Source organism: Streptomyces sp. NPDC059010 (assembly GCF_042740355.1).
Classification (GTDB): domain Bacteria; phylum Actinomycetota; class Actinomycetes; order Streptomycetales; family Streptomycetaceae; genus Streptomyces.
In genome coordinates this window covers 74,787-122,244 of record NZ_JBHYJA010000030.1, presented here as the reverse complement: position 1 = coordinate 122,244, position 47,458 = coordinate 74,787, and the positions used below count along the sequence as shown (strand labels likewise).

Annotated in this window: 44 protein-coding genes, 1 tRNA gene and 1 pseudogene; 28 read left to right on the top strand and 18 right to left on the bottom strand. The window is 69.9% G+C overall.

Features of this window, described 5'->3' with window-relative positions:
• Positions 1-122: 122 nt before the first annotated feature.
• Entirely contained in the window at positions 123-1,676 is a 1,554-nt protein-coding gene (locus tag ACFWYS_RS29535) for an MFS transporter (protein WP_384775346.1), read from the bottom strand.
• A 62-nt stretch (positions 1,677-1,738) separates the two neighbouring features.
• Here ACFWYS_RS29535 and ACFWYS_RS29530 point away from each other — a divergent pair, with 62 nt between their 5' ends.
• Positions 1,739-2,701, top strand: a complete 963-nt coding sequence (locus tag ACFWYS_RS29530; RefSeq protein WP_384775343.1) for a helix-turn-helix transcriptional regulator — start codon at positions 1,739-1,741, stop codon at positions 2,699-2,701.
• A gap of 33 nt (positions 2,702-2,734) precedes the next feature.
• On the opposite strand, the gene ACFWYS_RS29525 is transcribed toward ACFWYS_RS29530, so the two are convergent.
• Together ACFWYS_RS29525 and ACFWYS_RS29520 are read right to left on the bottom strand one after the other, a co-directional pair.
• Entirely contained in the window at positions 2,735-3,397 is a 663-nt protein-coding gene (locus ACFWYS_RS29525) for a TetR/AcrR family transcriptional regulator (protein WP_384775377.1), read from the bottom strand.
• A 663-nt stretch (positions 3,398-4,060) separates the two neighbouring features.
• Positions 4,061-5,056 (bottom strand): RNA polymerase sigma factor RpoD/SigA, encoded by a 996-nt coding sequence (locus tag ACFWYS_RS29520; RefSeq protein WP_384775341.1) that lies wholly within the window; start codon positions 5,054-5,056, stop codon positions 4,061-4,063.
• 169 nt (positions 5,057-5,225) lie between these two features.
• Between ACFWYS_RS29520 and ACFWYS_RS29515 the strand changes: the two genes are divergently transcribed.
• On the top strand, positions 5,226-5,756 hold the full coding sequence (locus ACFWYS_RS29515) for a GNAT family N-acetyltransferase (RefSeq protein ID WP_384775338.1): 531 nt from the start codon (positions 5,226-5,228) through the stop codon (positions 5,754-5,756).
• 47 nt (positions 5,757-5,803) lie between these two features.
• Here ACFWYS_RS29515 and ACFWYS_RS29510 read toward each other — a convergent pair whose 3' ends face one another.
• Positions 5,804-6,589 (bottom strand): dioxygenase, encoded by a 786-nt coding sequence (locus ACFWYS_RS29510; RefSeq protein ID WP_384775335.1) that lies wholly within the window; start codon positions 6,587-6,589, stop codon positions 5,804-5,806.
• Between the two features lie 120 nt (positions 6,590-6,709).
• Here ACFWYS_RS29510 and ACFWYS_RS29505 point away from each other — a divergent pair, with 120 nt between their 5' ends.
• The gene (locus tag ACFWYS_RS29505; RefSeq protein WP_384775332.1) at positions 6,710-7,264 is read left to right on the top strand and encodes a MarR family winged helix-turn-helix transcriptional regulator; all 555 of its coding nucleotides are present in this window, start codon (positions 6,710-6,712) and stop codon (positions 7,262-7,264) included.
• A 114-nt stretch (positions 7,265-7,378) separates the two neighbouring features.
• Here the strand turns inward: ACFWYS_RS29505 and ACFWYS_RS29500 are convergent, their stop codons facing one another.
• A complete protein-coding gene (locus ACFWYS_RS29500) occupies positions 7,379-8,920 on the bottom strand; it encodes an MFS transporter (protein WP_384775329.1) in 1,542 nt (513 codons plus the stop codon).
• Between the two features lie 131 nt (positions 8,921-9,051).
• A complete protein-coding gene (locus ACFWYS_RS29495; protein WP_384775326.1) occupies positions 9,052-9,696 on the bottom strand; it encodes a TetR/AcrR family transcriptional regulator in 645 nt (214 codons plus the stop codon).
• A 257-nt stretch (positions 9,697-9,953) separates the two neighbouring features.
• On the opposite strand from ACFWYS_RS29495, the gene ACFWYS_RS29490 reads away from it, so the two are divergent.
• Positions 9,954-11,234 (top strand): M6 family metalloprotease domain-containing protein, encoded by a 1,281-nt coding sequence (locus tag ACFWYS_RS29490; RefSeq protein WP_384775324.1) that lies wholly within the window; start codon positions 9,954-9,956, stop codon positions 11,232-11,234.
• 146 nt (positions 11,235-11,380) lie between these two features.
• A complete protein-coding gene (locus ACFWYS_RS29485) occupies positions 11,381-13,057 on the top strand; it encodes an IclR family transcriptional regulator C-terminal domain-containing protein (protein WP_384775321.1) in 1,677 nt (558 codons plus the stop codon).
• Here ACFWYS_RS29485 and ACFWYS_RS29480 read toward each other — a convergent pair.
• Positions 13,035-14,078, bottom strand: coding sequence for a GlxA family transcriptional regulator (locus ACFWYS_RS29480; RefSeq protein ID WP_384775319.1), 1,044 nt, complete (start codon positions 14,076-14,078; stop codon positions 13,035-13,037). The two genes, ACFWYS_RS29485 and ACFWYS_RS29480, sit on opposite strands and share 23 nt — an antisense overlap.
• Positions 14,079-14,256: 178 nt before the next feature.
• On the opposite strand from ACFWYS_RS29480, the gene ACFWYS_RS29475 reads away from it, so the two are divergent.
• The 14 genes from ACFWYS_RS29475 (at position 14,257) to ACFWYS_RS29410 (ending at position 28,702) form a co-directional block, all read left to right on the top strand.
• On the top strand, positions 14,257-14,835 hold the full coding sequence (locus tag ACFWYS_RS29475; RefSeq protein ID WP_384775316.1) for a cysteine hydrolase family protein: 579 nt from the start codon (positions 14,257-14,259) through the stop codon (positions 14,833-14,835).
• A 274-nt stretch (positions 14,836-15,109) separates the two neighbouring features.
• A complete protein-coding gene (locus tag ACFWYS_RS29470) occupies positions 15,110-15,694 on the top strand; it encodes a cysteine hydrolase family protein (RefSeq protein WP_384775374.1) in 585 nt (194 codons plus the stop codon).
• A gap of 177 nt (positions 15,695-15,871) precedes the next feature.
• On the top strand, positions 15,872-17,047 hold the full coding sequence (locus ACFWYS_RS29465; protein WP_384775314.1) for a hypothetical protein: 1,176 nt from the start codon (positions 15,872-15,874) through the stop codon (positions 17,045-17,047).
• 90 nt (positions 17,048-17,137) lie between these two features.
• Positions 17,138-18,415, top strand: coding sequence for a CynX/NimT family MFS transporter (locus tag ACFWYS_RS29460; RefSeq protein ID WP_384775311.1), 1,278 nt, complete (start codon positions 17,138-17,140; stop codon positions 18,413-18,415).
• A gap of 79 nt (positions 18,416-18,494) precedes the next feature.
• A complete protein-coding gene (locus tag ACFWYS_RS29455) occupies positions 18,495-19,553 on the top strand; it encodes an LCP family protein (protein WP_384775308.1) in 1,059 nt (352 codons plus the stop codon).
• Entirely contained in the window at positions 19,550-21,355 is a 1,806-nt protein-coding gene (locus ACFWYS_RS29450; protein ID WP_384775305.1) for an acyltransferase family protein, read from the top strand. Before ACFWYS_RS29455 ends, ACFWYS_RS29450 begins: the two co-directional genes overlap by 4 nt.
• A gap of 175 nt (positions 21,356-21,530) precedes the next feature.
• Positions 21,531-24,200, top strand: coding sequence for a YfhO family protein (locus ACFWYS_RS29445; protein ID WP_384775302.1), 2,670 nt, complete (start codon positions 21,531-21,533; stop codon positions 24,198-24,200).
• A 20-nt stretch (positions 24,201-24,220) separates the two neighbouring features.
• Positions 24,221-25,216: a glycosyltransferase family 2 protein gene (locus ACFWYS_RS29440; protein WP_384775299.1), complete on the top strand. Its 996-nt coding sequence runs from the start codon at positions 24,221-24,223 to the stop codon at positions 25,214-25,216.
• Positions 25,216-25,584, top strand: coding sequence for a GtrA family protein (locus tag ACFWYS_RS29435; protein ID WP_384775371.1), 369 nt, complete (start codon positions 25,216-25,218; stop codon positions 25,582-25,584). Before ACFWYS_RS29440 ends, ACFWYS_RS29435 begins: the two co-directional genes overlap by 1 nt.
• Before the next feature lie 280 nt (positions 25,585-25,864).
• Positions 25,865-26,047 (top strand): hypothetical protein, encoded by a 183-nt coding sequence (locus ACFWYS_RS29430; protein WP_384775296.1) that lies wholly within the window; start codon positions 25,865-25,867, stop codon positions 26,045-26,047.
• Entirely contained in the window at positions 26,017-26,448 is a 432-nt protein-coding gene (locus tag ACFWYS_RS29425; RefSeq protein WP_384775293.1) for a hypothetical protein, read from the top strand. The genes ACFWYS_RS29430 and ACFWYS_RS29425 overlap by 31 nt, the downstream gene beginning before the upstream one ends.
• 70 nt (positions 26,449-26,518) lie before the next feature.
• Positions 26,519-27,154, top strand: coding sequence for a response regulator (locus tag ACFWYS_RS29420; RefSeq protein ID WP_384775368.1), 636 nt, complete (start codon positions 26,519-26,521; stop codon positions 27,152-27,154).
• Complete coding sequence (locus ACFWYS_RS29415; RefSeq protein WP_384775290.1) at positions 27,151-28,353, top strand: ATP-binding protein; 1,203 nt, start codon at positions 27,151-27,153, stop codon at positions 28,351-28,353. The genes ACFWYS_RS29420 and ACFWYS_RS29415 overlap by 4 nt, the downstream gene beginning before the upstream one ends.
• Positions 28,354-28,629: 276 nt before the next feature.
• Positions 28,630-28,702 (top strand) — tRNA-Arg (locus ACFWYS_RS29410).
• Positions 28,703-28,824: 122 nt separating this feature from the next.
• Here the strand turns inward: ACFWYS_RS29410 and ACFWYS_RS29405 are convergent.
• Together ACFWYS_RS29405 and ACFWYS_RS29400 are read right to left on the bottom strand one after the other, a co-directional pair.
• Entirely contained in the window at positions 28,825-29,208 is a 384-nt protein-coding gene (locus ACFWYS_RS29405; RefSeq protein WP_384775287.1) for a hypothetical protein, read from the bottom strand.
• 278 nt (positions 29,209-29,486) lie between these two features.
• Positions 29,487-31,238 (bottom strand): annotated as a pseudogene (locus tag ACFWYS_RS29400) (IS481 family transposase); the annotation flags it as partial.
• Positions 31,239-31,328: 90 nt separating this feature from the next.
• On the opposite strand from ACFWYS_RS29400, the gene ACFWYS_RS29395 reads away from it, so the two are divergent.
• Positions 31,329-32,012, top strand: a complete 684-nt coding sequence (locus ACFWYS_RS29395) for a hypothetical protein (RefSeq protein ID WP_384775285.1) — start codon at positions 31,329-31,331, stop codon at positions 32,010-32,012.
• Positions 32,013-32,245: 233 nt separating this feature from the next.
• Here the strand turns inward: ACFWYS_RS29395 and ACFWYS_RS29390 are convergent, their stop codons facing one another.
• The 4 genes from ACFWYS_RS29390 to ACFWYS_RS29375 all read right to left on the bottom strand — a co-directional run bounded on the left by ACFWYS_RS29390 (position 32,246) and on the right by ACFWYS_RS29375 (position 35,408).
• The gene (locus ACFWYS_RS29390; RefSeq protein ID WP_384775282.1) at positions 32,246-32,713 is read right to left on the bottom strand and encodes a DUF4240 domain-containing protein; all 468 of its coding nucleotides are present in this window, start codon (positions 32,711-32,713) and stop codon (positions 32,246-32,248) included.
• Between the two features lie 225 nt (positions 32,714-32,938).
• Positions 32,939-33,151, bottom strand: a complete 213-nt coding sequence (locus tag ACFWYS_RS29385) for a hypothetical protein (RefSeq protein ID WP_384775365.1) — start codon at positions 33,149-33,151, stop codon at positions 32,939-32,941.
• A gap of 224 nt (positions 33,152-33,375) precedes the next feature.
• Positions 33,376-33,690, bottom strand: a complete 315-nt coding sequence (locus ACFWYS_RS29380; protein WP_384775279.1) for a hypothetical protein — start codon at positions 33,688-33,690, stop codon at positions 33,376-33,378.
• Entirely contained in the window at positions 33,687-35,408 is a 1,722-nt protein-coding gene (locus ACFWYS_RS29375) for a DHA2 family efflux MFS transporter permease subunit (protein WP_384775276.1), read from the bottom strand. The genes ACFWYS_RS29380 and ACFWYS_RS29375 overlap by 4 nt, the downstream gene beginning before the upstream one ends.
• A gap of 68 nt (positions 35,409-35,476) precedes the next feature.
• Between ACFWYS_RS29375 and ACFWYS_RS29370 the strand changes: the two genes are divergently transcribed.
• Complete coding sequence (locus tag ACFWYS_RS29370; RefSeq protein WP_384775273.1) at positions 35,477-35,965, top strand: MarR family winged helix-turn-helix transcriptional regulator; 489 nt, start codon at positions 35,477-35,479, stop codon at positions 35,963-35,965.
• A 354-nt stretch (positions 35,966-36,319) separates the two neighbouring features.
• Positions 36,320-36,607, top strand: a complete 288-nt coding sequence (locus ACFWYS_RS29365) for a hypothetical protein (RefSeq protein ID WP_384775270.1) — start codon at positions 36,320-36,322, stop codon at positions 36,605-36,607.
• A 314-nt stretch (positions 36,608-36,921) separates the two neighbouring features.
• On the opposite strand, the gene ACFWYS_RS29360 is transcribed toward ACFWYS_RS29365, so the two are convergent.
• Entirely contained in the window at positions 36,922-37,131 is a 210-nt protein-coding gene (locus tag ACFWYS_RS29360; RefSeq protein ID WP_384775268.1) for a hypothetical protein, read from the bottom strand.
• An 802-nt stretch (positions 37,132-37,933) separates the two neighbouring features.
• Here ACFWYS_RS29360 and ACFWYS_RS29355 point away from each other — a divergent pair.
• The 3 genes from ACFWYS_RS29355 to ACFWYS_RS29345 all read left to right on the top strand — a co-directional run bounded on the left by ACFWYS_RS29355 (position 37,934) and on the right by ACFWYS_RS29345 (position 41,432).
• Positions 37,934-38,602, top strand: a complete 669-nt coding sequence (locus ACFWYS_RS29355; RefSeq protein WP_384775265.1) for a glycoside hydrolase family 11 protein — start codon at positions 37,934-37,936, stop codon at positions 38,600-38,602.
• 126 nt (positions 38,603-38,728) lie between these two features.
• Positions 38,729-39,430, top strand: coding sequence for a polysaccharide deacetylase family protein (locus tag ACFWYS_RS29350; RefSeq protein WP_384775262.1), 702 nt, complete (start codon positions 38,729-38,731; stop codon positions 39,428-39,430).
• Between the two features lie 172 nt (positions 39,431-39,602).
• Positions 39,603-41,432 carry an endo alpha-1,4 polygalactosaminidase gene (locus tag ACFWYS_RS29345; protein ID WP_384775260.1) on the top strand — a complete coding sequence of 610 codons (1,830 nt, stop codon included), beginning with the start codon at positions 39,603-39,605 and terminating at the stop codon, positions 41,430-41,432.
• A gap of 52 nt (positions 41,433-41,484) precedes the next feature.
• Here the strand turns inward: ACFWYS_RS29345 and ACFWYS_RS29340 are convergent, their stop codons facing one another.
• Genes ACFWYS_RS29340 through ACFWYS_RS29330 form a run of 3 tightly spaced genes read right to left on the bottom strand, consistent with a single transcriptional unit; the run spans position 41,485 to position 44,547 of the window.
• Positions 41,485-42,645 (bottom strand): ATP-binding protein, encoded by a 1,161-nt coding sequence (locus tag ACFWYS_RS29340; protein ID WP_384775257.1) that lies wholly within the window; start codon positions 42,643-42,645, stop codon positions 41,485-41,487.
• Positions 42,638-44,206: a circadian clock protein KaiC gene (kaiC, locus tag ACFWYS_RS29335; protein ID WP_384775255.1), complete on the bottom strand. Its 1,569-nt coding sequence runs from the start codon at positions 44,204-44,206 to the stop codon at positions 42,638-42,640. The genes ACFWYS_RS29340 and kaiC overlap by 8 nt, the downstream gene beginning before the upstream one ends.
• On the bottom strand, positions 44,203-44,547 hold the full coding sequence (locus ACFWYS_RS29330) for a circadian clock KaiB family protein (RefSeq protein WP_384775252.1): 345 nt from the start codon (positions 44,545-44,547) through the stop codon (positions 44,203-44,205). The genes kaiC and ACFWYS_RS29330 overlap by 4 nt, the downstream gene beginning before the upstream one ends.
• A 167-nt stretch (positions 44,548-44,714) precedes the next feature.
• On the opposite strand from ACFWYS_RS29330, the gene ACFWYS_RS29325 reads away from it, so the two are divergent.
• From ACFWYS_RS29325 to ACFWYS_RS29315, 3 genes are all read left to right on the top strand, one after another.
• Positions 44,715-45,422, top strand: a complete 708-nt coding sequence (locus tag ACFWYS_RS29325) for a response regulator (protein WP_384775248.1) — start codon at positions 44,715-44,717, stop codon at positions 45,420-45,422.
• 246 nt (positions 45,423-45,668) lie between these two features.
• Positions 45,669-46,253, top strand: a complete 585-nt coding sequence (locus ACFWYS_RS29320; protein ID WP_384775245.1) for a GAF domain-containing protein — start codon at positions 45,669-45,671, stop codon at positions 46,251-46,253.
• 270 nt (positions 46,254-46,523) lie between these two features.
• Positions 46,524-46,841, top strand: coding sequence for a hypothetical protein (locus tag ACFWYS_RS29315; RefSeq protein WP_384775244.1), 318 nt, complete (start codon positions 46,524-46,526; stop codon positions 46,839-46,841).
• Between the two features lie 81 nt (positions 46,842-46,922).
• On the opposite strand, the gene ACFWYS_RS29310 is transcribed toward ACFWYS_RS29315, so the two are convergent.
• On the bottom strand, positions 46,923-47,345 hold the full coding sequence (locus tag ACFWYS_RS29310; protein ID WP_384775242.1) for a hypothetical protein: 423 nt from the start codon (positions 47,343-47,345) through the stop codon (positions 46,923-46,925).
• Positions 47,346-47,458 lie beyond the last annotated feature (113 nt).

The following is a 47,458-nucleotide window of genomic DNA, read 5'->3' as shown; positions in this document are numbered from 1 at the left end:
TTTGGGTTATCATGGGGCATGCCCGGTTATTACAGAGGTTTAAAGCCAAACCCGGGGGGGGCCCCGGCACCGAAGTGCCGGGCCCCTCCCCCGCTCAGGCCACCCCGCTCGGGCCACCGCCCTCAGCCCACCAGCGCGGGCTCCTTCTCCGTCGCCGGTGAGGAGTCATCGGCAGCCCCCTCGACATGCTGTGCCGGGCGCTTGGGCAGCGCGAACATCAGCAGGAAGATGACGCCCATCACCGCGGCCACCCACCCGAGCGCGTGCTGGAAGCCGTCCGCGAAGGCCAGGCCGACCGCCGTACGCTCCCTCGCCTCGGCCAGCCCGTCGTCGACGACCCCGAAGAAGACCACCGAGACCAGGCCGAGGCCGAGCGCGTTGCCCATCTGCTGCACCGTGCTGATCAGGCCCGACGCCGAACCGGAGTGCTCGCGCGGCACCTCGGACAGGATCGCGTCCGTCAGCGGGGCCACGATCAGGCCCATGCCGGCGCCCATCACGACCAGCGGCAGAGCCATCTGCCAGGGGGCGATGGTCAGGCCGTAGCGGCTCGCCTCCCAGATGTAGAGCAGCACGCCGACCGCCATCACCAGCGCGCCCGCCTGCAGCACCTTGCGGCCGAAGCGCGGGACCAGCTGCTGCACGGACATGCCGGCCGCCACCGAGACCGCGATCGAGAACGGGACCCCGGTCAGACCGGCCTTCAGCGGGCTCCAGCCCAGGCCGTACTGCATGTACAGCGTCCAGACCAGGAAGAAGATGCCGAGCGCGACACCGAAGACCGTCTGGACCGCGATGCCGGCCGCGAAGCTCTTCACCTTGAACAGGGACAGCTCGACGAGCGGGGAGCCGTCGCGGACCGCCTTGCGCTTCTCGTACGTCACCAGCGCCGCGAGCACGACGAGGGCTCCGGCCATCGACACGTACCCCCACAGCGGCCAGCCCAGCTCGCGGCCGCGGGTCAGCGGGTAGAGCAGCATCAGCAGGCCGAGGGTGACGAGGGCCACGCCGACGAGGTCCAGCTTCATGGCCTTCGGCGCCTTGGACTCGGTGATGAAGCGGCTGCCGAGGATCAGGCCCGCGATGCCGACGGGGAGGTTGATCAGGAAGATCGGGCGCCATTCGAGGCCGAAGAGGTTCCACTCGGTGAGGAGGGCGCCGAGCAGCGGGCCGGTGACCGCGCCGAGACCGACGACCGCGCCGAACAGGCCGAAGACCTTGCCGCGTTCGTGCGCCGGGAACGTGGCGTGCACGATCGACAGGACCTGCGGGACCATCAGCGACGCCATGGCGCCCTGGAGGATGCGGGAGGCGACCAGCATCTCCGGGTTCGCGGCGAAGCCGCACAGGGCGGAGGCCAGGGTGAAGCCGCCGATACCGATCAGGAACAGCCGCTTGCGGCCGTGGATGTCGCCGAGGCGACCGCCGGTGATCAGGCCCGCGGCGAACGCGAGGGCGTAGCCGGCGGTGATCCACTGGATCTGGCTGAAGGTCGCGCCGGACTCCCGCTGTATCGACGGGATCGCGACGTTGACGATCGTGACGTCGACCAGATCCATGAAGGCCGCGGTCATCACGATCGCGAGGGCGAACCAGCGGCGGCGGTCCGTCGGGGTGGGAGTAAGCGGTGTGTCCGGCGTACTCGGCGTGTTCGGTGAAGTCTCGGTGGAAGCCATGTCCTCAAACTAGAACGGCATTAGGTCAGATCATGTCCTAGTTGTACGGCATCCTCGAACTCATGACGACGGACACACCGGCTCGGCTCCTCCAGTTGCTCTCCCTTCTGCAGACGCCCCGCGAGTGGCCCGGCGGCGAGCTCGCCGGTCGGCTCGGGGTGTCCCGGCGCACGGTGCGGCGCGATATCGACCGGCTGCGGGAGCTGGGGTATCCCGTGCAGGCGACGAAGGGGGCCGACGGGGGGTATCGGCTGGTCGCGGGCAAGGCGATGCCGCCGCTCGTCCTGGACGACGAGGAGGCCGTGGCGATCGCGGTGGGGCTGCGGGCCGGGGCCGGGCATGCGGTCGAGGGCGTCGACGAGGCGTCGGTCCGGGCGCTGGCGAAGCTGGAGCAGGTGCTGCCGTCGCGGCTACGGCGCCGGGTGTCCACGTTGCAGGCCGCGACCACGCCGCTGACCAGTGGGGACGGGGCGAGTATCGCGCCCGAGACGCTGACCGTGATGGCGTCGAGCGTGGCGGGGCAGGAGCGGTTGCGGTTCGCGTACCGGGCGGGGGACGGGACGGAGTCGCGTCGCCTGACCGAGCCGCACCGGCTGGTGTCGACGGGGCGTCGCTGGTACCTCGTGGCCTACGACCTCGATCGCGCCGACTGGCGCACGTTCCGGGTCGACCGGGTGAGCGAGCCGTTCGCCACCGGGGCGCGGTTCGCTCAGCGGGAGTTGCCGACGGGCAGTGCGGCGGAGTATCTGCGGCGGTCGATCCGGCGGCATGCGGAGACCTACGAGTTCGAGGTCACGTTCGCGGCGGCCGCCGAGGTGGTGGAGGCGCGGCTGCCCCGGTGGCTCGGGGCGCCGGAGCCCACCGGGGCGGACGAGTGCCGGTTGCGGGCGGTCGCGAGTGAGCCGGTGGAGTGGCTGGCGGTGCGGTTGGCGATGGTGGGGTGCGAGTTCGTGGTGAAGTCGCCGGAGGAACTGGTGCGGTGTGTACGGGAGTTGGGTGGCCGGCTGAGTCGGGCCTCGGGGTGACGGTCGCCTCGTGCGGCGGTGCCGCTGACACCGTCACCTCTCGACGTCCTCCCACGGGAAGTCCCTGAGCGCGCCCAGATTGCGCATCGCCAGTGCCGCCGGGCCCTCCGGACCCTGTGCGGGGGCGTCCCCGGCGGCCCAGGTCTCCACGGCCACGCGTATGGAGGCGGCGGCCACCGCGGCGGCGAACTGGAGGCCCGGGGACGGTGTCGGGACGGGCTCGGCAACGTTGTCGGGGTCGGCAACACTGCCACCGCCCGCGTTGTCCCCGGCGTCGCCGTCGGCCGGGGCGCTCCCGGCATCCCTCGCCCGCAGCGCCTCCGCCAGCCGCCCCTCGGTCTCATGGCACACCTCGGCCCACACCTTGCGCAGCGCGGGGCTCGACGTGGCCAGGCGGACCAGGGTGCGGGCCCACTCCCAGGAGGCCGCCGAGACGCCCGCGCCCGGCGTCAGGGTGTGCCGGGCCGCGTGTTCGAGGGCCTCGGGGACGCTCAGGCCGGCGGGGGCGTCGTGGACCGCCCGGGTCCAGCGGTCGGCGCCGACCGAGTACAGCGGGGCGACCGCCTCCTCCTTGGTGGCGAAGTAGCGGTAGAACGTGCGCGGCGCGATTCCGGCGGCCTGGGCGATGTCCTCGGCCCGGGTGGCCCGCAGCCCCTGTCTCACGAAGAGGCCGGCCGCGGCACGGGCGATCTCCATGCGGGTCGCCGCCTTGCGTCGCTCCGTCAGTGAGGGGGACGGGGAGGGGGAGGGCCTGCTCACGCTCGGCAGGGTATGCCCATGTGGCACAATCTGCCATTCGGGTGGGCCACCCCGTGGTTCAGGTACGGGGTGGCCCACCCGCCTGTTTCGGCGGGCCTTGCGCGGAGCCTTCTGCCAGGCTGCCGCGGGGCCATCCACCAAGCCCTCCGCAGAGCCCTCCACCAAGCCTCCGCAGGTCCATCCGCCAAGCCCTCGCAGGGCTTTCTGCCAAGCCTCCCGCGGGGCCGTCCATAAAAGGAGCCGGGCCCCGGCGCCCAGGGGGGATAGGCGCCGAAGCCCGGCTCGGGGTAAGTCCCGGCGCCGGGGGGAGTGCGTCGGGACTTGGTCTGTGGTCGTGGTCGTCGGTGTGCGGCCTGCTGGTCGGGCTGGCCGGGAGCAGGTCCGCCGGGCCTGGCGCAGGGCTGGAGGGGCGGGGACGGAGGCTGGTCGTGACCCCCGTGCAACCCCCGTGTCCCCCATGCCCTCAGGGCCCGAACTCCCCTGCTCTGAGGTCTTGTTCCCGGGCCCCGGTCAGTTGAAGCGGCGTTACATCGCCATGTTTGCGCGGTCTTCCGCCACCGGCGTACGCGGGCGGCACCGCGCGGCCGGTGGCCGGGAGGGTCAGGCCGCGGCGTCGAAACCGGTGCTGCGGGCCAGCTTCTTCAGTTCCAGCAGGGCGTGCTTCTCGATCTGGCGGATGCGTTCGCGGGTCAGGCCGTGCTCCTTGCCGACCTCGGTCAGCGTGCGCTCGCGGCCGTCCTCGATGCCGTACCGCATCTTGATGATGGACGCCGTGCGCTGGTCGAGGCGGCCGATCAGGTCGTCCAGTTCCTCGCTGCGGAGCAGCGTCAGCACCGACTGCTCGGGGGAGACCGCGGAGGTGTCCTCCAGCAGGTCGCCGAACTGGGTATCGCCCTCGTCGTCCACCGACATGTTGAGGGAGACCGGGTCGCGGGCCCAGTCCAGGACGTCCGTCACACGGTCCGGGTTCGAGCCGAGCTCGGCGGCGATCTCCGCGGGCTCGGGGTCGCGGCCGTGCTCGCGGTTGAACTCGCGCTGGACGCGGCGGATGCGGCCCAGCTCCTCGACCAGGTGGACGGGGAGGCGGATGGTGCGGGACTGGTCGGCTATCGAGCGGGTGATGGCCTGGCGGATCCACCACGTCGCGTACGTCGAGAACTTGAAGCCCTTGCGGTAGTCGAACTTCTCCACCGCGCGCACCAGACCGGCGTTGCCCTCCTGGACCAGGTCGAGCAGGGGCAGGCCGCTGCGCGGGTAGCGGCGGGCGACCGCCACGACCAGGCGGAGGTTGGAGCGGATGAAGATGTCCTTGGCGCGCTCTCCGTCGGCGACCAGGGCCTCCAGCTCGTCGCGGGTGGCGTCCGCCTTGGACTCCTCGTATCCGTCGAGGACCTGCCTTGCGAACACACCCGCTTCGATGATCTGCGACAGCTCGACCTCCTTGGCGGCGTCGAGAAGCGGCGTACGCGCGATTTCGTCGAGGTACATGCCGACCAGGTCGCGGTCCGCGATCTCGCCGCCATGGGCGCGAACACTGCCTGCCGCGTCGGCCTCGCCGGTGGCGGACTGACGACGGGCGACGGCACGGGTTGCCATGCGTGCTCCCTTGCGTTGAGGGCTGGCGGGTGGTCCGTGAACGTCTGGGACTCTTGTCGAGTGCCCGGCGTTCGATGGAAACAACGACTGGAATCAGGACAGAATTCCCAACCCGCCCCCCTATTTTTCTGATCTTGCAGTACCCTGTCCGACCACATGAGGAGGCCTGATGCCGCCGGAACGTACAGAGGTGCAGGTCAGGCCGGGAGTCGAGCGCGACCTCGAAGCCCTCACCGATATCTACAACCACTATGTACGTGAGACGCCCATCACATTCGATACGGCGGTCTTCACGCCGGAAGAGCGCCGCCCTTGGCTGCTCTCCCACCCTGAAGACGGCCCGCATCGGCTGATGGTTGCCGAGGAGACCGGTTACCCAGGGAACTCACAGCGGATCCTCGGCTACGCCACATCCAGCGCCTTTCGCCCCAAGCCCGCCTACGCGACCTCCGTCGAGGTGACGGTCTATCTCGCGCCGGACGCCGGGCGTCGCGGCATCGGAACCCTTCTCTACAAGGCGCTGTTCGAGGCGCTCGCCGGGGAGGATCTGCATCGGGCCTACGCGGGGATCGTCCCGCCCAACGAGGCCTCCGAGCGGCTGCACGAGCGCTTCGGCTTCCGGCACGTGGGGACGTACCGCGAGGTGGGCCGCAAGTTCGGCCGCTACTGGGACGTCGCCTGGTACGAGAAGGAGCTGTGAGGCCGGCAGCGCCTCAGCCGCATTGCCGCCTCAGCCGAACCGCCGCCTCAGCCGAACTGCACCGAGCGTTTCGCCAGGCCCATCCAGAAGCCGTCGATCACCGACTTCTGGCCGTCCAGCTCACCGGTCGCCTCGGCCGCGCCCATCGTCACGAACAGCGGGGCGAAGTGCTCGGTGCGCGGGTGGGCGTAGCGGCCGGCCGGGGACTTGTGGAGGAAGTCCAGCAGGGCGTCCCAGTCGCGGCTCTCCAGGGCCCGGCGGCCCCAGTCGTCGAACTCCACGGACCAGGCGGGGATGCCGCCCTGCCGCAGGGCGGCGAGGTTGTGGGTGAAGAAGCCGGAGCCGACGATCAGTACGCCCTCGTCGCGCAGCGGTGCCAGCTTGCGGCCGATCTCCATCAGCTTGAGCGGGTCGAGGGTCGGCATGGAAATCTGCAGGACGGGAATGTCGGCCTCGGGGTACATCTCGACGAGCGGGACGTAGGCGCCGTGGTCGAGGCCGCGGTCCGGGATGTCCTGCACGGGGATGCCGGGGGCGCGCAGCAGCTTTCGTACGGACTCGGCGAGTGCGGGCGCGCCGGGAGCCGTATAGGTCACCCGGTAGAAGTGCTCGGGGAAACCCCAGAAGTCGTAGACGAGAGGAACGGGCTCGGTGGCACCGATGGCGAGCGGGGCCTCCTCCCAGTGGGCGGAGACCATGAGGATCGCCTTGGGGCGCGGCAGGTCGGCGGACCAGGCGGCGAGCTCGCCGGGCCAGATCGGGTCGTCCGCGAGCGGCGGGGCGCCATGGCTGAGATAGAGGGCAGGCATGCGTTCCTGCGTGGCGGCGGACATGATGGCGACTCCCTCCGGAGAGCTGAAGCCTTATTTGCTTCAAATCTAAAGCTTCTCTCTCTAAAGAAGGTACGCCCCGGTAGTTAAAATTTCAAGGAGAGCTCTCGTACAGTGGAGTACATGAATACGGCATCGACCTCCGCGCCACCCGCGGCCGAACCCGAACCGGCGTCAGCGCCCGCCCCCGCGGCCGAACCGCGCTGGCTCAACGACGAGGAACAGCAGGTCTGGCGCTCGTACATGGAAGCGTCCACGCTGCTCTGGGACCACCTGGACCGCCAGCTCCAGCGCGACGCGGGCATGCCGCACGTCTACTACGGACTCCTGGTCAAGCTCGCCGACTCGCCGCGCCGCCGGCTGCGGATGACCGAGCTGGCGATGCTCGCGAAGATCACCCGCTCCCGGCTCTCGCACGCCATCGCCCGGCTGGAGAAGAACGGCTGGGTGCGCCGCGAGGACTGCCCCGACGACAAGCGGGGCCAGTTCGCGGTCCTGACCGAGCAGGGCGTCGAGGTGCTGAAGCAGACCGCTCCCGGTCATGTGGAGGCCGTGCGCCAGGCCATGTTCGACCGGCTCAGCACCGAACAGCAGCAGGCCCTCGGCGAGATCATGCAGATCGTCGCCGAGGGCCTGCAGCCGAGCGAAGCGGGTGCGGACCTGCCCTGGCTGCGCTGAGCCGCTCACTCAGGCAGCCAGGACAGGCCCTTGGGTTCGTACGTGCGGAGCGTCCCCATCCCCGTACGTACGAACAGCCCGAGGGGGTACGACCGGACGGTCGTCGTCAGTGGCTCAGTGAGCGACGACCGGCACCGGCAGTTCGTCCTCCGCGCCCTCGCCGGAACCGGTGACCACCGTGGTGTCCGGCTTGCCGGCGTTGACGAGGACCACCACGATGACCGCGGCGAGGGCCAGCATGCCCACCGCGAACCAGATCGCGTTGGTGTAGCCGTGCACCATGCCCTCCAGCTGGACCAGCTGTGCCTGCGAGCGGGAGCTCGCGGAGCCGATGTGGTCGGCGATGTAGGAGGTCGTGGCCGAGGCGGCGATCGTGTTCAGCAGGGCCGTACCGATCGCGCCGCCCACCTGCTGCGAGGTGTTGACCATCGCGGAGGCGACACCCGCGTCCCGGGGCTCGACGCCCAGGGTGGCCAGGGACATGGCCGGCATGAACGCCGTACCCATGCCGAGACCGAGCAGCAGCATCGCCGGCAGGATGATCGAGGCGTACGACGAGCCGATCTCCAGCTGCGTCATCAGCAGCATGCCGACCGCGGCGACCAGGAAGCCGGGGCCCATCAGCATGCGGGCCGGCAGGCGGGTCATCAGGCGGGTGCCGATCTGGGTGGAGCCGACCATCATGCCGACGATCATCGGCATGAAGGCGAAGCCGGTCTTGATCGGCGAGTACCCCTTCACGATCTGCAGGTAGTAGGTCAGGAACAGGAACGTGCCGAACATCGCGATGATCGCGATACCGAGCGAGAGGTAGATCCCGCCGCGGTTGCGGTCGGTGATCACGCGCAGCGGCAGCAGCGGGGCCTTGACCCTGGCCTCGGTGATGACGAACGCGAGCAGCAGGACCGCGGAGGCGACGAACATGCCGACGGTCACGGAGTCGCCCCAGCCGTCGGACTCGGCGCGGGTGAAGCCGTAGACCAGCGCGACCAGACCCAGGGTGGAGAGCAGGACGCCGGGGATGTCGAGCGGGTTGCGGTTGCGGCCGCCCTCCGGCTCACGGATGACGAAGTACGCGCCGAGCGCGGCGACGATGGCGAACGGGATGTTGACGAAGAACGTCCAGCGCCAGTCCATGTACTCGGTCAGCACGCCACCGAGGATGAAGCCCACGGCACCGCCACCACCGGCGATGGCACCGTAGATACCGAACGCCTTGGCACGCTCCTTGGCGTCCGTGAACATCACGGCGAGCAGGGAGAGCGCGGCGGGCGCGAGCAGTGCGCCGAAGACACCCTGGAGGGCGCGGGCGCCGAACATCATGGCCTCGTTGGTGGCGGCGCCACCGAGCGCTGAGGCACCGGCGAAGCCGATCAGACCCACGACGAAGGCGTTCTTACGGCCCCACAGGTCGGCGATCCGGCCGCCGAAGAGGAGGAGGCCGCCGAAGGCGAGGGCGTAGGCCGTGACGACCCACTGCCGGTTGCCGTCGGATATGCCGAGGTCCACCTGGGCGGAGGGCAGGGCGATGTTCACGATGGTGGCGTCGAGGACGACCATCAGCTGGGCGAGCGCGATGAAGATGAGCGCTTTCCAGCGGTTGGCGTCGCCGGACGTGGCCGGTGCGCCGGGAGCCTTGGAGGCTGTTTCAGACATGGAGGTACCCACTTCGGGACTTCGTAACGGAAAAAGGTGTCGTAAGGGGACGGTCCGTCAATCGGCGACGGCCGATGTGAATCGGTGCTCTGTGGACTGCTGTGGCATTCGGAACTAATCGCTGCTGATCGTCAGGCCTTGCGCAGGTCCTCCATCGTGATCGCCGTGCCCGGCAGGACCGAGCGGGCCGGGGCCCGCAGTCCGTCCAGGAACAGCTGCAGATGACGGTGGACATAGCGGTCGGCGATGTCGCACCCGGTCCCGGCCGGAGGCCGGCTGAGCTGGGAGACGCCGATCATGAGATCGCCGACGTCCACGTCGGAGCGGAGCTGGCCGGCCGCCTTGGCGCGGTCCATGATCGCCCCGATCAGCTGCTCGGCCCGCTCGCGCGAGGCCTCCAGGTCCGGGTGGTGCTGGTCGAAGGTGCTCTGGACCATCGGGCACAGCGCGCTGATCCGCTCGTCGGCGGCGGTGTGCACAAAGCGCTCCAGGGCCTCGAAGGCGTCCCCGGTCTGTGCGAGCGCCAGCTCGGCCGCCTCCGTCGTGCGGTCCATGACGGAGCAGACGACCTCGCGGACGAGCGCGTCGCGGTCGGGGAAGTTGCGGTACACCGTGGCGTTGCCGACGCCGGCCCGGCGGGCGATCTCGTCGAGCGGCACATCGGGGCCGAACTCGACGAACATCTCCCGGGCGGCGGTGACGATCCGCTCCCGGTTGCGCAGGGCGTCGGCGCGCGGCCGGGTCGCCTTGCGCGGTACGGGGGTCACGGTCTGCACGGCGTACTCCTGATGCTGCTGGGTGGCGATCCGGGGAAGCTGTCCCCGTTTCGCTCGGACACATGGCTAAACGGGGAAGGGATCCCCGGTTATTTCCCGCCACGGAAAAGATTTCATGTGACCTGAATCACAAGCCCGCCGCCACAAGAACCCACGTTCGGTCTCTTCCAACGCGCGCCCTCGAACCACTCGACACAGGGTGATCGGGAGGGCGCAGCGCGCGGTCGGGCGGCTGCCGTGGACGGAAGGGCCCATGCATGCAGCCGACCCGCCGGATACGCCCCCGCCGTGTGCTGGTCCTCGCCTCCGTGACCGCCCTGACCCTGGCGGTCAGCACCTCGGCAGGCACCGGACGCCACACGGCGGGCACCCCGACGGCGACCGGAGCGGGCCCGGTGGCGCCGACCCGCTCCTCCCCCCTCGGCCCCTGCATGATCAGCGGCCGGCCCACGGTGCAGATGTCGGAGGGCGTTCCTACGGCACGCGGCTACTCCCGCTCCACCGGCACGGTCAACGCCCTCACCGTGATGGTCGACTTCCCCGACGCGCCCGGCAAGGGCAGCGCGCTCGACCGCTTCGCGGAGTTCTTCCCGCAGACCCAGGACTGGTTCCGCACCAGCTCCTACGGCCGCCTCGACTACCGCCCCAAGACCCCGATCCCGGGCTGGCTGCGCATGCCGAAGTCGTTCCACGCCTACGGCATAGAGCGCGGCGCGCCCTTCGACCCCGGGTACCGGCAGCTGGTCCAGGACATCGTGGCCGCCGCCGACCCCAAGGTGGACTTCCAGTCGTACGACTTCCTGAACGTGCTGGTGACGCCGAACGCCGGGCCGTCGGCCCTGGACACGGTCCTGTCGGTGTCGTTCGCGGGCAACACCGAGGCCCCGGTGGCCGACGGCGTCTCCGTCGCGAACGCCTCCTTCGTCTACTCCCGCCAGGACGACGGCTCCGGCTCCTACCACCGCACCGGCTACCGGGTCCTCCCGCACGAGAACGGCCATGTCTTCGGCCTGCCCGATCTGTACACCGCCGAGGGTGGGAGCACGGTCGGGCACTGGGACATCATGAGCGAGGACTGGGGGGCCAACAACGACCTCCTCGGCTGGCACAAGTGGAAGCTGGGCTGGCTGGACGCGGAGCAGGTGCGGTGCGCGACCGAGTCCGGGAGCCACGAGTACCCCCTGACGCCGCTGGCCCGCGAGGGCGGCCCGAAGCTGGTGTTCGTACCGCTGGACCGCCGCTCCGGGTACGCCGTCGAACTGCGCACCCGCGAGGGCAACGACGAGTCCGTGTGCCGCCCCGGTGTGCTGGTCTACAAGGTCGACGCGGACGTGGACACCGGGATGGGACCGATGAAGGTCCACGACGCCAAGCAGGACAGCGGCGGCTGCACCCGCAGCCCCAACGTCCACGCCGAACTGTCCGACGCGGCGTTCGTGCCGGGTGAGGAGTTCCGGGACGAGAAGCGGGGGGTGCGGATCGCGGTGCTGGAGGCGGACATCACGGGGAGCTATCGGGTGCGGGTGACCCGGGAGTAGGGGTGCGCAGGGCCCGGGGCGGGCGTCAGGATCAGAGGCGATGAGGCCCGGGGCGGGCGGAGGGTCGCCGTGCGGGCGCGTGGCGCGGATTACGGTGGGGGCCGGACAGGCCCTCGGCCTGCTGTGAACGCCGTACCGGAGAGCCGATGCCCGCGAAGACGACCCTGGACGCCCCTGCCGTACCGGCGGAGGCGGTGACGCCGTTGATCCGTGGTGTCGTGGTGCTGTGGCGGCTCACGGAGGCCGGCGGGACGCTGAGCGCGAGCGCGCTGGAGCGGGCCACCGGGCTGGCCCGCTCCACGGTGGACCGGATCGCGTCCACGCTGGCCCGCATGGGCTACGTCCGCCTCGACGGCCGTGACGTGGTGCTGGCACCCCGCGTGATGGAACTCGGCAACGCCTGTCTGGCCGCCCTGGGCCTGCCCTCCCTCCTCGCCGCCCACGCCGACGCGCTCGCCGACGAACTGGACGAGTCGGTGTCGCTGGCGGTCGGCGACCGCGACGGCATCCGCTTCATCCACCAGGCCACCCGCCGCCGCGCGATGTCCCTCAGCTTCCGCATCGGCGACCTGCTCCCGGCCGAACGCACCGCGCCGGGCCCGCTGTTCGCGACGGAGTGGACCGAAGCCCAGTGGCAGACCTGGCGCGAACGCCGGGCGGCGGACCCGGAGGACCGGGACTTCCCAGCCGTACCGCCGCGCCGGCACGCCTCGTCCGACGAGGACTTCGTACGCCGGGCGGCGCGGGCGCGGGCAGACGGCTGGGCGCTGGACGACCAGTTGATCGAGCAGGGGCTGGTCGCGGTGTCCGTACCGGTACGGGATCCCCGGGCGGGCGGCCGTGTCGCCTGCGTCGCGAACGTGGTCAGCCACACCAGCCGGCACACGGCCGCCCAGCTGCGCGACACGCTCCTCCCCCGGCTGCGGACGGCCGTGGCGGACATGGAACGCGAGCTGCGCGAGGCCCCGCAGCCGCGCCCCGGCCGGGCTCCGGCGGGCCTCGCGACCTGGACGGGCGCCTCCAAGCAGGAACTGGGCCGGGAGTTCGTCGAGTCGCTGGCGCGCGGGCTCACCGTACTGACCGCGTTCGGCGAGGGACGGGCCGAACTGACACTGACGGACGTCGCCCAGGCGACCGGCCTGTCCCGGGCCACGGCACGCCGGGCGCTCATCACGTACGAGCATCTGGGCCTGGTACGCCCGTCGGGGAACCGGGGTTTCGCGCTGACCCCGCGCGTCCTGTCGCTGGGCTTCCCGCCGCTGTCCCGCACCTCCCTGGACCGCATCGCGACCCCGCACCTCGCCGAACTGGCCGACCGGGTCCACGAGTCGGCCTCGCTGGCGGTGCTGACGCCGTCGGGCGACGAGATCCAGTACACCGCCCGCGCCGCCACCACCCGCGTGATGAGCGTCAACGTCACCGTAGGCACCCGGCTCCCGGCGTACGTGACCTCACTGGGCCGGGTGCTGCTGGCCGATCTCCCCGCCGGAGAACGGCAGTTGGGCACGCATGGCGAGCTGCGCCCGCTGACCCCTCGTACGATCACGGACCCCTCGGCGCTGGCAGCCGTGCTGGAGGAGGTCCGGGTGAGTGGATACGCCCTGGTCGACGAGGAGTTGGAGGAAGGGCTGCGCTCGATCGCGGTACCTGTACGCGACCGTACGGGACGGGTGGTCGCCGCGGTGAACGTGGCGATGCACGCGGCACGGCGGTCGGTGGAGGAGTGCGTACGGGACGTGCTGCCGGAGCTGGTGGAGACGGCCGGGCGGGTGGAGCGGGACCTGGGGGTGGCGGGGCGGTTCACCCGGGTGGCGCTGTCCTGAGGGGCGCCGTGGCGGTGCGGAACCTGGCCCGGTACTCGCTCGGTGTCGCGGCGAGGCGGCGGTGGAAGGCTCGGATCAGGGTGTCGACGGTGCCGAAGCCGCAGACGGAGGCGATCCGGTCCAGCGTGTCGTCGGTGGTCGCCAGCAGGTTGCCGGCCCGTTCGACCCGGGCCGACTCGACGTAGGCGTGCGGCGTCGTGCCGAGTTCGGTCTTGAAGATGCGGGTGAGCTGACGGTCGCTGACATGCGCGTACGCGGCCAGCTCCGGGACGGTCAGGCGGCTGCCGAGGTTGTTCAGGATGTGGTGCCGCAGGTCCTCGATACGCCGGGTCGTGGACACCGTCTCCAGGGGCACGCTGAACTGGGACTGCCCGCCGGGCCGTTTGAGGTACATCACCAGCTGACGGGCGACGCGCAGCGCGACCTGCTCGCCGAAGTCCTCCGCGACCAGGGCGAGGGACAGGTCCAGGCAGGCGCTGATCCCCGCGCCGGTCCAGACCTCGCCCTCCTCGCGGATGAAGATCGGGTCCGGGTCGACCCGCACCGCCGGGTGGTCGGCGGCGAGTTGCGGCGCGGTCGACCAGTGCGTGGTGGCGCGCTTGCCGTCGAGGAGGCCGGCGGCGGCGAGGATGTGCGCGCCGACGCACACCGAGGCCACGCGTCGGGAGCGGGTGGCCAGCGCCTTCACCCGGGCCACCGTGCCGGGCTCGACGATGGGGTGGACACGGCGCTCACCGTCGGCCTCGCTCGCGCCCTCACCCTCGACCTGGACCGAGCCGGGCACCAGCAGCGTGTCGATGGCCCGTTCGCCGACCTCGCGGAACGTGGCGTCGGGCAGGATCCGCACCCCGGCCGCCGTGGTCACCGGCTCCAGGGTCTCGGCGGCCAGCACGACCTCGTAGCCGACCCGCCCCGTCGTCTCGCGCGGGACGAGGGAGAACACCTCCGGCGGGCCGGTGACGTCGAGCAGGTCGACGCCCTCGAACAGCACGATCACGATCAGCCGGTTGACGACGCCCATCCGGTACCCCCTGTTTCCCTCACGGACATGGGTGTCGGTTTCTGCAAATAGCACGTCATTGCCGACCCCCCGGTTCGAGCCATAGCGTCGCATACGAGTTCAACAGACTGTTGAACAACTCGCTCAAGTCCCTCACGGACCTTGAGGCCCTCAAGCCCCCGACCCTTGGAGAAGCCCCGTGGCAAGCAAGACGTTGCGCGAACTCGGCGGTGCCGACACCACCCCCGCGGCCCTCGCGTCCTCGACGCTCGTCCTCGTCGACTACCAGAACACCTACACCCGCGGTGCGATGGAACTCGACGGCTGGCGGCCCGCCCTGGAGGCGGCGTCGGACCTCCTCACCCGGGCCCGCGAGGCCGGCGCCAAGGTCATCCACGTCCAGCACGACGGCGGCGAGGGCTCGCCCTACGACATCGGCGCCGAGATCGGCCGGATCCACCCCGACGTGGCGCCGGCCGACGGCGAGCCCGTGGTCGTCAAGCAGGCCCCGGACGCCTTCCACGGAACCGACCTCGGCAGGCTCGTGGACGAGGCCGGGAACGAGAGCGTGATCGTCGCCGGATTCATGACGCACATGTGCATCGCGTACACGACGGCGTCCGCGGCCCTGCGCGGCAACCGGCCCACCGTCCCGGCGGACGCCTGCGCCACCCGGTCGATCGTGGACGTCTCCGCCGACGAACTGCACCGCAGCGCCCTGGCGGCCATCGCCGACGCGTACGGCGTCGTGGTCGCCTCCGTGAAGGAGCTGGCCTGACATGTCGGGGCAGGGGCAGGGGCATGAGCGGCGGCAGGAGCAGCGCACCGCGGAGCAGGGGCCGGAGCACGAGCAGCGCGGCGGCTCCCGGCGCGGGTTCCTGAAGGCCGGCCGTGCGGCCGTCGTCGGCGGTGCGGCCGTGATCGGCGGCGCCGCGGTGTTCGGCGCGACCCGTCCGGGCGGCTCCCCGGCACAGGCGGCGGACGGGGCGGACGCGGACAGGCCGGGCACGGCGGACCGGTCGGCCGCGGCGGACACGTCGGCCACGACTACGCTGCGCAGGCTCAACGGCCTGCCCGACCAGCCGGCTTCGCTCGCCTCCGCCACCCTGATCATGGTCGACTACCAGAACACCTACACCCAGGGCGTGATGGAACTGACCGGCTGGCGGCAGGCCCTGGACGCCGCGGCCGAGCTGCTGAGCGCAACCCGCGAGGCGGGCGGGAAGGTCATCCACGTCGTCAACGACGGCGGCAAGGGCACCCCGTACGACATCCGCCGCCCGATCGGCCGCATCCACGACCGGGTCAGGCCCGTGCGGGGTGAGCGGACCGTGGTGAAGAAGGTCCCCAACGCCTTCGTGAACACCGAGCTCGGCAGGCTCGTCGACCAGGCGGGCAACGAGAACCTGGTCATCGCCGGGTTCATGACCCACATGTGCGTGACGTTCACCGCCGAGGGCGCGTTCCTGCGCGGGAACCGCCCCACCGTGGTCGCGGACGCCTGCGCCACCCGGCCGCTGCCGTCGGTCACCGGCGGGCTGTCCGCCACACAGATCCACGAGAGCGCGCTGGCGACGATCGCCGACCTGTACGGCGTCGTCGTCCGCTCGCACGGTGCGCTGAGTGCGCTGAGGTAACACCCCTTGTACTACCCCTCCTTGTAGTACCCCTCCTTGTAGTACCCCCTCCTCTCCCCCCTCGCATTGCTCCCCGCGTCCCGGCCCTTCGCGGCTCCCGGCGGGTCAGTTCCCCCCACACCTGACCGCTTCCCAGGCGGGAACACCTGACGACCAACTCGTTACGGAGAGCAAGCCATGGCAACACGCCGGACATTCATAGGCGGCGCGGGCGGAATAGGCGCCGCGACGTTCCTGGGCCACTCGGCCGCCGCCCGGACCACCGCGGTATCGGCCCTCGACGCCGCCCCCGCCGCCGAGGCGGTGAACGCCCAGAGCGCCGCCCGGGACTCCATCCGCGCGGTGAACGCGGCGATGCGCACCAACTACGCGGCGCTGAAGGCCGATCTGGTCAAGAACCTCGGCCCCGTCATCGTCGTACAGAACGACGCGAAGGGCGGCACCTTCACCCTCGTCCACGAGGGCAAGCGGTACGTCGAGCACCCGGTGGCCGAGGAGTTCGAGCTGGCGAAGTCCATCGCCCACGTACCCCTGGGCGTTTACTCCACCGTCGCGGAATACCTCTCCGACAAGGTCCCCAACGTCTCCAACGCCGACCGGATCGACGCCCACGACCTCGACATGGTGGCGATGACCGGCCCCGGCACCGACGCCTGGACGACGCCGTTGCAGGCGTTCGCGGACACGCTGACCACCGCGAAGGACAACCTCGCCGCGGCGAAGCTGCCGCAGGCCCTGCACAACTCCTGCGCGAAGATCCTCGACGAGGCGCTCACCTTCATCGCCGACGCCATCCGCACCCGCGCCTTCGACATCGCCTCGTTCCAGGTCTTCGCCGCGCGCGTCTACCCGGCGATCCGGGTGAACATGCAGTACGCCGCCGAGGCGCAGATCTCCGGTGTGCAGCGGCTGTGCCGGAAGTGGCGGACGCAGATCGGCGAGGCCGCGTGGGCCGATCTGTACACGGTGGTGCTGTCGATCTGGACGACGTCCGTGCTGAACCAGGCGGAGATCATCATCAGGCCGATGATGAACCAGAAGAAGGTCGACACCCACCTGATCGACATCCCCACGGCCCAGCTGCCGTCGGACCCGATCGGGGTGGCGCTGGACAACCTGGCGCGGATCGTCCAGGACAACATCGCCGCGGAGCTGGTGTTCGTCTCCGACCTCAAGGTCGCCGACGCCCTGAAGGGCAAGCAGGACCTGCTGTCCGACGAGATCCTCAAGCAGCTCGGTACGCCGGTCTCGGGTACGGCGGGTACGGCGGGTACGGCGGGTGCGGCCACCGGTGTCGCGTTCCGTACGGCGGGCAGGGCGAAGTGTCCGGTCAACCACAGCGTGAGCATCTGACCGGAACACGCCCTGTAGGCGCGGCGGCCCTCTCCTGGACGGAGGAGGGGGCCGCCGTCACGTCCACGGGGGAAACAACGGGGGAACCACGTGACAACCAGGCTGTGGCTCATCGTCGGCCTGACACTTCTCGCCATCGATCTCCGCGCGGCGATCACCGGACTGCCGCCGCTCATGGGCGACGTGCAACAGGCACTCGCCCTCTCCGGCACCCAGGTCAGCGTGCTGGCGACGCTGCCGGTGCTGTGTCTGGGCGCCTTCGCCTGGCTCGCACCCCACCTGGCCCACCGCCACGGAACCCACGCCGCCGTATGCGCCGCCGCCTGGCTCCTGGCCCTCGGCGCCGCCTTACGGGCGGTCCCGTCACCGACGGCACTCTTCGCCGGAACGGTGCTCTCGGGGGCCGGCATCGCCATCGGCAACGTACTGCTGCCCGCGGTGATCAAGGCCCACTTCGCCGACCGGATCGGCCTGTTCACGGGCCTGACGATGACGTTGATGGCGGCGTCCGGCGCACTGGCCGCCGGAGCGGCGGTGCCGCTGTCCGATGCGGCGGGATGGCAGTCGGCGTTGGCGGTGTGGTCGATACCGGCGGTGCTGACGGCGGCGGTATGGGGCCTGCCGGCCACGCCGGGAGCGGCGGGAAGACACCGCAGAACACCGAGCCCGACCCGGAAGCCGATGGCGAGGCCCTCGGACGGATCCCTGCTTCGCTGTGCTCTCGCCTGGTGGGTGTCGGCGTTCCTCGGCCTGGTGTCGCTGATGTTCTACGTGCTCGTGGCCTGGCTGCCGCAGATCATGCGGGCGAACGGCTACACCGCCGCCGAGTCCGGCCTGATGACGTCGGTGATGCTGACCATCGGCATCCCCCTGGGCTTCGTCGTCCCGGTCACCGCGGCCCGTATGCGCAGCCAACGATTCCTGGTGGCGGCGGTGGCGACCGCAAAGCTGATCTCCTTGGCCGGCCTGCTCCTGTCCCCCGCCCTCGGCTGGCTCTGGATATGCCTGCTGGGCGTGGCGACCGGCAGCGCCTTCCCCCTGGCCATGACCCTGCTCGGCCTGCGCACGAACGGCCCGCGCACCGCCGCCGCCCTCTCCGGCATGGCCCAGACGCTCGGCTACCTGCTGGCCGGCGTGGGCCCCCTGGCGACGGGCCTGCTCCACGCCGCCACCAACAGCTGGCACGCACCACTGGCGGTCCTGATCGCCCTGCTGATCCCGGAAGCCGTCACGGGCATGCTCGCGGCCCGCCCCGGCCACGTACGCAGCACCCCCCACCGATGCCCACCGCTCCCCGCACCGGCCCTCACTGATACACAGCCGATACACAACCGCAAAGGTGTTGAGCAAGTGCTGACGGACGGCTGAGTCGGCCCGGACATGTACGCCCCCAAACATCGGCAGCACCCCCGCGAGGCATCTCGCGGGCTGTCCGATGGAGTAGCGCATGACCGACCCACGTCTTCCGGCCCGTGAGTCCCGCCGGCTCGTCTCCCCAGGTGGTTCCCGTCGCCGGACGCGTCGGCTGCTGGTGGCGGCGGCCGTCCTTCTGACCCTGTCGGGGGTCGCCGCCGCCCTCGTGTACCGGGATCTGAACGGCAACATCGACTCGCAGGACATCGACGGGCAGCTGGACGCCAAGGCCCGACCGGAGCGGACGGTTCAGGGCGCGGTGAACATGCTGCTGCTCGGCTCGGATTCGCGATCGGGAGCCAATCGTTCGTACGGCGCGGACGAAGGCGGCGCCCGCTCCGACACCGCCATGGTCGTACACATATCCGACGGCCGCAGGGACGCCTCGGTGATCAGCATTCCCCGGGACACCCTGGTCGACCGGCCGGCCTGCACCACGGTGTCCGGCGGGGTTCCGGCCGCGAAGTCGGTCATGTTCAACACCGCCTTCGAGCGCGGCGGCATGGCCTGCTCGGTCGCCACGGTCGAGAAGCTGTCCGGGCTGCGCATCGACCATGTCCTGGAGATCGACTTCACCGGTTTCAAGAAGCTGATCGACACACTCGGCGGGGTCCGGGTGGACGTCCCGCAGGACATCGACGACCGCGACAGCCACGCCCATCTGTCCAAGGGGCCACAACTCCTGAACGGTGAGCAGGCCCTGGGACTGGTCCGGACCCGGCACGGCATCGGCGACGGCAGCGACCTCGGCCGCATCAAGCTCCAGCAGACCTTCATGAAGGCCCTGGTCGACCAGGTGCACTCCACCGACCTGCTGACGGATCCCGTACGGCTGTACCGGCTGCTCGACGACGTCACCAGCGCCCTCACCACGGACAAGGGCCTCGGCTCGCTGACCTCGCTGACGTCCTTCGTCCGCTCCCTCAACGGCCTGGACGCCGACCGGGTCGACTTCCGCACCCTGCCGGTCGCCCCCGCCCCACAGGATCCCAACCGGGTCGTACCGGAGGAACCGCAGGCCGACGCCGTATGGAAGGCCCTGACCGAGGACCGGCCGCTGCCCGCCCGGAGCGAAGGGGGTGAGCGGTCGTGAGGCAGTCCCCGACGCTCGTGATGCCGCGCCCGATCTTCGATGAGCCGGCCCCCGCCCCGCGCTCCTATCTGACAGGGCTCGACGGCGTCCGGGCCTTGGCCGTGGTCCTGGTCGTCATTTATCACGTCAACCCCGACTGGCTGCCCGGCGGCTTCCTCGGCGTCGACGTGTTCTTCGTGCTCAGCGGCTATCTGATCACCGACCTGCTGTGCACCGAACGGCACCGCACCGGCCGGATCGATCTCGCGCAGTTCTGGATACGGCGGGCCCGACGGCTGCTCCCCGCGCTGGTCGTCCTCCTGGCCACCGTGACCGCCGTGGCGGCGCTCTGGCGTCCGGAACGGATCGACGCCTCCGGGCACGACGTCCTGTCGGCGCTCACCTTCACCAACAACTGGTGGCAGATCAGCACCAACGCCTCCTACTTCGCCTCCTTCGGCCCCCCGCCCCTCTTCCAGCACCTGTGGACCCTCGGCGTGGAGGAGCAGTTCTACATCGTCTGGCCCCTGGTGGTCCTGGGCCTGCTGCGGACGATCCGTACGCGGGCGTCGCGGGTGGTTGTCGTCCTGGCGGCGGTGGTCGCGTCCCTCGCCGCGATGGCGCTGCTCCACCAGCCCGGCGAGGACGCGTCCCGCGTCTACTTCGGCAGCGACACGCACGCCTTCGGCCTCCTGCTCGGCGCCGCGCTCGCGCTCGCGATCCCGTCGGCGCGCACCTGGAAGAGCCGTTCGGCCCGCTTCGTGCGCGGGGCGGGCGGTGTACTGGGACTGGCGGCTCTCGGGGTGCTGGCCGGGGGGATCCACTCCGACTCCGCCCGCCTGTACCCGTGGGGCTTCGCCGCCGCCGCGTGTGCCGCCGCAGCCGTGGTCCTGGCCGCCGTGCAGACCGACTCCCTCTTCGCCACGGCGCTGAGCGCCCCATGGCTGCGCTGGATCGGCATCCGGTCCTACGGGATCTATCTCTGGCACATGCCGCTGATCTCCCTGGCCATGCCGGACGGGCACAGGACGGGCCATTCGCCGCTCAGGGGGCTGGTCGCCGCGGTCCTGTCGGTGATCGTGGCGGCGGCCTCCTACCGCTGGGTCGAACAGCCCCTGCGCCGCCGGGGCCGGCGGCGGGCCGGGAGCCGGTCCTCGTGGCGTCCGCGCGCGATGGCGGCGGTCGTCGCCACGCTGATCGCCGTCGTCGCCGCCTGGGGGATCCCCAAGGCCGGTGTCGGCCACGGCAACAGCGCCGCCGACGACATAGCCGCGGGCGAACGCGCCCTCCAGAACACCGCCACGCCGAGGCCGGGCGGAACCGCGCACCACGGCGGAACCGCACACCACACGCGTGCCGACTCGATCACGGCCGTCGGTGACTCCGTCATGGTCGCCGCGGCGCCGGCGCTCGAACAGCGCTTCCCCGGCATCGCCATCGACGCCAAGGTCAGCCGCCAGCTGGCCGCCGCCCCCACCGAGGTGCAGTCGCTCGCCCAGGAGAAGCGCCTGAAGCCGGTCCTGCTCGTCGGCCTCGGCACGAACGGCGTCGGCGGCCGGGCAGAACTGGAACAGGTCATCCGGGAAGCCGGCGCCCACCGCACCGTCGTCCTGGTCACCGTGCACGGCACCGTCGAGTGGAAGGACCGGGTGAACACCGCCATCCGGCAGGCCGCCGAAGCACACCCGAATGTCGTGCTGGCGGACTGGGACAAGGCCGTCCAGGGCAAGGACGACCTCCTGGCGAGCGACGGCATCCACCCCGGCCCCGCGGGCGCGCGGCTGTATGCGAAGACAGTGGCTCAGGCACTGGAAAGAAAGTGAAAGGTCACTCTTTGTTCAGCCGGATTTAACCAACCTTCGAGAAAGCCTCCGCGCGAGTCGGAATTCGCCGCACCACTTTCCTGAATGGCGCAACCAAGTACAAAGATCACCCATCTACGGAAGCGGATCGACAAACGACACCATGTGTTCTTAATTCGCTGGAGGCCTGCCGAAAATGGATGGCTCGGCTCTGCTCACGGCCGTTTCCACGGGCCGGGACAGGGTGAAATCGACGGCCCCGGCGGAGCCGAGAACCCGTGCCGCCCTGCTCGCGGCGCTCCTCACCGTCACCGCCTTCTGCACCGCCGACGCCGTCGCCCGCAGCTATCCCTTCGGCCCGCACACCAGGAACTTCAACGACCTGGGCAACCAGTACGTGCCGTTCCACGCCCACTTGTGGGACCTGCTGCACGGGCGGGCCGACGGCGGTCTCCTGGTCAACTGGCAGTCCGGGTTCGGCGCGAGCTTCCTGCCCGACCTCGGTACGTACCTCAGCAGCCCGTTCGCCCTGCTCGTGGCGGTGTTCCCGCGGGACGAGATCGACCTCGCGGTGTATGTCGTCACCCTGCTGAAGACGGCGTCCGCGGGCGCCGCCATGGCCTGGCTGCTGCTCGCCCTGCGCCCCGGCCGCTGGTGGGCGGCGGGGCTGCTGGGCTCGTCGTACGCGCTGTGCGGATGGACCGTGGCGGACGCCGCGTACAACCCGATGTGGCTGGACGGCCTGGTCGCCCTGCCGCTGCTGTGCCTGGTCGGCGAGTGGACGCTGAGCGGGCGGCGGCGCGTGCTCGGCGTGCTGGTCGTGGCGCTCGCCTGGATCGCCAACTTCTACACGGCGTACATGGCCACCCTGGCCGCCGGCCTGGTGCTGCTGCTCCGGCTGTGGCTCTCCGGTGCGCCGCGTCGGCAGCGGATCGCTGCGGCGGGCCGGGCCGGACTGACCGTCGCCCTCGGCATCGGCCTGGCCGCGCCGCTGGTGACGGTGGTGTACTTCGGCACCACGCACGCCTACCCCGGCCGGGTCAGGCAGTTCGTGCCGGCGGCGCCTGAGGACCTGCTGGCCCGTCTGCTGCCGACGACGTACAGCTTCGGTTCCCCGGCCGTCTACGTGGGCACGACGGCGCTGCTGCTCGCCCTCGCCCTGCCCTTCCACCGGTCGGTGCCCCGGCGGGTGCGCACGGGATGGACGCTGCTGGCCGCCGGGGTCGCGCTGTCGATGCAGTGGGGTCCGACGCATCTGCTGTGGCACGCCTTCGCCACCCCGCAGGGCAGTGCCTACCGCCAGGCCTTCGTGCTGTGCGCGCTGCTCGTGATCGCCGCCTGGCACGCCCTGTCGTACGGGCCGCCCGACCGGCGCGCGCTGGGCGCGGCGGGCGGGCTGCTCGCCCTGATCGTCGCCGTCGCCGGCCGGAGCGAGCTGGTGCGCTTCTTCACCTGGCCGGTGCTGCTGGCGGCGGTGGCGGGAGCGCTGGGCGGGCTGGTCCTGCTCCACCGCGCGGGCGGCGGGCGCCGCTCGATGCCGGCCGTGCTCGCCGTTGTGCTGCTCTTCGGCGCGCAGTTCGGCGAGTCGGCCGCCACCGCCGCCGTGGCCAACCGGATGCGGCTGTCACACATGGACGACTACGCGCCCTGGGGAGCGCGGCAGCAGCGCCAGGCCGAGGCGATCGCGCGGGCCGACGACTGGCCCCGCTACCGCACCGACCCCGGCCGCGAACAGACCGTCGGCAATGACCCGTTGGAGGTGGGCGGACAGGGCGCCCAGTACTACAGCAGCCTCACCTCCGACGTGCTCGGCCGTATGCTCACCGCCCTCGGGGACGGCTGGACCTCGCGCGGCCGCAACCTGCAGAGCCTGGACAACGCCGTCACCGACGCGCTCTTCTCCGTCGGCGCGCGGGTGCACTCGCCGCCGGACCCGCACCAGAACTGGTACCCGCAGGACGGCAGCCGGGTGACCGTGTCCCGGCAGGACGTACCGTCCCTGGTCACCGTGCGCCCAACCGCCGCCAACGCACGGACAAACGTTTCTGCATTCGGGTCGTCGCCCTACCGCAACCAGGAACTGCTCCTGGGCACCCGGGTCTACACGGTGCCGCGCATCACGGTGCGCACCAGCACCGGGAAGCCACCGCGCCCCAGCGAAGACGAGCGGCCGGGCCTGCGCATCGGCGCCCCCGCTCCCGGGTCCGCCGGACGGGAGCCGACCATCACGGCCCGCTGCCCGGCCGGCAGCGAGGTGTACCTGTGGGCGCCGCACTTCTCCGGCACCGCACGCCTCGCCGGTTCCTCGGCCCCCGGCCTGACCGGACGGTTCCGGTCCGACCACCCGGTCACCAAGATCGCCGCCATGCAGCGGCTCGGCACCGTCGCGGCCTCCGGACACCTGCGCATCGACCTGGCGCCCAACAGGACGGGCGTCATACCGGACGGCGCGGTCGGCTGCCTCGACACCGCCCGGCTGCACTCCGCCGTCGCCCGGCTCAAGGCCACCGACGCCACCGAGGTGACCGTCTCCGACGGCCGCCTGACGGCCGAACTCCCCGCCGGCAGCGTGGGCACCGCCGTCGTCGCGGCACCCCGGATCGCCGGCTGGCGCTGCGCCACGGGAGACGACCCCGCCGTGCCCGCCCAGGACTACTACGGGCTGATCGCCGTACCCCTCGACGGCTCCTCGACGACCGTCACCTGCACCTTCCACCCGCCCGGCCTACGGCTGGGCAGCGTGGTCGGGGGCGTCTCGCTCTCGGCCCTGATCCTGCTCGGCGTCCTCACCGCCGTCCGCCGACGGCGCGCCACCGCACCGCCGAACCACCCACGACCCCGCGAGCGCACGGCCGGCGCTCCTTGACCGCGCGCCAGGGAGAAACCATGCTCATCTCGATCGTCGCCCCCTGCTACAACGAGGAAGACGTCATAGGCAGCTTCCACGACCAGGTCCAGAAGGTCGCCGAGGAACTCCTGCCGCTCGGCCACGACATGGAGTTCGTCTACGTCGACGACGGCAGCCGGGACCGCACACTCGACGTCCTCCAGCACCTGTCCGGCCTCGACCCGCGCGTGCGCTACCTCTCCTTCAGCCGCAACTTCGGCAAGGAGGCGGCACTGATCGCCGGCCTGCGCCACGCCAAGGGAGACTCCGTGATCGTCATGGACGCGGACCTCCAGCACCCGCCCGAGCTGATCGGGCGCATGGTGGAGCTGCATCACGAGGGCTACGACCAGGTCATCGCCCGGCGCACCCGCACCGGCGACCGGCTCACCCGCACCCTCACCGCCCGCCTGTACTACCGGATCGTCAACCGTCTCGTGGACGTCGAACTCGTCGACGGCGTCGGCGACTTCCGGCTGCTGTCCCGGCGCGTGGTCGACGCGGTCCTGGAACTGACCGAGTACAACCGCTTCTCCAAGGGCCTGTTCGCGTGGGTGGGCTTCCCCAGCACCACCCTCGACTACGAGAACGCCGCCCGCGAGGCCGGCCACAGCTCCTGGAGCTTCCGCAGCCTGCTCAACTACGGCATCGACGGACTGCTCTCCTTCAACAACCGCCCACTGCGTGCCGCGCTCCACCTCGGCATGGCCCTGCTGGTGTGCGCGCTGGCGTACACGGCGTGGATCGTGGGCGCGGCGCTCATCAACGGCGTACAGACACCCGGCTACGTCACGATCATCACAGCCGTCACCGGCGTGGCCGGGGTGCAGATGATCATGCTCGGGGTGATCGGCGAGTACACCGGCCGTATCTACTACGAGGTCAAGCGGCGGCCGCACTTCTTGGTGAAGGCGACCAATGTGGACCGGTCAAGGGACCTCGTGTCGACGGACGTCGTGTCGATGGACCCCGTGTCGAAGGACCTCGTTCCGTGATGCGCGGGCAGCTTCTCCCCTTCGCCGTGATCGGCGTCATCAACACGGCCACGTACTACGGTCTCTATCTGCTGTTCCTGCTACGTCTTCCTTATCTCGTCGCCCACGCTCTCGCGTTCTTTCTCAGCATGACCGGGTCCTTTTTCCTCAATGCGCGCTTCACCTATCGGACACGGCCGACCTGGCGTAAATTCCTGCTGTTTCCGCTGTCGAACGCCACGAATTTCCTGATCACCACAGCGGGCGTGTACGTGATCGTCGACGTCCTGCACGCCGGGAACCGGTTCGCTCCGCTGCTGGCCTCGGCCGCGGCGATTCCGGTGACCTTCCTGGTCTCCCGGGCGATCATGCTGCCGCGGGAGGCCTGATCGTGGCCCGTCAGGCCATGGCCCGTGAGGTCGGCCTCCTCTGGCTCCACCACGGACGCCCCCAGTACCTCACCGATCACCTCGGCGACCTTGCGGGTGTTGCCGTGGGACACCGACGTACAGACGATCAGGCTCTTCACAGTGCGGTCCTTCCGGTACGGTCCCGGATTCACTGAAAGGACCGGACAGGTACCGGAGAATGTGACACAGCCGTGCGGATGATCAAATGTCACCGAACAGCTACAGCTGACGCCATACGCACCACATTCATTGTCCGGACATGTTGCATTCACTTGACGCGTCCACGGTGCTCCTGACCTGTAACGACCGGCCCGGCGGAAGGAGCGGGGGATGCGGCTTCGGCCACTTCGGCCACTTCGGCCACTTCGGCCACTTCGGCCACTTCGGCGACTTCGAGGACTTCGGCGATTCGTGCCGTGCATCGTGCTGGCCGCCGTCCTGACCGGATGCGGCGGGGTGGACGGCGGAGTCCGGGTCGAGGGTCCGGCGGCCACCACGATCCCCTGGTCGGGTCCGGTGTACATGACGGACTTCTTCGGGCGGGCCTGGCAGCGCCCGAAGGAGGTCTTCGCGACCGGGCGCGTCTCCCTGGACAAACTGACCTGGCGCGACTGGGGCAAGTCCCACGCACGGGCCACCGGCAAGGCGAGCGACGTCAGCTGTCTGTCCGGTTGCCCCGACGGCGACACGCCGAGCTACGAGGTCGAAGTCGTCCTGAGCGGTCTGGTCAAGCGCGGGGGCGTGGCGTTCTACAGCCACGCGTCCGTCAAGCCCGTACATCCGCCGGCGCCGTTCTGGGCGGAGGGCTACGAGAGTACGGACCTGGACGTACCGGATGCCTGAGCACGGCAACGCGGAGGACCGCCGGAGAGGGAGCACAGTGCACGACGTTCTGCTCGTCGAGGACGACGAGATGATCCGCGAGGCCACGCGGCTCACCCTCGAACAGCGCGGCTACACGGTACGCACCGCGGCCGACGGGGTGACCGGCCTCGCTCTGTTCCGGGAACGCCATCCGGACGTGGCCGTGCTGGACATCATGCTGCCCGGTCTGAACGGGGTGAGCCTGGCCGGCCGTATCCGCGAGGAGTCGGGCGTTCCGGTGCTGCTGATCTCGGCCCGCAACGACCCCGTCGACGTGGTGATGGGCCTGGAGGCGGGCGCCGACGACTACGTCACCAAGCCCTTCGACGGCCCGGTCCTGGTAGCCCGCATCCGCGCCCTGCTGCGCCACGCTGCGCCCCCCGAGCAGCCGGCACAAAACCCCCGCCTGCGCTTCGGCGACCTGGTCTTCTGCCCGGAGTCCCTGACCGTCGAACGGGACGGAAAGCCGCTCACCCTCACCACGACCGAGCTGAGACTGCTGAGCGAGTTCGCCGCCGCGCCGGGGATGGTGCTGTCCCGGGACCTGCTCCTGGAGCGGGTCTGGGACTACGCCTGGTCCGGCGACACCCGAGTGGTGGACGTCCACGTGCAGCGCCTGCGCTCCAAGATCGGCCGGGACCGGATCGAGACGGTCCGCGGCTTCGGCTACAAGCTGCGCCCATGAGGCCGCCCGCCCTGAACGTGGGAACGAAGGTCGCCCTGGCCGTCGCCGCGGCAGCCGTGTGCGTGGCGGGTTCGACCGGCGTGCTGGTGCACCGGATCACCGCCGCCGACCAGCTGGCCACCGCCCGCTCCGGCCTGGACCAACAGTTGCTCAGCGCGGCGGACGACAACGGCGTCGGACGAAGGTCCCAGGCCAGGATCGACCCGCCCGACCTGCCCGCCCCGGTGGCACGCGCCGTACGCGACGACGTCCGGGTGACCTATCTGCAGGACACCGGCGAACGCCGGGTGCTCTGGGCGGCGACCCGCGTCTCCGACCGCAAGGTCCTCGCACTCTCCCGCCCCTACACCCCCGAGGAACAGTCCCTGGCCTCACTCGACCGGACACTCCTCGCCACGAGCGCGGCCGCCACGGTGGTGGTGTCCCTGACCGGACTGCTGCTGGGGCTGCGGATGGGCCGCCGGGCCGTGGCCGCCGCCCGCACGGCGGAAAGCATCGCCGAAGGCGACCTCGACGCCCGCGTCCCCCCGAAGGGCCGCGACGAGATCGCCCGCCTCGCCGCCTCCGTCAACACCATGGCGGACGCACTCGGCGCCCGCCTGGAGGCCGAACGCCGGGTGACCGCCGACATCGCCCACGAACTGCGCACACCGGTCGCGGGCATGTCGACGGCGGTCGGCCTGCTGCCGCCCGGCCGGGCCTCGGAGCTGGTGGCGGGCAGCGTGCAGAAGCTGCGCGGACTGGTCGAAGACGTCCTGGAGGTGGCCCGGATGGACGCCCAGGTGGCGGCGGTGGACACCGAGGAACGCGAGGTGAGCGCCATGGCACGACGCGCGATCGCGAGCCTCGACGAAGTCGAACTCCAGGTCGTCGCGGACGCGGTCGTGACGACCGACCCCCGCCGCGTCGAACGCATCCTGACCAACCTGGCCACCAACGCCCTGCGCCACGGCGCCCCTCCGGTGCGGATACAGATCGACGGCCCGATCATCCGAGTCCGCGACCACGGCCCCGGCTACCCGGCCGACCTGCTCGCCGTACTCCACACCTCCGGCCCCCAACGCTTCCGCACAGGCTCCCTGACGGGCGGCACCGGCCTGGGCCTGACCATCGCAACCGGCCAGGCCCGCCTGCTGGGCGCCCGCCTGACCTTCCGCAACCATGCGGAGGGAGGAGCGGAAGCGGAGCTGGAGCTGTAGAAGGGGAAGGGGAAGGGCCGGAGAAGGCCAGGACCAGGACCAGGAGCAGCCAACGCCCCCCCGCTGCCCCACCCGTCCCAAGCCCGCCGGTCCGATCTGACCTGCCACCCCGCCCCCAACATGACCAACCCACCAGCCGCCGCACCACCAGCCGCTACACTGTGGGCGGTGGCACAGCTGCAGGTCAGCCATGTCACCGCAACACTGCCGGAAGCACGTCTGACACCCGCCCCTCACCCGGGCACCAATTTCAGACACGTTCTCCGACAGATCCCAGCCTTCGTAGCTCAGGGGATAGAGCACCGCTCTCCTAAAGCGGGTGTCGCAGGTTCGAATCCTGCCGGGGGCACACGACTAAGGGCCAGTTCAGGGGCTTGATCCCCTCGAACTGGCCCTTTGCCTTGATCACGGCCGTGCCACGCACGTGCCACAAAGGCCACTAGAGCCTGTCCGACGAGTGGCGTGGCAGGGTCAATCGCTGATCGTCACGCAGGGCAGGCCGACGCTCGAACCGCCTCGGAAGCCTTCCGCGCATAGCCTGGTGCCCGCAGGGAAGTGGCGCTGAGGGTATGCCTGGTCGCGGTAGGTCCGGAACGCGGCGACGTCCTCGGTCTTCATATTGGCGCTCCACCCGTTGGTGGTCCAGACGCGAGCAGAAATCCTGTTGGGCTGGTTGGTGTTGGTGACCGACACTTCCACCCTGCCGAGGTACGTGCCGTTGTCGTAGGTCTCAATGCAGACAGAGTTATTGCACCACTTGCCCTCGGCCGTCGCGGGCGGCCCAGCGGCGAAGACGATACCGACGGCCGCAGCCGTCGCTCCAATACCTGTGACGATCTCCCGATATGCACTCATGTCTTGATCAACGAGCGCATCAAGCCCTTGTCACCCGCAACCAGCCAGCACGTGAGCCCCGGATCACCCGAGCGAACCGCTCGACCGCCAAGACACCCGCCCGTCCAGTGGGTCCCATCGGACAGGCACTAAGAGTCCACGTCGCCCCGTTCCTTGCGGATCATCGAGCCGAGCCGATCGGCGATCGCACGGTCACGTCCGCTGACCACGTAACGAGCCAGTGTCGGATCCCAGTTGATGCCTGACGTTCTGGTCCCAGGTGATGCTTGACGGTGGGCCTAGACAACATGGGAAGCCCCGTGGGGCTTGTTGGCTTTCACGTTACGGACCGGGACGTCGGTCGTGCGGCGGATGACCCGGATCTGGCCGTCCAGGTCGACGGTGATCGTGGAGTCCGACACGTGCACGGTCTGGCCTGCGTACGGGCGGCCGAGGGAGACGACCTGGCGGCAGACCATGACGGTGCCCACCGCGCTGACCCGCCGCTGCACCCGCGCGGGCTCGATGCCCGGACGCGGCGGCGGCCCGGCCGGCCGCAGGCCCCGCAGCCTGCGGACTTCCTCGCGGGTCAGCGGGTTGGGCCGGACCCGCAGCAGTTCCCGCGAGGACAGCTCGAAGAACGACAGTGTCTCGTCGTCGATCCGGATACCCACCTGGCGGCCTCCGAGGATCTCCGCCGCCAGCACCTGGTGCCCGCCCAGGCCCACCAGGCCGCTGTTGTTCACGACCCGGTCCACCTCGAACGCGGCCCCGTCACCAGCCGGAAGCGGCGGTGGTCCGGCCGCACGACCGCCCCGGGCAGCCAGCCGTCCCAGATCCGCCACCGACAAATGCGACCGCACGGTCTTGATCCGTGCTCCCGCGATCAGCAGATGGATCACCGAGGTGTCGGCCCAGAAGGTCACCGTCAGCCCTGAGCGGGCCGGTCCGAGCCAGAACTGTTTCCCCGCGACCTGCAGATTCCCACTCGCAGGCACCACCCGCTCGAACTCCACCGGCCCACCGGCATCCTCCGGCACCGCTGCCGGGACCAGCTCAGGCAGGCCGGCCGGCGCGGGCGCCACCTCGGCCGGATCCGGCATCACGGGAGGTGTCCGCTGCTGCGGCACCAGTGCAAGCACTCCGGGCACCCTCAGGCCAAGTACGTCCCGCTCCTGCTCGGGCACCGGGGTGAACCTGTCGGCAGGAGACTGCATGTCCAGCGCCTGGTGCGGACGATCGGAGTTGTATTCCTGCACCCACGCATCCAGCGCTGCCTGAGCCTCCCCGATGCTCTCGAACGCGCCGCAGTCGTCGAGGAGTTCACGCCGAAGTGTCTGATGAAACCGCTCGACTTTGCCCGTCGTGGTCGGGGACGCCGACTGGGTGAGCCGGTGCGCGATCCCGTTCTCCCGGCAGATCCGGTCGAACAGCACTTCACCACCCTGCCCGAACCGGTCGGTGAACTGCTTGCCGTTGTCCGTGAGCACCTCCTGCGGCACCCCGAACGTCTGCAAGGCCCGGGCGAACGCCGTACACACCGCCCGTCCGGTCGCCCGCTCCACCACCGACGCGATCACGCAATACCGGGAATGGTCATCCACACCCGTCACGACCTTCGCCTCGGACAATTCCCCGGTCAGCGGATCGACCAGCATCACGCCGCCGACGATGTCCATCTGCCACAGCTGCATCGGCCGATCCCGCTGCCAGCGCTTGTAATCCGAGCGCTTCCGGCGCCGCACCCCCGGTTCCACCAGCCCATGCCGGACCAGGATCCGATACACCGTCATCCGCGACGGCACCGGGCTCACCGCCCCGGCCCGCTCCAGCACATGAGCGATCCGCCGCGGACCCCACCGAGGATGTTCACGCCTCAGCTCACACACAGCCGCCTCCACCTCGGCAGATGCCTGATGCGGACACGAGACCGGCCTGCGCGAACGATCCACCAGACCAGCCAGCCCGGAGGCCTCATACCGGGACTTCCATCCGCTGACGGTCTGCCGCGACACCCCCGCCCGGGCAGCGACCTCCGTCACCGTCGAGCCACCGCCGACGTCGATCGCACAGGCCCCTGGCAGCCGGGGACGCGGGGAATCCTGACCCCAGGCTTCGGACCTTCCCGATAGCCTCTGGGGGTGTCGACGATAGCTATGCCCGGCGATGAACCGGGACGCTCAATCCGGGAACTCGCCGCTGCCCTGCAGCTCATCAGCAATGATCTCGCCCGACCCATGAGGCAGGCTCAGGCCTCAGCACAGGTCTTCTCTGCCCTGATGGCACAGCACCAAGAGCTGCACACGGCGGTCGACAAGATGCGCATGTCGACGACTGAGCTCGCCAAGATCCTCAACTCGGTTCGCCTGCCGCAGTCGCGCCTGCAGGCCATGCAGAGCTGGGTATCTCTGGCCGAGCAGATGCGAGCGGGGCTCTCGGCCCTGGACCTGCCCGCCGCGACGCGGACCACCGCGACGCAGGTTCTCGACGAAATCGAAGCCCACCCGCCGCAGGTCTCGCCCGAGGAAGTCGCCGAGTCGGTCCCGGCCGACATGGTCGAGGAACTGACGGACACGGTGTGGCAGTTGGATCCCGGCTTCCTCAGTGCTGCGCAGTCGCGTCACGCTGCGGCGGCCACGGTCGCGGTGATGGTGTTCAGCCTCTACCTCACGCTGGGGATGACCTATCCCGCAATCGAGGAGGTCGCGAGCGGCATGGGAGGCTTGTCCGGTGCGTTCCCCGCCGCCGTAGCTGCCTACTGGGCAACGTGGAAGGCCTGGGGCAAGTTCCATGGCGTAGAGGACGAGGCTGACGAGGAGCCGTAAGGGACCAGCTGAGGAATTCGAGCGCAACCATTAGCCGTCGCCAGCAGCCGCGGTCGCCGGCCGAGGCGAAGCAGTGATTCACCCCGGGCCTGAGCCTCACGAGCGCTGTCACACTCCCCGCGTGACCATCGCCCAGGAGTTCGCCGAACCGATCGATCCTTCGGAAGTACTGACCGGGACGCGCTGGGCTGCCTTGGCACATGCCTACGGACCGGCAGCAGCGGTAGTCCACCTCAGCTCCCCAGGTGCGGCCATCCGTCCTTGTTGGAGTAACTCTCGAAGCAGTACCGGGTCGAGCGGTCCCACTCCTTCCCGGTAGCAAGCTCGTATGCCTGATCCGACACATACAGCAGCCACTCCCCGTCACACTCGGCGGAGGTGTACGGGGCGAACTTGTCGACGTCGAAAAAGACGCCTTCCCATACGGCTTGCCCTGCGGCGACAACAGCGCAACGGGCGTACAGGAACCCGTCGGCAGACTGCGGGAATGGCTTGCCGTTCCGGCCCGTCATGTCGGCAACGGGAAGCATCCCGAACTTCTCTTGGTCCAGGCGGTAGAGAGCCTCGGCATGTCGTTCCGCGAAGCCGATGATGTCGGGGACGGTACGGCGGCTCAGCTCCTCGGCCAGGCGCTGGCAACTCGCCTGCGTGGCTTTGCCGTTCAGGGTGGCTATCAGCGCCCAGAAGGCGGCCCATGTCATTCTCACTGGCGCAGGATGCCAGAGCCGTCTGACATCCACGGCTGACATCAACGAGGCCGGACGGCGGCACACAGTAGCGCCCCCGCACGACCGCCGGACCAGCCGACGACGGCCCCAGGAGCGGGCGTAGATCGAACTCCTAAAGCGGGTGTCGCAGGTTCGAATCCTGCCGGGGGCACAACGCGTTACCGCTCTGACCTGGGTTTCCTCCCCCAGGGAGGGCTTCTACTCGGCCTCGGACGTCTCGTCCGGGGCCGTTTGCGTGAGCGGTGCGTGAGCAGACGGAGAGTTGATCTCTGAAATTTCTCCCAGGTCGGCACCGGCCGCGTGGGTCAGCGTTGCCGCGCGGCGGCACAAGTCGTGGCGCCAGATCGGCGGGCGTCCGATCTCCTCGTGCAGCCCGACCAACCGTCTTGCGAAGTTGGCGGGGTTGAGCATCACGTCGTTCTCCTTGGTGCAGACGCGGCCGGTCTCCCCAGGCGGTCCTCCGTTCCTCGCGGTCCTTGTCCTGCTGAGCGCGGTGCCTCGCCGATTGGGCGGTACCCCACTCCTGCCGGCGGCTGACGCCGGGGCAGGGCGTGGCAGGGCCCCGGGACTCCGCCAGCGGCAGGGCTCCTATCTGTCGGGGAAGTGGCCGGATCCGGGGACCTGTGCGGTAGCGGTCAGGCAATCCGCAGCAACCGCGGGACGATCACGTGACGGACGTGGTCCTGGACGGTTTGCATCGGGATGCGCTGCGCCTCAAGGACCACGGTGCCGTGCGCAGCGGCGTGCTCACGTATCGGTGGACGGGACTCCCACTCGACGCCGCTGCCGACCAGGACGGCGATGAACCGGCCGGTGTCCAGCAGGGAGAGAGCCTCCTCGTCGTGGGTCACGCCGACCGCGTTGAAGCCGCCTGCCTCGATGATGTCGGTGGAGGCGTCGACCAAGTGCCGCTCGCGGCCGAAGACCAGGACGTTCTTCTCGTTGCTCATGCCGTCACCTCGGTGGGCTCGGTGCTCTCGGCCGCCTCGTCGGCGGGCCGGGATTGCTTGGGAAGGACCAGGAAGCCGGCTGCTGCGATCAGCAGGATGCCGGCGTCCAGCAGCAGGACGGTACGGAAACCCGAGGAGTAGCTAACCGAGTCGGCGCGGGCGATAGCCCTGCCGAACGCGTCGGCGGTCTTCGGGGAGTTCTTCTGGCAGTCGGCCGGGGCCTTGCTCGGGTCGACCGAGTCGGCGCGCTGCCGCACGCAGGTGCGGAAGTCGGCGAGCAGTTGGTCCTGGGAGGTGACACCGGCACTGCTGAGGGCGGACTTCAGCACCGGGGCGGCCTCGGCGGCGGCGTGCCCGGACGCGTTGCCGACCTGGGCGAAGAAGACCACGCCGGTCAGCGCCACACCGAGCGCCATGCCGAGTTGCTGGGCGGTGTTAAGCAGGCCGGAGGCGTTGCCCGCCTGCTCGCTGCGGACCTGGCCGAGCAGCAGGTCCAGGGTCGGCGCGACGATCAGGCCGAAGCCGATGCCAGAGACGATGTGCACCGGGATGATCTGCCAGGACGCCAGGCTGTGGCCGTACTGCGCGACCAGGACGGAGAAACCGACGAAGCCGATCGCGTTGACAATGCCGCCGGCCACCAGCACGTTGCGGCCGAACTTGGGGACCAGCTTGCCGGGGGCGTTGCCCGCGCCGATGCCGACGCCGATGGCGAAGGTTGCTGCGGTCAGGCCGGCGTGCATCGGCGTCCAGCCGAGGCCCTGCTGCAGGAAGAGAGTCCAGACGAAGAAGAACCCGCCGACAGCGATCCAGAACAGGAACCACACCGCCATGCCGATGGAGAACGACCGGGAGCGGAACACCCCGAACTCCACCAGCGCGGAGCCGACCTTGGCGAAGCGGCGCTTCTCGTAGGCGAGGAAGACCGCGAGCAGCACCAGGGCGCCGGCGATCATGCCGTAGATCCAGGTCGGCCAGCCCAGGCGGCGGCCCTCGGTGAGCGGGTAGACCAGCAGCGCCACGGCGGCGATGGCCAGCGGCATGCCGAGCAGGTCGAGCTTGGGGCGCCGTGGTGCGCGGGACTCGCGGATCACCAGGGCGCCGGCGATCAGCGCAGCGATCCCGACCGGGACGTTGACCAGGAAGATCGGGCGCCACTCCCAGCCGAAGAGGTCCCACTGCACGACCACGCCGCCGAGGGCGAGGCCGAAGACCGCGGAGGAGCCGGTGACCGCGCCGAAGACGGCGACCGCCTTGCCGCGCTCGTTCGGCGGGAAGACCACGTGCAGGATCGCCAGGATCTGAGTGACCATCAGGCCGGCCGCGGCTCCCTGGAGGAACCGGGAGACGATCAGCATCTCGGGGTTGACTGCGACGCCGCAGAGCAGCGAGGCGACGGTGAACCCTGCCATGCCGACCAGGAAGACGCGCTTACGTCCGAAGATGTCGCCGAGTCGGCCGCTGAGGATCAGCAGGGCGGCGAAGGAGAGCACGTACGCCGCGATGACCCACTCGATCTGGGCGTAGTCGGCATGCAGGTCCCGCTGGATGCTCGGGACTGTGACGTTGACGATCGTCGTGTCGACCAGGTCCATGAACCCGGCGATCAGCACGACCGCGAAGGCCAGGCGGCGTTTCGGGTCGAGGGCGGGGCCGCCCGGGGCCTCCTGCGACGGGGCGGCGTGAGCGTGAGTGTTTGCGGAGATGTCTTGGACCACGAAGGCAAGTATGCATCTGAAGTGACTATCACTCAAGGTGATAGTAAATCGCGAGTATCATGGTGTGCGTGAGTACCCAATCGCTGTTCGACCACCCCGCCTGCGTGATGACCCACCTCAGTGCCCACGTGCAGGAGCAGCTCGTCGACGTGCTCGCACCGCTGGGCATCCACCCGCGCCAGTTCGGCCTGCTCAACCTGCTGCTTGAGGAGGACGGCCTCAGTCAGCACCAGCTCGCCGGACCGCTGAACGTGCACCGCAACGTGATGGTCGGCCTGGTCGACGAGCTGGAGCGGCGCGGCCTGGTGGAGCGCCGCCGCCATCCCACCGACCGCCGCGCCCACGCCGTCCATGTACTCCCGGCCGGCCGCGACCTGCACGCCGAGGCCCAGTCCCTGGTCAACGGCTTCGAGACCCGGCTGCTCGGCGGGCTGGAGCCGGACGAGGCGCAGACCTTCGTCACTCTGCTCAAGCGGGTCTTCGTACACGCCGGACTCGACCACGACCCGCACCCCGGACTTGTCTCGACCGGTGCGGCCCCCACCGAGCGTCGCTGACGGCAACAGCGCCGAGGATCGCAATCGGTTCGCCATTTGCCGCCTCAGCAAACCGGAACGGATTCGGCACACATGAGACCGGGAAACCCCGTGAACACATGAGAACCACGGAGGGGTGTTTTCCCGGCCCAAGCACCGTTCGACAGCAGTCTCCACAGGTCACAGCCCCCATCAAAGAAATCTCCCAAAGCGGGTGTCGCAGGTTCGAATCCTGCCGGGGGCACAGAGAAACGCCTGGTCAGAGGCCCTTCCGTCCGTTGGGCGGGAGGGCCTTCGTCCTCGCGGCACACGCCCGCGAAAGACGAGCCGGCCCGGCGCAGGTACGAGAAGCTTGTGGACCGGTTTGAGTCGTTGATGCAGGCCGCTCTGAAGCCGGAGTACGAGGGCTACTACGGGCAGCTGATCCTCGGCGCCGACGATCTTGCGGAGATGGGCGAGCTCAAGGATGTCCGGCGTGCCGCCAGGGAGGCAGGACGGCGTCTCGGCTGGAAGACAACCACGCACCTCGTCGGCGGGAGGCTCTTCGTCCTCGACGAGCGCGAGCGCGAGGTGCCCGAGAGGATCGAGCGGTTGGCTGGGGATGCGGCCGCTGCTGCGATGGACCGGTTCTGGGAGGACAGCCGCCGGCCGCGGCTGACCTGATCAGAGGGAGACAACACACATCAGGCGGCATCTTCCAGCAGGGCGGCGACCGTCTCGGCGGCCTGCTTGTTTCCCGCGGTCTACGCCAATTGCTCGGCGCAGTACGCGTCGACGTCCTCTTCGCCGCCGTGGGCCTCGGCGAGCGGCTGCGTCGGCTCGGTGGACAAAGCACTCGAAGCTCCTGGCAGCGACGTGGCCTTTGTCAACAGCCCGTTGCCGCCAGGAGCTTCACCTTCCGGTACCGCCTGCATGCACCGACGCCCCAACCACCGTCAGGTTGGCGGGGAGTCACCGACTGACGGTCGGTCTGAAGGTCAGAGAGAGGCGCTAACGCCGACATGGTTGTACTGGCCGGCTGCGCCCAGAACCTCGTTCTTGACGGCGTCGAGCTGGGCCAGGGCATCCGCGCTGCTGACCGCCGTGGGGCCGGCGATGAGGCTGGCGTGCGGGTTCAGGCCGCCGGAGACGTTGTCGAGCTCGGCGTCGGAGATGTCAACGGTCTGAACCTGGGGAGCGGAGTTCATGAGGAAACTTCCCTTCGTATGGATGATCCACAAGGGGGGCGGCCCCGCTGGGGACAGGTAGCGGGCCTCGGCCGCAGGCACGCGACACCCGATTTCGGAGACTGTCGCGCGGCTCCCGCGGTGCAGAGGATCAAAGCACGGAGCACACCCGGCGACCAATCAACCGGAGCACGCATCCACGAAGTTGAACGAACAGGCTGCGCATCAGTGCAGGCTTGCGCACGACTTGGGGGCAGCTTCTCTACATCCCGCACGGCAGGACGCGCCTGATACTGCCGTGAACTGGACAGTCCACACCATCACTGCAGTTTCCGGCATGCGCTTGTACGGATACCTCGTGCTCCGTGACGCGGTTGCGCATCCGCTGTGCAGATTCACTGAAGTCGGAATTGGCGCCCGAACGCGGCGGCTCTCGCAGTCTTGCCTGTTCCGTCCCACTCGGCCTCGAACTCCTCGTCCGGGGTCGTTTGCGTGATGACGGCCACGCCGCCACCTCCCCCCTTCGAAACATTCGAAGAGCCGAACTTGGAAATTTGATCTCAAAATCGCGGTCGACGACGATCACGCCGGTTCACTCAGTCGATCAGGACTATGAACAGGTTAAATATCCTTCGGAAGCACTTCCGCCCGACCGAATGTTTCGGGATCAATGGCGAAACTATTGACAGTTGGCAGGGCCATATCAAAACTGTTCGCCGTTGGCAGAGCTCAACCACCGTCGACGCGGGCTGGCACGAACCACCCGTCGGCACAAGTTGCCCAGCCCCCGTCAGCCTTACGAGGACGAGGAGGAAGCACGCTCATGAACGACGGACCCGCACACCCGACGCGCCGCAGCGTCTGCACCCTGCTGCTGGCCACCGGAGCCACGTTGACCCTGCCCGGCACCGCCGAGGCGGCCACGGTCATCTCCACGAACCAGACCGGAACCAACAACGGGTACTACTACTCGTTCTGGACGGACAGCCAGGGCACGGTGTCCATGACCCTGAACTCCGGCGGCAACTACAGCACCTCGTGGAGGAACACCGGGAACTTCGTCGCCGGCAAGGGGTGGAGCAACGGCTCACGCCGGACCGTGACTTACTCCGGCAGCTTCACCCCGTCCGGCAACGGCTACCTGACGCTCTACGGGTGGACGTCCAACCCCCTCGTCGAGTACTACATCGTCGACAACTGGGGCACCTACCGGCCCACGGGAACGTACAAAGGTGCTGTCACCAGCGACGGCGGCACGTACGACATCTACCAGACCACGCGCTACAACGCCCCGTCCGTCGAAGGAACCCGCACGTTCAACCAGTACTGGAGCGTCCGGCAGTCGAAGCGGACCGGTGGCACCATCACCACCGGCAACCACTTCGACGCCTGGGCCCGCGCCGGAATGCGCCTGGGAAGCTTCAGCTATTACATGATCCTCGCCACCGAGGGATACCAGAGCAGCGGGAGCTCCAACATCACGGTGAGCTAGGCCAGTTCTGAGCTGGGCCAGTTCGGAGAGGGGGCGGCCTCCCCCTCTCCCTCCGGAACACCGGCGCCTGCTGTCCCGGTCCCAGGCGCCGACTCCCGAATTCCCCAGGCTGGAGGACCGCTCCGCATGAAAGCCACACCACGTCTCTCGCTGATCGTCGTCACCGCGCTCGCCGCCGCCGGCACCCTCACCGTCGACACCGCCGCCCCGGCACAGGCCGCCGCCTGCAACGGGTACGTCGGGCTCACCTTCGACGACGGCCCGTCCGGCAACACCCCGGCCCTGCTCAACGCGCTCACCCAGAACGGGCTGCGGGCCACGATGTTCAACCAGGGCCAGTACGCCGCCGCCTACCCGGCCCAGGTCAAGGCGCAGGTCAATGCCGGCATGTGGGTCGGCAACCACAGTTACACCCACCCGCATCTGACCCAGCAGAGCCAGGCGACGATCGACTCGGAGATCTCCCGGACCCAGCAGGCCATCGCGGCCGCGGGCGGCGGTACGCCGAAGCTGTTCCGGCCGCCGTACGGCGAGACCAACTCGACGGTGAAGGCCGTCGCGACCAGGTACGGCCTGACCGAGATCATCTGGAACGTCGACTCACAGGACTGGAACGGCGCGAGCACCGACGCGATCGTGGCAGCGGCCGGCCGGCTCACCAGCGGCCAGGTCATCCTCATGCACGACTGGGCCGCCAACTCCCGCGCAGCCATCCCCCGCATCGCGCAGGGGCTGGCAAGCCGCAGCCTGTGCGCCGGCATGATTTCCCCGCAGACCGGCCGCGCCGTGGCTCCGCCGGCAACATCGGCGCCGGGAGCGGCCCGATGAACGTACCGCCCCCGGCGACGGTCCCCAACGCCGGAGGCACTGGCGCCCGTCCGATTCATCCCGCAATGGAAGATCGGGCACAACCCGTCGCGGCCATCTCCTTGAAAGTCGTACTAGTCTGATCACCCGCAACATCCTTTCGCAGCACGGCACACGAAAAAGGTGACCGGTGATGTCGCTGAGCCCCGGCGATCCGGAGTCCATAGGCGGCTACAGGCTGGTCGGTCGACTCGGTAGCGGCGGCATGGGGGTCGTCTACCTGGGCCACTCGGAGTCGGGGCGGCGGGTCGCGGTCAAGGTCGTGCACGCGCAGTACGCGCAGGACGAGGAGTTCCGGACGCGTTTCAGGCAGGAGGTCGCGGCGGTCCGCCGGGTGAGCGGGGCGTTCACGGCCCCGGTGGTGGACGCCGATCCCGACGCCGAGCGGCCGTGGATGGCGACCCTGTATGTGCCGGGCCGCACGCTGTCGGACATCGTGGCCAAGGACGGGCCCTTGCGCGGACGCGAGTTGCGCACGCTCGCGCTGGGCCTTGTCGAGGCGCTGCGGGACATCCACCGGGTGGGTGTGGTGCACCGGGACCTGAAGCCGAGCAACGTCCTGATGGCCGACGACGGGCCGCGCGTCATCGACTTCGGCATCTCGCACGCCGTCGACAACGAGGCCCTCACGGTGACCGGGCGGCTGATCGGCACCCCGCCCTTCATGTCCCCGGAGCAGTTCGCCGCGCCGCGGGACGTCACCGCTGCCTCGGACGTCTTCTCGCTGGGGTCGCTCCTGGTGTACGCGTCCACCGGCAACCGTCCGTTCGACGGCAGCAGCCCATACCTGACCGGCTATCAGGTGATGTACGAGGCACCGGACCTGGACGGAGTCGCCGAACCGCTCCGGAGCATCGCCGAACGCTGCCTGGACAAGGATCCGGCCGCCCGGCCCGAACTGGCCGAACTGCACCGGATGCTTCGGGCGTTGCAGGATTCCGAAGTGCCGGATGCGCAGGAGGCGCAGGAGGCGCAGGAGGCGCAGGAGGCACCCGTCGCCCGTACGCCGCCCTCCGGTCCTCGCGACTCGGCCACCGCCTTGGGGGCGCCTGGAATGCGCAGTGCCCGCACCGGAGGCAGACGCCGAGGGCGGCGCGTCCTCATCGGCCTCGCCGCAGCGGCGGCGGTCACCGGGGTGAGCGTCGCGGCCGTGAAAATCGGGTCGCATCAGAACGGGGCGCGCCAGAACGGCAGCTCTACGTCGCCCGCTGCCCGCACCTCCGCCCACGCATCCGCGCCCGCGTCCGCCACCGCGGTGACCCTGCCGCCGAAGCATGTGCCGTGGGACTACCAGATCAGCGGCGCGTACCCCCTGCCGGCCGGTGTGCGGGTGGTCAGTCGCAGTCACGAGGACATAGCCGCGCCGGGTGCGTACAACATCTGCAATGTCAACGCCTTCCAGGCGCAGCAGCACGCCGAGGGTGACTGGGATTCCGACCTGCTGCTGCGCGACGCCGACGGGGATGTCGTCTACGACAAGGACTGGGGCGAGGCGGTCCTGGACATCCGCACGGACGCCAAGCGGCAGCGCATCGCTGCCAGGCTGAGTGCGTGGATCGACGAGTGCGCGGCCAACGGGTACAAGGCCGTCGAGCCTGACAACTACGACTCCTTCACCCGCTTCCCGAAATACCTCACGGCCGACCAGGCCGAGGCGCTCATGAAGCTGCTGGTGGCACACGCCCACGAGAAGGGGCTGGCCATCGCCCAGAAGAACACCGCGGAACTCCTGCGTGACCGGGCGTCAGTGGGCCTGGACTTCGCCGTGGTGGAGGAGTGCGGCCAGTGGGACGAGTGCGGCGAGTTCGCGGAGGCGTTCGACAACAACGTGTTCGTGGTCGAGTACACCGCGAAGGGCATGTCGAAAGCGTGCGCCAGTTGGAGCAGCCGGCTGAGCGTTGTCCGCCGCGACCAGGAGGTCTCGGCCAAGGGTGCGAGCGGCTACCTCCGCAAGACCTGCTGATCGGAGCCGAGCCGAGCGCCGACGACCGGCTCACCGGCCGGCTCGGGCGCGCTCACGCATGGCCCAGCGTCGAAGGCGCACGCCGCAGGCGCAGGCAGAAGCCGGCGTCCGTCCGTGTCCCCGGTTCGTACCAGGCGTCCCCGCCGCCGGCCCGTGCGAGGTTGCGGACGATCCACAGGCCCAGGCCGGTGCCCTGTCTTCCGGGCGCCGTGCCGGGGACGCGGCTGAAGCGCTGGAAGAGGCGCGGTACGGCGTCCGGCGGTACGCCCGGGCCGGCGTCCTGGACGCGGATGTCGATGTGGTCCGCCGACACGGCGACGGCGATCCGGACCGGCGGAAGCCCGTAAGTGAAGGCGTTCTCAAGGTAGTTGACCAGCATTTCCCAGAACTCGCCGCGATCCACGTATGCCACCACGTCGGGCGCACAGGACACGTCGACCTCGGGGGCATCCCCTTCCAGCGCGCCGAGTTGTTCGAGGATGAACTCAAGGACGGGGACGGGCTGCGGGGTGGCACCTGTGGCCTTCGCGTCGATCCGCGCCGCGGCCAGATGCTTGCGTGCGAGGTTCTGCAGCCACCCGGTGGCGTCGATGATGCGCTGTGCGATGTCCGTCCGCTGCTCGTCGGTCAGGCGCGCATCCGAGTCCCGCAGCGTGTGCGCGAGCACGCTGATCGTGGCCAGCGGGTTGCGCAGTTCGTGGGCGGTGACGGCGATCACGGTGTCCTGCCGGGCGAGGGCCGCCTCCAGGGCGCGCTGCGCCCGGCGCCGCTCGGTGACGTCCCGCAGTGTGGCGATGTAGAGGCGTTCACCCGACGCGTGCGTCGCCGTGACCCTCATCTCGACCACGCGTCCCGAGCCCGACGGCAGCACGAGGTCGATCTCGGCCACCACTCCCCTGGCCGCGAGCGGGAAACCGAAGGGGGCGTCCAGCAGTTCGCTCGCCGGTCTGCCGAACAGCTCGGCGGCAGCCGGGTTGCAGAGCCTGATGAGCCCCTCCTCGTCGACGGCGACGATCCCGTCGGGCGCCGCCGCCACGACCGCCTCGACCGGGTGACCGTACGGCACCGCGCTCGGGGAACGGCCCGGTTCGGGCTCGTCCTGCCCTGCGGTCGGAGACCGGCCCCGTTCGGACTCGTCCGGCCCCTCAGGCTCGACCGGCCCCTCGTCCGGGGCCGCTCCCGGCGGAAGGCCGGAGTGGCCGGAGTCAGCCATCAGGGCCTGCGTCGGGGTACTGCTCGCTCCACAGATCCTGCTGCGCCTCGCCGGCCAGGGGCGCGCTCTGCTGCGGAGCACCGCCGGTCTGCGGATAGACCGCGCCGAGGACGCTGGACAGGCCGCGCATCGGTTCGCCGATGTGCATGCCGGTGTCGTCGATCGCGAACTGGCGGATGCTGTGGTCGTGGCTGGATCCGCGGGTCTGCAGGACGGCGATGCCGCGCTGTATCTCGCCCTGGACCTCCACGTAGCGCATCAGGATGGTCACGTCGGTGAGGCTGGCGACCTCCATCGCGATCGCCGGTGTGACGGTCGGGGTGACCCGGCCGGTGGGAGCCGAGGTGAGCAGGGTCGTGACCTCGTGGTGGCGCAGGACGGCGCCCAGGGAGATGACGAAGTCGAGCAGCGCGCGCGAGGTCACGATGCGTTCGAGCGCGGAGAGGGTGTCGATGCACATGCGGGAGGGGCGGAACTCCTCGATGACGTGCCGCATCCGCAGGAAGTGCTCCTCGGGCGAGGCCACTTCGGGGAATTCGGACACGACGCGCAGCAGGCCCGAAGCCTCCAGGGCGTCGAGGTCGAGGCCCCAGCTCGCGGCGTTGCGGCCGAGCTGTTCGCGGGTCTCGTCGAAGCTCTGAAGCAGGCAGCGCTCACCGGCCTGCACGGCGGCGGCCGCGAAGAACAGGCTCGTCAGCGTCTTGCCGGTGCCGGTGGGGCCGGTGAGCAGCACGATCGAGTCGCGGAAGAATCCTCCCCCGCACATGGCGTCCAGCCCGGGATTGCCCGAGGAGACGCGTTCCGTCGAAGCGCGCTCGCGCGGCTGCAGGAAGGCGAGCGGCATGATCACGATGCCCTCGCGCGGGCCGATGGTGAACAGCCATTCGCCGGTACGGTGCGAGGTGCCGCGGAACTTGACGATCTCGACCGTCCTGCGGCGCCGCTCCTGCCGCAGGACGTTGCGCAGGACGATGACGTTGTCCAGGACGAATTCCTCCACGCCGAAGCGGGACACGCTGTCGTACTCCTCGGACCGCTCCGCGGTGACCACCGTGGTCACACCGAGGGAGTTCAGAGCCGAGACGATCCGGTACAGCTCGTGGCGCAGGACTCCGGTGCCGGCGAAGCTGGTCAGGACCGCGCCGATCGAGTCGAGCGTGACGCGCCGGGCACCGACCCTGCGGACCGCGTGCGTGATCCGTGCCGCCAGGGCGCCCAGGTCGTACGCCCCGATCGTCGGCGCCTCCTCGACGAGACTCACCGAGGCGTCGATGAACACCCACTTCCCGGTCTCCTCCCATTCCGCGATCGGGAAGCCCAGGGAGGCGACGTTGGTCCGGATGTCCTCGGGGTCCTCCTCGAAGGTGACGAACACCCCGGGATCGCCGTGGTTCTGCACGCCCCGCGCGAGGAACTCAAGGGCGAACAGGGTCTTGCCGCTGCCCGTCGTCCCGACCACCAGCGTGGAGCGTCCCGCGGGCAGTCCGCCGAGAGCGATCTGGTCGAACCCGTTGATGCCGGTGGGGATCCTCGGAATGCCGACGCCTGCAGTTCCAGTCATCTCATCCCCCGCCTCTTCCTGGACAGTTCACCTGGGTCCGGCAACCCGAGCGCGAGCGCGGCGCGGCCCTGGTCGGACAGATCACCGATGACCCGTCGTTGAGGGGGCGGGGAGAGCCGGATGACGGTCGGGGTCGCCAGGATGCGGTTCTCCTCGGCCAGTTCGGGCTGCTGCATGACGTCGATCACCGTGAGCTCGTAGCAGTCCACGAGCCGGGATTCGCACAGCGTCCGCAGGTTCGACCGCGCGGCGTCGGAACGTTCCGTCGCCCCCGCCACGAAGAGCATGAAGGAGTACGCGGTCGGTCCGCGGCGCGATTGTGAGTCGTCGGTGCTGCCCATCGCGAAGCCCCCACCGTATGGCCGCCCGCGTCACAAGTTACGCAGCGGCGGCGTCACCTTCCAGAGCCTTGCCGTATACGGCGGGGCCGTTCTCGGACACGTCGGGGCCCCGCGCGGCTACGATCGAACGACGGGCCACCGTACGGGCTTTCCCACGAGGACTTCCCATGATCCGAGTACTTGTGGTCGAGGACCAGCGGACGCTGGCGGACGCGCTGGAGATCGCGATCGGTGCACAGCCCGACCTCTTCTGTGTCGGTGCCGTGGGGACGGTCGAGCAGGCCCTTCCGCTCGTCGCCTCGCACAGCCCCGACGTGGTGCTGATGGACATTCATCTGCCGGGCGCCGACGGCATCGAGGGCACCCGGCGGATCAGGGCCGACCACCCCCGCACCCGGGTGCTCCTGCTCACCGCGGACACCGACCCCGGCCAACTGGTGGCCGCCACCTCGGCGGGCGCGGCCGGATTCCTCGCCAAGGACAGCGCGTTCCCCGCCGTGCTCGCGGCCATCCGGGCTCCGGCCGAGGGGCCGATGTACGTCGAGGAGTCCACCCTCGGCATCCTCGTCGCAGCGCTCGGCCCCCCGACCGGTGGGCCGGCACCGGCCCGGCGCGGCGGCGACCGGACCGAACTCACCGCGCGGGAGCGGGAAGTCCTGCTGCTGATGGGCCGGGGTCTCGGCCCCGGGGCGATAGCCGAGCGGCTCGTGGTGAGCCCGCACACCGCGCGCGGCCACGTGAAGCGCATCATGGCGAAGCTGGGCGCGCACAGTCAGCTGGAGGCGGTCGTCATCGCCGGCCGATCCGGGCTGCTACGGGTGTCCGCCCAGGAGCCCACGGAACCCCAGGAACCCCAGGAGCCTCAGGGGTACTGAGCGAACTGCCTGTAGCAGTCCTGCGGAACAGCCCAAGTGGGCTGTCCCATCAGCCCACTTGGGGCTTTCAGGTGCCGCGCCATGCTCCCTAGCATTACTGGTGTGCGGCCGGTTTCCCCCGCCGACGAGGACACCGGCCGTCCGACGGCCACCACCAGGACTCCCGCGCACCGGGTCCCGTACCCGCCCGAGTACGGGACCCCGTGTGCGGCTCGACCGCGACGCACGGGAGAAGGAGCGAAGGCGATGGCCCAGGACACCGTTGCGGCACCGCCGGTACCGGAGGTCACCGGCGTCCAGGACGACTTCCTCACCCCTGGAGAGGTGCTGGAGGCGCTGGCCCATGCCGCCGCGTCCGTCCTGCGCGGCGTCACGGCAGGAGCCTCCCTCCTCGACCAGCGGCGGCTGCGCTACGTCACGGCTCTCAGCCTCGCGGCCGCGGACCTGGAGTGCGTCCAGGAACGCGACGAGGCGGGGCCGGGCATGAACGCCGTGCGCACCGCCGCGCCCGTCTCGGCGAAGGATCTTCGCAGGCCGGATAACCGCTGGCCCCGTTACCGGCAGCGCCTGGTGGACCACGGCCTGGTCTCCGTCACCGCGATTCCCATGGAGATCGACGGCACCGTGCTGGGGACCCTCAGCATCTACGACTCCGCCCCACGCGACTGGCCCCCCGGCGACCACGCCGTCGTCCGCCTGCTGATCCGCGCGGCCATGGCCCGGCTGGATCAAGCGCACACCAGGTTGTTCCCGCACGGTGTCTGGCCGGAGATCGCAGCAGCACACGTGGACACCAGGGACACCCGCGCAGAACTGATTCAGCACCCATGAGGACGGGAAACGGGCGCCATCTGTGCAGGTCAAAGTCCTGATCAGGCTCGTGTCCGGTGGTCGCTGCGCACGCTGTCGGAGCTCATTTCCCGTCGTAGGCGGCGCGGTGGATTCCGCCACACGGATGGTTCTGCGCGGAGCGTCCACGCCGGTCAGACGATCCGGCGTGCCGACGAGCATATCTCGGGCATTTGCACATTAACCTCTCGTCACCTTATGACGTGGCGGATCGCGTCCGCGTACGCGTCCGCTTCAACGCTCGGAGAAGACATGCGCAAGCCTCGCAAGACCGCTGTCGTGGCCGTCCTCCTCGGTGCCATCGGCTTCCTCAGCACCGGCGCAGCCTACGCCGACGGGCACGGACACAAGCACGGACAGGGGCACGGACAGAAGCAGCACAGTAAGGCGGTCAAGGGCAAAGAGACCAAGACGCTCCTCATCAGCCAGAGCACCACGTGCACGACGACCGAACAGAACGTCGACGTACAGGGCCAGTCCGGGCCCACCGGCGTGGACGCGCCCGGCTCGCAGACCACCAGAATCGGCTCCGAAATGGGCTGCAACAACACCGTCGTCCTCGGCAGGTAGCTCCCCCTCACACGGGTCCCGGCGCCGGAGCCGGGACCCGGGGGCCTCTTTCCCGGCGCGGGGCGGAGTCCTGCAGGGTGGTCAGCGGTACAGGACCGCAAGGGATGTGAGCAGCAGTGCGGCCGCGGCGGAGAGGCCCAGGATTCTGTAGCGGTTCCATGCGGCCAGGGCGAGGAAGGATGCCCACGCTCCGCCCGTGACGGTGGTGGCCCACAAGCCGGCGGTCGTCTGCGCGGCGGCGAGTGGGAACGGCGCGAGCAGGACCGTCGGCGGGACGACCGCGAGCCGCGGCCTGATGCCCAGCCGCTTGTAGACGACGATCAAAGTGATCAGTGCCGTCGTGAACGTGAGGGGGACGGCGGCCAGATCCCACCAGGTGAAGCAGATGCCGTCCGTCGTCTCACATGCCTGGTCGCCGTGCCGCCCGACCCAGGAGAAGAAGAGGCAGGCACCAAGGGCCCGTACCGCGCCGGTGGCAGCCGCTCCGGATATGCGTGGCGCCATGGTCCGGGGTTCTGGGTAGGGCGTGTTCATGCCGACAGACTTCCCTGAACGGCGGCCGGGGGGGGGGGGTTTTATAATAAAGCCCCCCGGCCCCCGTGACCCCCCGCCAGGCC

Coding starts and splice junctions, on each gene's coding strand:
- ACFWYS_RS29535 (WP_384775346.1), bottom strand. CDS start 1,676: ATGGCTTCCACCGAGACTTCACCGAACACGCCGAGTACGCCGGACACA.
- ACFWYS_RS29530 (WP_384775343.1), top strand. CDS start 1,739: ATGACGACGGACACACCGGCTCGGCTCCTCCAGTTGCTCTCCCTTCTG.
- ACFWYS_RS29525 (WP_384775377.1), bottom strand. CDS start 3,397: ATGGAGATCGCCCGTGCCGCGGCCGGCCTCTTCGTGAGACAGGGGCTG.
- ACFWYS_RS29520 (WP_384775341.1), bottom strand. CDS start 5,056: ATGGCAACCCGTGCCGTCGCCCGTCGTCAGTCCGCCACCGGCGAGGCC.
- ACFWYS_RS29515 (WP_384775338.1), top strand. CDS start 5,226: ATGCCGCCGGAACGTACAGAGGTGCAGGTCAGGCCGGGAGTCGAGCGC.
- ACFWYS_RS29510 (WP_384775335.1), bottom strand. CDS start 6,589: ATGTCCGCCGCCACGCAGGAACGCATGCCTGCCCTCTATCTCAGCCAT.
- ACFWYS_RS29505 (WP_384775332.1), top strand. CDS start 6,710: ATGAATACGGCATCGACCTCCGCGCCACCCGCGGCCGAACCCGAACCG.
- ACFWYS_RS29500 (WP_384775329.1), bottom strand. CDS start 8,920: ATGTCTGAAACAGCCTCCAAGGCTCCCGGCGCACCGGCCACGTCCGGC.
- ACFWYS_RS29490 (WP_384775324.1), top strand. CDS start 9,954: ATGCAGCCGACCCGCCGGATACGCCCCCGCCGTGTGCTGGTCCTCGCC.
- ACFWYS_RS29485 (WP_384775321.1), top strand. CDS start 11,381: ATGCCCGCGAAGACGACCCTGGACGCCCCTGCCGTACCGGCGGAGGCG.
- ACFWYS_RS29480 (WP_384775319.1), bottom strand. CDS start 14,078: ATGGGCGTCGTCAACCGGCTGATCGTGATCGTGCTGTTCGAGGGCGTC.
- ACFWYS_RS29465 (WP_384775314.1), top strand. CDS start 15,872: ATGGCAACACGCCGGACATTCATAGGCGGCGCGGGCGGAATAGGCGCC.
- ACFWYS_RS29455 (WP_384775308.1), top strand. CDS start 18,495: ATGACCGACCCACGTCTTCCGGCCCGTGAGTCCCGCCGGCTCGTCTCC.
- ACFWYS_RS29445 (WP_384775302.1), top strand. CDS start 21,531: ATGGATGGCTCGGCTCTGCTCACGGCCGTTTCCACGGGCCGGGACAGG.
- ACFWYS_RS29440 (WP_384775299.1), top strand. CDS start 24,221: ATGCTCATCTCGATCGTCGCCCCCTGCTACAACGAGGAAGACGTCATA.
- ACFWYS_RS29435 (WP_384775371.1), top strand. CDS start 25,216: ATGCGCGGGCAGCTTCTCCCCTTCGCCGTGATCGGCGTCATCAACACG.
- ACFWYS_RS29430 (WP_384775296.1), top strand. CDS start 25,865: ATGTTGCATTCACTTGACGCGTCCACGGTGCTCCTGACCTGTAACGAC.
- ACFWYS_RS29420 (WP_384775368.1), top strand. CDS start 26,519: ATGATCCGCGAGGCCACGCGGCTCACCCTCGAACAGCGCGGCTACACG.
- ACFWYS_RS29415 (WP_384775290.1), top strand. CDS start 27,151: ATGAGGCCGCCCGCCCTGAACGTGGGAACGAAGGTCGCCCTGGCCGTC.
- ACFWYS_RS29405 (WP_384775287.1), bottom strand. CDS start 29,208: ATGAGTGCATATCGGGAGATCGTCACAGGTATTGGAGCGACGGCTGCG.
- ACFWYS_RS29390 (WP_384775282.1), bottom strand. CDS start 32,713: ATGACATGGGCCGCCTTCTGGGCGCTGATAGCCACCCTGAACGGCAAA.
- ACFWYS_RS29385 (WP_384775365.1), bottom strand. CDS start 33,151: ATGCTCAACCCCGCCAACTTCGCAAGACGGTTGGTCGGGCTGCACGAG.
- ACFWYS_RS29380 (WP_384775279.1), bottom strand. CDS start 33,690: ATGAGCAACGAGAAGAACGTCCTGGTCTTCGGCCGCGAGCGGCACTTG.
- ACFWYS_RS29365 (WP_384775270.1), top strand. CDS start 36,320: ATGCAGGCCGCTCTGAAGCCGGAGTACGAGGGCTACTACGGGCAGCTG.
- ACFWYS_RS29360 (WP_384775268.1), bottom strand. CDS start 37,131: ATGAACTCCGCTCCCCAGGTTCAGACCGTTGACATCTCCGACGCCGAG.
- ACFWYS_RS29355 (WP_384775265.1), top strand. CDS start 37,934: ATGAACGACGGACCCGCACACCCGACGCGCCGCAGCGTCTGCACCCTG.
- ACFWYS_RS29350 (WP_384775262.1), top strand. CDS start 38,729: ATGAAAGCCACACCACGTCTCTCGCTGATCGTCGTCACCGCGCTCGCC.
- ACFWYS_RS29345 (WP_384775260.1), top strand. CDS start 39,603: ATGTCGCTGAGCCCCGGCGATCCGGAGTCCATAGGCGGCTACAGGCTG.
- ACFWYS_RS29340 (WP_384775257.1), bottom strand. CDS start 42,645: ATGGCTGACTCCGGCCACTCCGGCCTTCCGCCGGGAGCGGCCCCGGAC.
- kaiC (WP_384775255.1), bottom strand. CDS start 44,206: ATGACTGGAACTGCAGGCGTCGGCATTCCGAGGATCCCCACCGGCATC.
- ACFWYS_RS29330 (WP_384775252.1), bottom strand. CDS start 44,547: ATGGGCAGCACCGACGACTCACAATCGCGCCGCGGACCGACCGCGTAC.
- ACFWYS_RS29325 (WP_384775248.1), top strand. CDS start 44,715: ATGATCCGAGTACTTGTGGTCGAGGACCAGCGGACGCTGGCGGACGCG.
- ACFWYS_RS29320 (WP_384775245.1), top strand. CDS start 45,669: ATGGCCCAGGACACCGTTGCGGCACCGCCGGTACCGGAGGTCACCGGC.
- ACFWYS_RS29315 (WP_384775244.1), top strand. CDS start 46,524: ATGCGCAAGCCTCGCAAGACCGCTGTCGTGGCCGTCCTCCTCGGTGCC.
- ACFWYS_RS29310 (WP_384775242.1), bottom strand. CDS start 47,345: ATGGCGCCACGCATATCCGGAGCGGCTGCCACCGGCGCGGTACGGGCC.